The 54,869-nt window shown below is 57.3% G+C and carries 55 protein-coding genes, 2 tRNA genes and 1 pseudogene (1 of these 58 cut by a window edge); 27 read left to right on the forward strand and 31 right to left on the reverse strand.

Going from position 1 to position 54,869, the window contains the following annotated elements; translation table 11 throughout:
* Positions 1-108: 108 nt before the first annotated feature.
* A complete protein-coding gene (locus AC1DIG_RS20475) occupies positions 109-1,194 on the forward strand; it encodes a type I restriction endonuclease (RefSeq protein ID WP_477768745.1) in 1,086 nt (361 codons plus the stop codon).
* Between the two features lie 47 nt (positions 1,195-1,241).
* Here AC1DIG_RS20475 and AC1DIG_RS20480 read toward each other — a convergent pair whose 3' ends face one another.
* The 5 genes from AC1DIG_RS20480 to AC1DIG_RS20500 form a co-directional block, all read right to left on the reverse strand.
* A complete protein-coding gene (locus AC1DIG_RS20480; RefSeq protein ID WP_477768746.1) occupies positions 1,242-1,781 on the reverse strand; it encodes an AidA/PixA family protein in 540 nt (179 codons plus the stop codon).
* Positions 1,782-1,903: 122 nt separating this feature from the next.
* Positions 1,904-2,407 carry an inclusion body family protein gene (locus tag AC1DIG_RS20485; RefSeq protein ID WP_477768747.1) on the reverse strand — a complete coding sequence of 168 codons (504 nt, stop codon included), beginning with the start codon at positions 2,405-2,407 and terminating at the stop codon, positions 1,904-1,906.
* A gap of 314 nt (positions 2,408-2,721) precedes the next feature.
* Positions 2,722-3,708, reverse strand: coding sequence for a hypothetical protein (locus AC1DIG_RS20490; protein WP_477768748.1), 987 nt, complete (start codon positions 3,706-3,708; stop codon positions 2,722-2,724).
* 147 nt (positions 3,709-3,855) lie between these two features.
* Positions 3,856-5,052: a DUF1501 domain-containing protein gene (locus AC1DIG_RS20495; protein WP_477768749.1), complete on the reverse strand. Its 1,197-nt coding sequence runs from the start codon at positions 5,050-5,052 to the stop codon at positions 3,856-3,858.
* 21 nt (positions 5,053-5,073) lie between these two features.
* The gene (locus AC1DIG_RS20500; RefSeq protein ID WP_477768750.1) at positions 5,074-6,609 is read right to left on the reverse strand and encodes a DUF1800 domain-containing protein; all 1,536 of its coding nucleotides are present in this window, start codon (positions 6,607-6,609) and stop codon (positions 5,074-5,076) included.
* A 306-nt stretch (positions 6,610-6,915) separates the two neighbouring features.
* Here AC1DIG_RS20500 and AC1DIG_RS20505 point away from each other — a divergent pair, with 306 nt between their 5' ends.
* Both AC1DIG_RS20505 and tam read left to right on the forward strand, forming a co-directional pair.
* Complete coding sequence (locus AC1DIG_RS20505; RefSeq protein WP_477768751.1) at positions 6,916-7,245, forward strand: YXWGXW repeat-containing protein; 330 nt, start codon at positions 6,916-6,918, stop codon at positions 7,243-7,245.
* A 315-nt stretch (positions 7,246-7,560) separates the two neighbouring features.
* Complete coding sequence (gene tam / locus AC1DIG_RS20510; RefSeq protein ID WP_477768752.1) at positions 7,561-8,331, forward strand: trans-aconitate 2-methyltransferase; 771 nt, start codon at positions 7,561-7,563, stop codon at positions 8,329-8,331.
* A 35-nt stretch (positions 8,332-8,366) separates the two neighbouring features.
* On the opposite strand, the gene AC1DIG_RS20515 is transcribed toward tam, so the two are convergent.
* From AC1DIG_RS20515 to AC1DIG_RS20525, 3 genes are all read right to left on the reverse strand, one after another.
* Positions 8,367-8,774 carry a type II toxin-antitoxin system HicB family antitoxin gene (locus tag AC1DIG_RS20515; protein WP_477768753.1) on the reverse strand — a complete coding sequence of 136 codons (408 nt, stop codon included), beginning with the start codon at positions 8,772-8,774 and terminating at the stop codon, positions 8,367-8,369.
* 31 nt (positions 8,775-8,805) lie between these two features.
* Complete coding sequence (locus AC1DIG_RS20520) at positions 8,806-8,988, reverse strand: type II toxin-antitoxin system HicA family toxin (protein WP_477768754.1); 183 nt, start codon at positions 8,986-8,988, stop codon at positions 8,806-8,808.
* 325 nt (positions 8,989-9,313) lie between these two features.
* Positions 9,314-9,652 (reverse strand): hypothetical protein, encoded by a 339-nt coding sequence (locus tag AC1DIG_RS20525; RefSeq protein ID WP_477768755.1) that lies wholly within the window; start codon positions 9,650-9,652, stop codon positions 9,314-9,316.
* Positions 9,653-10,117: 465 nt separating this feature from the next.
* Here AC1DIG_RS20525 and AC1DIG_RS20530 point away from each other — a divergent pair, with 465 nt between their 5' ends.
* The 5 genes from AC1DIG_RS20530 to AC1DIG_RS20550 are packed head-to-tail and all read left to right on the forward strand — an operon-like array spanning position 10,118 to position 15,159.
* Positions 10,118-11,575: a c-type cytochrome gene (locus tag AC1DIG_RS20530; protein ID WP_477768756.1), complete on the forward strand. Its 1,458-nt coding sequence runs from the start codon at positions 10,118-10,120 to the stop codon at positions 11,573-11,575.
* A gap of 48 nt (positions 11,576-11,623) precedes the next feature.
* Positions 11,624-13,399 carry a cytochrome c oxidase subunit I gene (ctaD, locus tag AC1DIG_RS20535; protein WP_477768829.1) on the forward strand — a complete coding sequence of 592 codons (1,776 nt, stop codon included), beginning with the start codon at positions 11,624-11,626 and terminating at the stop codon, positions 13,397-13,399.
* Complete coding sequence (locus tag AC1DIG_RS20540; RefSeq protein ID WP_477768757.1) at positions 13,396-14,088, forward strand: cytochrome c oxidase subunit 3; 693 nt, start codon at positions 13,396-13,398, stop codon at positions 14,086-14,088. Before ctaD ends, AC1DIG_RS20540 begins: the two co-directional genes overlap by 4 nt.
* Positions 14,089-14,094: 6 nt before the next feature.
* Complete coding sequence (locus AC1DIG_RS20545) at positions 14,095-14,808, forward strand: heme-copper oxidase subunit III family protein (protein ID WP_477768758.1); 714 nt, start codon at positions 14,095-14,097, stop codon at positions 14,806-14,808.
* 33 nt (positions 14,809-14,841) lie between these two features.
* On the forward strand, positions 14,842-15,159 hold the full coding sequence (locus AC1DIG_RS20550) for a cytochrome C oxidase subunit IV family protein (RefSeq protein WP_123582582.1): 318 nt from the start codon (positions 14,842-14,844) through the stop codon (positions 15,157-15,159).
* 44 nt (positions 15,160-15,203) lie between these two features.
* Here the strand turns inward: AC1DIG_RS20550 and AC1DIG_RS20555 are convergent, their stop codons facing one another.
* The 7 genes and pseudogenes from AC1DIG_RS20555 to AC1DIG_RS20585 form a co-directional block, all read right to left on the reverse strand.
* Positions 15,204-15,764, reverse strand: coding sequence for a magnesium transporter (locus tag AC1DIG_RS20555; RefSeq protein WP_477768759.1), 561 nt, complete (start codon positions 15,762-15,764; stop codon positions 15,204-15,206).
* Positions 15,765-15,960: 196 nt separating this feature from the next.
* Positions 15,961-16,230 carry a hypothetical protein gene (locus tag AC1DIG_RS20560; protein WP_054596089.1) on the reverse strand — a complete coding sequence of 90 codons (270 nt, stop codon included), beginning with the start codon at positions 16,228-16,230 and terminating at the stop codon, positions 15,961-15,963.
* Between the two features lie 415 nt (positions 16,231-16,645).
* Positions 16,646-16,999, reverse strand: a pseudogene (locus tag AC1DIG_RS20565) (Fic family protein); the annotation flags it as partial.
* 277 nt (positions 17,000-17,276) lie between these two features.
* A tRNA-Gly gene (locus AC1DIG_RS20570) sits at positions 17,277-17,350 on the reverse strand.
* 248 nt (positions 17,351-17,598) lie between these two features.
* Entirely contained in the window at positions 17,599-18,483 is an 885-nt protein-coding gene (locus tag AC1DIG_RS20575) for an alpha/beta fold hydrolase (protein WP_477768760.1), read from the reverse strand.
* A gap of 312 nt (positions 18,484-18,795) precedes the next feature.
* A complete protein-coding gene (locus AC1DIG_RS20580; RefSeq protein ID WP_477768761.1) occupies positions 18,796-19,488 on the reverse strand; it encodes a pseudouridine synthase in 693 nt (230 codons plus the stop codon).
* Between the two features lie 37 nt (positions 19,489-19,525).
* On the reverse strand, positions 19,526-19,732 hold the full coding sequence (locus AC1DIG_RS20585; protein ID WP_477768762.1) for a cysteine-rich CWC family protein: 207 nt from the start codon (positions 19,730-19,732) through the stop codon (positions 19,526-19,528).
* Between the two features lie 280 nt (positions 19,733-20,012).
* On the opposite strand from AC1DIG_RS20585, the gene AC1DIG_RS20590 reads away from it, so the two are divergent.
* The gene (locus tag AC1DIG_RS20590) at positions 20,013-20,429 is read left to right on the forward strand and encodes a hypothetical protein (protein WP_477768763.1); all 417 of its coding nucleotides are present in this window, start codon (positions 20,013-20,015) and stop codon (positions 20,427-20,429) included.
* Positions 20,430-20,482: 53 nt separating this feature from the next.
* On the opposite strand, the gene AC1DIG_RS20595 is transcribed toward AC1DIG_RS20590, so the two are convergent.
* Positions 20,483-21,595, reverse strand: a complete 1,113-nt coding sequence (locus AC1DIG_RS20595; protein WP_477768764.1) for an enoyl-CoA hydratase/isomerase family protein — start codon at positions 21,593-21,595, stop codon at positions 20,483-20,485.
* A 131-nt stretch (positions 21,596-21,726) separates the two neighbouring features.
* Here AC1DIG_RS20595 and ung point away from each other — a divergent pair, with 131 nt between their 5' ends.
* Positions 21,727-22,419, forward strand: coding sequence for a uracil-DNA glycosylase (gene ung, locus AC1DIG_RS20600; RefSeq protein WP_477768765.1), 693 nt, complete (start codon positions 21,727-21,729; stop codon positions 22,417-22,419).
* A 96-nt stretch (positions 22,420-22,515) separates the two neighbouring features.
* Here the strand turns inward: ung and AC1DIG_RS20605 are convergent, their stop codons facing one another.
* From AC1DIG_RS20605 to AC1DIG_RS20625, 5 genes are read right to left on the reverse strand one after another with little or no spacing between them, the layout of a single operon-like run.
* Entirely contained in the window at positions 22,516-23,553 is a 1,038-nt protein-coding gene (locus AC1DIG_RS20605; RefSeq protein ID WP_477768766.1) for an AbrB family transcriptional regulator, read from the reverse strand.
* On the reverse strand, positions 23,546-25,060 hold the full coding sequence (locus tag AC1DIG_RS20610) for a tripartite tricarboxylate transporter permease (RefSeq protein WP_477768767.1): 1,515 nt from the start codon (positions 25,058-25,060) through the stop codon (positions 23,546-23,548). The genes AC1DIG_RS20605 and AC1DIG_RS20610 overlap by 8 nt, the downstream gene beginning before the upstream one ends.
* Before the next feature lies 1 nt (position 25,061).
* On the reverse strand, positions 25,062-25,520 hold the full coding sequence (locus AC1DIG_RS20615) for a tripartite tricarboxylate transporter TctB family protein (protein ID WP_477768768.1): 459 nt from the start codon (positions 25,518-25,520) through the stop codon (positions 25,062-25,064).
* A 58-nt stretch (positions 25,521-25,578) separates the two neighbouring features.
* Entirely contained in the window at positions 25,579-26,568 is a 990-nt protein-coding gene (locus AC1DIG_RS20620; RefSeq protein ID WP_427536727.1) for a Bug family tripartite tricarboxylate transporter substrate binding protein, read from the reverse strand.
* 54 nt (positions 26,569-26,622) lie between these two features.
* The gene (locus tag AC1DIG_RS20625) at positions 26,623-27,915 is read right to left on the reverse strand and encodes an OprD family porin (RefSeq protein ID WP_477768769.1); all 1,293 of its coding nucleotides are present in this window, start codon (positions 27,913-27,915) and stop codon (positions 26,623-26,625) included.
* A gap of 235 nt (positions 27,916-28,150) precedes the next feature.
* On the opposite strand from AC1DIG_RS20625, the gene AC1DIG_RS20630 reads away from it, so the two are divergent.
* Both AC1DIG_RS20630 and AC1DIG_RS20635 read left to right on the forward strand, forming a co-directional pair.
* Entirely contained in the window at positions 28,151-28,822 is a 672-nt protein-coding gene (locus AC1DIG_RS20630) for a response regulator (RefSeq protein ID WP_019692544.1), read from the forward strand.
* Positions 28,815-30,200: a sensor histidine kinase gene (locus AC1DIG_RS20635; protein ID WP_477768770.1), complete on the forward strand. Its 1,386-nt coding sequence runs from the start codon at positions 28,815-28,817 to the stop codon at positions 30,198-30,200. The genes AC1DIG_RS20630 and AC1DIG_RS20635 overlap by 8 nt, the downstream gene beginning before the upstream one ends.
* Positions 30,201-30,319: 119 nt before the next feature.
* Here AC1DIG_RS20635 and AC1DIG_RS20640 read toward each other — a convergent pair whose 3' ends face one another.
* Together AC1DIG_RS20640 and ygfZ are read right to left on the reverse strand one after the other, a co-directional pair.
* The gene (locus AC1DIG_RS20640) at positions 30,320-31,141 is read right to left on the reverse strand and encodes an HDOD domain-containing protein (RefSeq protein WP_477768771.1); all 822 of its coding nucleotides are present in this window, start codon (positions 31,139-31,141) and stop codon (positions 30,320-30,322) included.
* A gap of 36 nt (positions 31,142-31,177) precedes the next feature.
* Entirely contained in the window at positions 31,178-32,119 is a 942-nt protein-coding gene (ygfZ, locus tag AC1DIG_RS20645; RefSeq protein WP_477768772.1) for a CAF17-like 4Fe-4S cluster assembly/insertion protein YgfZ, read from the reverse strand.
* Between the two features lie 149 nt (positions 32,120-32,268).
* Here ygfZ and AC1DIG_RS20650 point away from each other — a divergent pair, with 149 nt between their 5' ends.
* Entirely contained in the window at positions 32,269-32,523 is a 255-nt protein-coding gene (locus AC1DIG_RS20650) for an FAD assembly factor SdhE (RefSeq protein WP_019692540.1), read from the forward strand.
* Positions 32,524-32,669: 146 nt separating this feature from the next.
* Complete coding sequence (locus AC1DIG_RS20655; RefSeq protein ID WP_477768773.1) at positions 32,670-33,119, forward strand: protein YgfX; 450 nt, start codon at positions 32,670-32,672, stop codon at positions 33,117-33,119.
* Here AC1DIG_RS20655 and nadB read toward each other — a convergent pair.
* Entirely contained in the window at positions 33,088-34,704 is a 1,617-nt protein-coding gene (gene nadB / locus AC1DIG_RS20660) for an L-aspartate oxidase (RefSeq protein ID WP_477768774.1), read from the reverse strand. The genes AC1DIG_RS20655 and nadB overlap by 32 nt on opposite strands.
* Positions 34,705-35,261: 557 nt before the next feature.
* On the opposite strand from nadB, the gene rpoE reads away from it, so the two are divergent.
* The 4 genes from rpoE (at position 35,262) to AC1DIG_RS20680 (ending at position 39,106) form a co-directional block, all read left to right on the forward strand.
* On the forward strand, positions 35,262-35,843 hold the full coding sequence (gene rpoE, locus AC1DIG_RS20665; protein WP_019692537.1) for an RNA polymerase sigma factor RpoE/AlgU: 582 nt from the start codon (positions 35,262-35,264) through the stop codon (positions 35,841-35,843).
* Between the two features lie 31 nt (positions 35,844-35,874).
* Entirely contained in the window at positions 35,875-36,462 is a 588-nt protein-coding gene (locus tag AC1DIG_RS20670) for a sigma-E factor negative regulatory protein (protein WP_477768775.1), read from the forward strand.
* A gap of 8 nt (positions 36,463-36,470) precedes the next feature.
* On the forward strand, positions 36,471-37,430 hold the full coding sequence (locus AC1DIG_RS20675; protein WP_477768776.1) for a MucB/RseB C-terminal domain-containing protein: 960 nt from the start codon (positions 36,471-36,473) through the stop codon (positions 37,428-37,430).
* Positions 37,431-37,678: 248 nt separating this feature from the next.
* A complete protein-coding gene (locus tag AC1DIG_RS20680; RefSeq protein WP_477768777.1) occupies positions 37,679-39,106 on the forward strand; it encodes a DegQ family serine endoprotease in 1,428 nt (475 codons plus the stop codon).
* A 64-nt stretch (positions 39,107-39,170) separates the two neighbouring features.
* Here the strand turns inward: AC1DIG_RS20680 and AC1DIG_RS20685 are convergent, their stop codons facing one another.
* Positions 39,171-40,604 (reverse strand): M48 family metalloprotease, encoded by a 1,434-nt coding sequence (locus AC1DIG_RS20685; RefSeq protein ID WP_477768778.1) that lies wholly within the window; start codon positions 40,602-40,604, stop codon positions 39,171-39,173.
* 97 nt (positions 40,605-40,701) lie between these two features.
* On the opposite strand from AC1DIG_RS20685, the gene AC1DIG_RS20690 reads away from it, so the two are divergent.
* Both AC1DIG_RS20690 and AC1DIG_RS20695 read left to right on the forward strand, forming a co-directional pair.
* The gene (locus AC1DIG_RS20690) at positions 40,702-40,941 is read left to right on the forward strand and encodes a sulfurtransferase TusA family protein (RefSeq protein WP_019692532.1); all 240 of its coding nucleotides are present in this window, start codon (positions 40,702-40,704) and stop codon (positions 40,939-40,941) included.
* Positions 40,942-40,971: 30 nt separating this feature from the next.
* Positions 40,972-42,042 carry an AI-2E family transporter gene (locus tag AC1DIG_RS20695; RefSeq protein ID WP_477768779.1) on the forward strand — a complete coding sequence of 357 codons (1,071 nt, stop codon included), beginning with the start codon at positions 40,972-40,974 and terminating at the stop codon, positions 42,040-42,042.
* Between the two features lie 124 nt (positions 42,043-42,166).
* Here the strand turns inward: AC1DIG_RS20695 and AC1DIG_RS20700 are convergent, their stop codons facing one another.
* Together AC1DIG_RS20700 and AC1DIG_RS20705 are read right to left on the reverse strand one after the other, a co-directional pair.
* Positions 42,167-42,640, reverse strand: coding sequence for a peroxiredoxin (locus AC1DIG_RS20700; RefSeq protein ID WP_123428078.1), 474 nt, complete (start codon positions 42,638-42,640; stop codon positions 42,167-42,169).
* A 10-nt stretch (positions 42,641-42,650) separates the two neighbouring features.
* The gene (locus tag AC1DIG_RS20705) at positions 42,651-43,211 is read right to left on the reverse strand and encodes a glycine cleavage system transcriptional repressor (protein WP_045058768.1); all 561 of its coding nucleotides are present in this window, start codon (positions 43,209-43,211) and stop codon (positions 42,651-42,653) included.
* A gap of 329 nt (positions 43,212-43,540) precedes the next feature.
* On the opposite strand from AC1DIG_RS20705, the gene dapA reads away from it, so the two are divergent.
* The 5 genes from dapA to AC1DIG_RS20730 all read left to right on the forward strand — a co-directional run bounded on the left by dapA (position 43,541) and on the right by AC1DIG_RS20730 (position 47,228).
* Positions 43,541-44,419: a 4-hydroxy-tetrahydrodipicolinate synthase gene (gene dapA, locus AC1DIG_RS20710; protein WP_123428074.1), complete on the forward strand. Its 879-nt coding sequence runs from the start codon at positions 43,541-43,543 to the stop codon at positions 44,417-44,419.
* Positions 44,420-44,436: 17 nt separating this feature from the next.
* A complete protein-coding gene (gene bamC / locus AC1DIG_RS20715) occupies positions 44,437-45,552 on the forward strand; it encodes an outer membrane protein assembly factor BamC (protein ID WP_477768780.1) in 1,116 nt (371 codons plus the stop codon).
* Between the two features lie 4 nt (positions 45,553-45,556).
* The gene (locus AC1DIG_RS20720) at positions 45,557-46,315 is read left to right on the forward strand and encodes an MBL fold metallo-hydrolase (protein WP_477768781.1); all 759 of its coding nucleotides are present in this window, start codon (positions 45,557-45,559) and stop codon (positions 46,313-46,315) included.
* Positions 46,316-46,343: 28 nt separating this feature from the next.
* The gene (gene purC, locus AC1DIG_RS20725) at positions 46,344-47,054 is read left to right on the forward strand and encodes a phosphoribosylaminoimidazolesuccinocarboxamide synthase (protein ID WP_071551434.1); all 711 of its coding nucleotides are present in this window, start codon (positions 46,344-46,346) and stop codon (positions 47,052-47,054) included.
* Between the two features lie 84 nt (positions 47,055-47,138).
* Positions 47,139-47,228: transfer RNA gene (locus AC1DIG_RS20730), tRNA-Ser, on the forward strand.
* 163 nt (positions 47,229-47,391) lie between these two features.
* On the opposite strand, the gene AC1DIG_RS20735 is transcribed toward AC1DIG_RS20730, so the two are convergent.
* The 3 genes from AC1DIG_RS20735 to AC1DIG_RS20745 all read right to left on the reverse strand — a co-directional run bounded on the left by AC1DIG_RS20735 (position 47,392) and on the right by AC1DIG_RS20745 (position 51,268).
* Positions 47,392-48,114: an HNH endonuclease gene (locus AC1DIG_RS20735; protein WP_477768782.1), complete on the reverse strand. Its 723-nt coding sequence runs from the start codon at positions 48,112-48,114 to the stop codon at positions 47,392-47,394.
* 141 nt (positions 48,115-48,255) lie between these two features.
* Positions 48,256-50,019 (reverse strand): hypothetical protein, encoded by a 1,764-nt coding sequence (locus AC1DIG_RS20740; RefSeq protein ID WP_477768783.1) that lies wholly within the window; start codon positions 50,017-50,019, stop codon positions 48,256-48,258.
* Positions 50,020-50,326: 307 nt separating this feature from the next.
* On the reverse strand, positions 50,327-51,268 hold the full coding sequence (locus AC1DIG_RS20745) for a hypothetical protein (protein WP_477768784.1): 942 nt from the start codon (positions 51,266-51,268) through the stop codon (positions 50,327-50,329).
* Between the two features lie 818 nt (positions 51,269-52,086).
* Between AC1DIG_RS20745 and AC1DIG_RS20750 the strand changes: the two genes are divergently transcribed.
* Positions 52,087-52,458: a DUF6124 family protein gene (locus AC1DIG_RS20750; protein ID WP_477768785.1), complete on the forward strand. Its 372-nt coding sequence runs from the start codon at positions 52,087-52,089 to the stop codon at positions 52,456-52,458.
* 210 nt (positions 52,459-52,668) lie between these two features.
* Here AC1DIG_RS20750 and AC1DIG_RS20755 read toward each other — a convergent pair whose 3' ends face one another.
* The gene (locus tag AC1DIG_RS20755; protein ID WP_477768786.1) at positions 52,669-53,886 is read right to left on the reverse strand and encodes a multidrug effflux MFS transporter; all 1,218 of its coding nucleotides are present in this window, start codon (positions 53,884-53,886) and stop codon (positions 52,669-52,671) included.
* A 160-nt stretch (positions 53,887-54,046) separates the two neighbouring features.
* Here AC1DIG_RS20755 and pdxR point away from each other — a divergent pair, with 160 nt between their 5' ends.
* Positions 54,047-54,869, forward strand: the 5' portion of a protein-coding gene (gene pdxR, locus AC1DIG_RS20760; protein WP_477768787.1) for a MocR-like pyridoxine biosynthesis transcription factor PdxR. It continues 731 nt past the right edge of the window; only the first 823 of its 1,554 coding nucleotides appear in the window; its start codon is at positions 54,047-54,049; its stop codon lies beyond the right edge, outside the window.

The following is a 54,869-nucleotide window of genomic DNA, read 5'->3' on the forward strand; positions in this document are numbered from 1 at the left end:
TTTATCCACGTTCGGTTTCTTTCTTTGTGCCGGTTTGTGTCTAGTATCAATGGCAGTCAATTTGCCAGCATGCACATACACGGATCGGAAACAGGTAAGAGGCCACTCATGGAATTTATCGAAAAGCTTGCAAGTCTCGCCGCAAAAGTTCGTCTGCAAGGGGCTGCAATTCAGACGGAAGAAGCGACCAAAAACGCTTTTGTCATGCCTTTTATCAGCACAGTACTGGGCTACGATGTTTTTGATCCGTCGGAAGTGACCCCTGAGTTCGTTTGCGATGTTGGGACCAAGAAAGGAGAAAAAATCGATTACGCGATCATGAAGGAAGGGGAGGTTCAGATCCTGATCGAGTGTAAAAAGATTGGTGAACCATTGCACATCAATCACGCATCGCAGTTGTTTCGTTACTTCCATGTCACCAGCGCTCGAATCTCGATCCTCACCAATGGTCAGGTCTACAAGTTTTTTACGGATCTGGACGCCCCCAACAAGATGGATGAAAAACCTTTCCTTGAACTCGATTTGCTCGATATCGACGAGTATTCAGTCCCAGAACTGACGAAGCTGACCAAGTCCGCATTCGATGTCGATTCGATTATCAGTGCAGCGGGTGAGTTGAAATACGTCAGCCAGATCAAAAAAGTGATCGCGGCCCAAGTCAGCAAACCTGATGACGATTTCGTAAAAGTCTTTGCGTCCCGGGTTTACGACGGTGTGATCACACAAAAAGTCCGGGAGCAGTTTCAGGAATTGACAAGAAAAGCCGTAGTGCAGTTTCTCAACGATCAGATCAACGATCGTCTCAAATCAGCTATGAGCGGAGCCATTCAGCCCAGCCTGTCCTCACTGCCGGAGACAGGTGCAGATACCTCGGGGCCGGATGAGCGTAATGAGTCGGATGACAAGGTATTGACCACGCTCGAAGAGCTGGAGGGCTATCACATTGTCCGTGCGGTGGTGCGTTCGGTAGTCGATGCAAAACGCATCGTGCAGCGCGATACACAGAGCTATTTCGGTATCTTGCTCGATGACAATAACCGTAAACCGATCTGTCGCCTGCATTTTAATCGGTCACAAAAGTACATCGGTATCTTCGACGAAGAGAAGAACGAAACCCGTCATCCGATCAATTCGGTCGATGATATTTACGACTATTCGGATCAGTTGAAAAAGACAGTTGGGTATTACGGCTGATCACCGCAGGAAAAACTGAAAACCGGCTATTGAAGCCGGTTTTTTGTTTAGCTCGACAGCTTCACCCCAACCGTCCAGCTGAAATACCCCAGCACTTCACAGCTGCTGTTCACCAGCATAAAGCTCAGCTCGCACTGCTCGACACCGGTGCTCAGCTGCTGGCAATGCCAGTAGTGATCATCGGCTTTCACCGGGAGTGGTTCGGTGGGGGATTCGGGATTGGGGGCGGGCAAGGTCTGGCCGTTGTGCACCACTAGATGCGGTGTTGAGAACACACCGGCGTCGCCCACAGTCAGGTTGTAAAACACCACGCTATGCTCGGCGTGCAGGCCGACGGTTCGGCCACGGATGTGGAAGGTTTTGGTTGAACTAGCGGGTAGTTCAAGGCAGGTGCTCTTGGACGTTGGCGTTGTTCCCAGGGACGCGCCAAAGGTGAAAATGAAGCCGTCGTCGATCACGGTCGGTTTCTGCGGGTCGAGGCTCGGTGTTGGGTGGCGGGTGAGCAGGGTTTCGGCGTCGACAATCAGCAACACATTGGTTGCCTGCTCAGTGGTGGATGACGGGTTTGCGCTGGTATCTGTGGACATCACGGCTTCCTTTCATGATGTGGGTGGGTCGCGGCCACCGCTGCGGCTTACGCAAGACATCCAGTTCCAGTCGGGGCGCGAGGCAGAGGGGAAAGCCCCTTGTCGCCAAGGGGCCGTCCAGATCAGTTACGGATGGTGATGAACGGATCCCACGAGCAGCAACCTACAATCTGGCAGTCCCGGTTCACGATCAGGAAGTTGAAGTGATAGGTCACGCTACCGGTGGCCAGGGTTTCCGAAGACCAGTAATGGTTATCGACTTTCTGGCAGCTAGGCACTGACGGGTTGCTGGTGTTTGGCACGGCAACACACGCGGTGGCTTTGCGTGGCGTCGGTGTCGAGATCAGCTCATTACCCGCGTTGCCGATGAACTTGTAGAAAACCACTGCCGTTTCGAAACTCTGCGACAGGCTGGTTTCGCGCCAGCGGATCAGGTCACCGACCGAGGCTTTCAGATTCAGCTCGCCACCGGCCTGGCCATTGATCACGTTGTCCCGGTTGGTGACCATGTACACATGACTGACATCGATAAGCGTTGGCGCGTTAGGGTTTTTGCTGATGTTCGGGTAGTTTTTCAGAATGGATTCGGTGTCGATCGAAACAAGCACATCCGTGACTCGAGACATAGTAAAGCTCCTTGATCATAGTGAGCGCCTGGCATCTACCAGACGCAACAACGCTTGATTGCCTTGCGGCTGTTGTAAGCGCGCTACTACGGGGAACCCACCGATCACAGGGTACGAGCTGGCCTGGCTCCTTGCCTATAAAGTGACCGGCCCGGGTTCCTTCCAACAGGCCGCGTCTGCACTATAGATGCCCATCTTAAGCTGTCAAAACAGAGGGGGCTTCGTTCGACGAGCGGTCGTTTTTCTTCTAACTTCCGATGATTTGGCGATAAGGAAACGGCGATCCAGAACCATCCCCAAACGTTGATTTCCCTCTAAACCGTGTGCCATTGAGCGACGATTACCGATCCCGGCAGCTTCACTTCCAGAGTGTCGGCGAACTGACCATCGATGGCTTTGAGCAGGCCTTGCGCCGATGTTCGACCCAAGCTGATGGCCTTGAGTCCGGAGCTTGCAACCATCAGCGCCTTGAGGTCTTTCAACGGGCCCTTGATGGCTTTGGCGCTGGACAGATCCTTGGTGTGCAGCAAGTCGGGCGAGGCGAAAAACTCTGCACTTCCCAGGCCCGCCGCCGTCATCTGTTCCAGGTTGTCCGGGTCAATTTCCGCGTAATGCGTTGCACCTGCGAGGAACTTCCGGTTCGCTACTTCGCCGTCGATCGCCAACAGAAAGAAAGTAAACGCCGTGTTGCCCAGGCGCACCCAATCATCCTGATTGGTGTTGCTGCCCTGGGTTCTTTGCAGGGTTTTGATCTTGCGGTGCACCAGTTCAAAGTTCGATGAAATGGTGTTGAACGGTGGAGGGCCGCCCTTTGACGTGGTGTAGTGGCGGAGAGTGAATTTCTTGTCCGCGACTTTTGCGAGCTCGGCTTCAGTCGCCTTCTTGTTGCTGAACTTCAGGTTGTCATCCGTGACCGATTGCATGATCTCGAACGGCTGAGTCCGGTCCTGTGGCTGATAGTTCGCCTGATGCTGTTCATACATTTCCAGCGCCGAAGCCGGTTTTTGTGAAGCGGGCGATGCCGCGCTGGACGGTTGAGCCAGGCAGGGTCCCTGGTGATTGGATTTGCACACGGCGCATAGCTTGGGGATTAAAAACACTGCAGGCTTTGGTGGAATGGYAGGCGCTGGTCGAGGGGGTGGTGCGGAGGCGCTTGATGACGCGGCCTGAGGATTTTCAATCGGGGGAAAGACGTTGCTGCTCCTGGGTTTTTGACCGGCAGGCGGCGTGTTTGGCGTTGCAGGAGACGGCACGATGGGCATGGGGCCTTTGCCCGCATTCGATCCGGAGTTTTTCAGCACAGTAGTCACTCTCCAGTTTTAGTAGACGGTGCTCCGTTGAATCTTGAAGCGATCGCCCACGTTTATAACCGAGGTCTGTGTGAGGGTTTCCGGAGGAATTGTTAGATGAAATTTCCTACGTGCAGGGATGCATATTTCTTACATTGATCAGAGCAACTGCAATGCGTCCGGACGCGCACCGGGAAATACGCTCTGCAGCTGCGAAGTGGACAAGCCCCACGTCCTGCCAAGTAAACCACCGAGCAGGTTCCGATAATTGTTGAGCACCGGGTAATCGCGGTTTTGCAACAGACTTTGTGGGTTGACCGCCACCTGTTCACCGACGATGCGTCCACCGCGAACGTTGCCGCCGAGTACCCAGTACACCGTGCCATGCCCGTGGTCGGTGCCCCTGGCGCCGTTTTCACGAAAGGTGCGGCCGAACTCCGAGAGCACCACCACGGTGGTGTTGTTCCATTCATCCCCCAGCGCCTGGGCATAGGCGACCAGACCTTCACCGAGGTTCGCCAGGTTGTTGGCCAGTTGGCCACTGGTGCTGCCCTGATTGACGTGGGTATCCCAGCCGCCGACATCGACGAAACCCAGTCGGTACTGGTCGCGCATCAGTGTTGCCATGCGCCGGGTCTGGGCTGCAAAGTTCTGCGCATTCGGCGCACCACGATTGGCCTTGACCATCTCTTCTTGCAGATCCTTTGACACCTGCTGGCGAAGTTCAAGGCCACCGGCTGCGGAGGCGGCATAAGGTGTGTTTTGGTACATCGACGAAAGAATCGCCGATTGCCGGGCATCGAAGGCCGGTTTCGAGGCACCGCGCAACGAGATGTTAGGGATGGCGTTACCGCCCTGAAAACTCAGGGGCAAGGCATCGGTGAAGGCAATGGGCGCACTGTTCGGCACCTGACGCGACAAGCGTGCAAGAAAGCCCGAGTCGTAACGGTTGCGCTGTCGGGTCGGTTCGCCAGACTCGATATTGTCCTGGGTTTCGAAGTGACTGCGGGACACGTCATCGGTCCCGGCGAACGGCACGAAGGCGATCTGCTTGCGTTGCCACAACGGGTAGATCGAATCACGTAAAACCGGATTCAGGCCCCAATGGCTGTCCAGTGCAATGGCGCTGTTGGGGTTATGCGAGTCTGGCCGGGCAATGGCGAGAGTCGGACGCGACTCGTAGTAAAAGTCGCTGGAGTAGGGCACCAGCAGGTTGTTGCAATCGTAGCCGCCGCGCAGAAAAACGATCAGAAAGCGTGGCGCCGAAACGGGGGCGGCGAACAGCTTTGCACTAAACGACAAGGACGGCAGCGTCGCGGCTGCCGCAGCAGCAATCAGCAGTTCTCGACGATTCATGGCGGTACCTCGTTACGCAACTTAGCGGTTATTGAAGTCAGGTGAGGCAAGCAAAAAGGTGTTCCATTCCTGAGGCGACACGGCCTTGTTCAGCGCGCCAAGGGTCGCTGCTGAAAGGTGTGGAGAGATGGCTTCGTAGAACAACGGTGTGGTGATCATCGGAAAACCGGGGCCGGGCAGGTTGCTACCTTGCGGGGTAAACAATCGGTTATCCCCACGCCCGATTGCCCGGGCGATTTCGAAGCGTTTGGACATCTGCCCTGAGCTCGACCAACCGCTGGATTCCAGAGGCCAGCCGTCCGGTGTCACGCGACCGAATACTGGCTGCCCCAACTGATTGAGCCAATTGATCATCGGCCTGGCGTTGGCCAGCGGCTTACCGTCATAGGCCAGCCGCACCGCCGACACCACAAACTGCATCGGGTCCTTGAATTTGGTGCCAGTGCTTTGCAGCAACTCCTTCGACTCGAACAACGTACGCATCACTTGGGCGATATCGCCGTCGCTGTCCTGGAAGGTCTTGGTCATCCGTTCCACCAGCGCGGGTGGCGGCTGATCGGCAACGAAGTATTCGGCCAGCTGTTGCGAGACAAACTGCGCACAGGCTTTCTGCCGGGTAATCAGCTCCACGGCCTGACGGATCTCGTCAAAGCCGCTGCCCCTGATCGGATGGCCGAGCAGTACCTTGTCGCTGAAATCGTGACGACGCGGATTGAATTCAAACAGACCCTCGCGAACGACCCAGGCTTGTTGCCGGGGCCCGAATTTCTGTACCCGGCCATCGAGCGGTATCAGCCCGGCGCCGGTCAGAATCAATGCCAGTTGCTGCACGTCTTGCTGGGTATAGCCGGAGCCGACACCCAGAGTGTGCAGCTCCATCAATTCGCGGGCGTAGTTCTCGTTGACCTTGCCCTTGGCATTTTGCGCGTTGTCCAGGTACTCAAGCATCGCCGGACTCTTGAGGGTGGCCATCACCAGATCCTTGAACTTACCCAGCGCGTGTGGGCGAATGGCGTGTTCTGCGTAGTCCGCCGTCAGCACCCGTATGCGAGCTTTGCCCTGAAACACGCTGAAGTGGTTGAGCCAGAAACCCACCAACTGCTCTTTGAGCTGATTGGGCCCATACACCGCACGCAACAGCACGGCTTCACGCGCTTGTTCTGCGAGTTCGTTGGCTTGTTGTTGTGCGTCTTTTTTCGCGGCGTTTTTGGCGTCGCCTTCGGGCATGGCCTTGAGCTGCTCCTGCTGGCTCTTGAATGCCAGCAACAAGGATTCGGGCGGCGTGCTCAATACCGGATAACTGTGCAACAGCGCGTTGATTGCCGGCGGTAGCGGGTCATTGATGCGGTCGGCCAATTGGGCTTGAAGCAGACCCTCGCGTCCCATGCTGCGCAAGCGCGCCAGGTTGGCGGCATCCAGATCGAAGCCATCGCGGCGCAGCCACGCAATGTCGCTCGGGTTGAGCGCAACGGGTGTGCCGGCCAAGGCGAGGGAGGGAAACAACAGCAAACAGGTCGACAGGCACAACGGGCGCAAAACGGCATGTGACATGTGCATGTAGGAGGTTCCCGAGTATCAAGAGAGACGTCGACTGCAGCCAGTGTAGTTTCCACCCGTGCAGCTGACGCTATGCTGAATAACGTGCATCTAGGACAGCTCAACCAAGATGGCGTTGCACGTGTTCTCGAAGGTTCTGCGAGCTGTGGAAGGTCAAGTTTTCTTTACACAGTTCCTGTGGGTGGGTTCAGGTATTAGACAGATATCTGCTGGTACAAATATTCATACGCCAAGCAGGAGCGCGGCGGTAAAGGGGGTATGGTTTTACGGGGTTACTCTATTGGCCGATGAGCCTCAGGAGGCAGCATGTTGTTACGTTACGCGGCATTGGTAGCAGTGGTCATCGCGGCCTCCGGTTGCGTACAGGAGCGGGTGGTTCATGACCGGCGTCCGCCGCCACGCGAGTACGTCGAAGTCATCGCGCCGCAGCCACCACCGGTCCAGGTGATCGAAATGGAGCCCGCGGGCCGGCCGGGTTATGTCTGGTCGCGCGGTTACTGGCGCTGGGAAGGCGGGCGTTATGTCGCCGTTCGCGGGCACTGGGAACCGGAACGCCGGGGCTATCGTTACGTGCACCCGCATTGGGAACAGCGCAACGATGGCTGGCATTGGCAGGGCGGGGGCTGGGCCCACTAGATCCAGCGTTTCGCCGAATCAAAAAGAGCGACCTCTGCAGGTTAATGCCTGTCAGTTAAGGCACAAACCTGTGGGAGCGAGCTTGCTCGCGATGACGGCATAACATTCAACATCAATGTTGACGGATCCACCGCTATCGCGAGCAAGCTCGCTCCCACATGGATTGCGCTTACCCGACATCGGCGCAACCACTTTCACCACATCATCCAACCGAGTCTTGACGAGCTTGGCAGGGCCGTCGCTTACTGGCGCCCCACGGGCGAAACGCAGAGTCTAGTGCGTCGCTCATGTCCTGATCCGTTACAGGAGTACGCGATGAGCTGGTCTGCCAAACAGTATGTGGCTTTCGAAGATGAGCGCACGCGCCCGGCGCGCGATTTGCTGGCCGCTATCCCGAACACCGATGTGCGTTCGGTGATCGACATCGGCTGTGGCCCCGGCAACTCTACCGAATTGCTCGTGCAGCGTTTTGCCAACGCCAAGGTGCGTGGCCTGGACAGCTCGGCTGACATGATCGACGCCGCCCGAAAACGCTTGCCGAACGTACGTTTCGACACCGCCGACATTGCTGCCTGGAGCGAGCCCGGCCCGTTCGATGTGATTTTCGCCAACGCAGTGTTCCAGTGGTTACCCGACCACGCCACGCTGTTGCCGTCGCTAGTGGCCAAGCTTGCACCCGGCGGCAGCCTGGCGATTCAAATGCCTGACAACCTCGATCAACCGTCGCATCGAATGATGCGTGAAGTCGCCAATAACGGGCCTTGGGCCAGCAAGCTTGCGGACGTCGCCGGGCTACGGACGACCCTGGACGATGCCAATACCTACTACCAGATGCTGTGTTCGTGCGCCTCGCGGGTCGATGTTTGGCGCACCACCTACCATCACCCGCTGGCGGGCGGTCCCGCGGCCGTGGTCGAGTGGTTCAAGGGCAGCGGTTTGCGGCCGTTTCTTGAACCGCTCGACGAAGTGGAAAAAGCTCAGTACCTCGAGCAATACCTGGCTGCGTTAGAGCCATTCTTTCCGGTGCTGGCCGATGGTTCGGTGTTGCTGCCGTTCCCGCGTTTATTCATTGTGGCGACCCGCTAAAGGCCATTGTTGCATCAGGGCTGAGGCTGTTGCCCCTAGCCCTGTTGCAACACTTTTAATGCTGCCGAGGCGAGGAAGCCGGAACGGCTTTTTTCTTCCGGGTGATGCAGCACGTATTCGTCGATACGGGTCAGCAGATAGCCGGGCAGGGTGATGTTGAGTTTCTGAGCCTTGCCCAGGTACTTGGTGACGTCGATGTCCACCAATGCCCAGGTAACGCCGGCGTACTGCGGATTGGCCGCGTGCATGGTGACTTTGTTGGCGGGCGGAATCGCCGAGCCGTCTTCGGCGAGTATCTCGAAGTGGCCTTCGATGGCTTCGCGCGCCATGGCGATCGCATCGTCCAGGTCATCACCGGCCGAGTAGCAGCCCGGAATGTCCGGCACTTCCACGCCCCAGGCGTGTTCGTTATCGCCCATTGAAATCGCAATTGGGTAAAGCATGTACGTTGTCCTCCGGGTGCTGTTCGCCGACTCAATACAGCAGGGCCTGTTGCAGGATGCTGACGGCCGTTTTGGTCAGTAAATCCCTTTTCGGGTGTGGGACAGTGACCAGGCCGGGCTTCGTGGGATGCTTGAAGTGGTGGTGACTGCCCCTGACCCGTACCAGATACCAGCCGTCTGCGACGATTTGGGTTATCAAATATCGGCTATTCACATCACTTCCCTGTGCTGTGTAGGTGGTTACTATACCTACTGAAATTTAGTTATCAACACTATAACCACCGCTGGTGGCGACAGAATGGATGAGTGGTAGGGAGCAGTGTAGGAACCACCGCAAGACGCGGTGTCCAGCAGCAGCGCTGGAGTGTTTCTGATTCCTTCAACGCCAGTTCAACGCGTGTTGCCGCTGGATGGCGGGCATAAAAAACCGGTCACTGAGGACCGGTTTCTCTTGTCTCTGCATCTTCTGTTTAAAAGGTGAGTTTTCGGCACCGCGCTTCTCTCACAGAGAAAAACCGATGCCGAGAATCACGTCGTCGCTACTCAAGCAGCTGATCAATCAAAACTGCGTTGGTATAGATCAAGCTTCCATCGCTCGCTCGATGCCCGACCAGATGGAACTGACCGCGCTCGTCGTGCAAATAGACGCGCATTTGGCAGTCGGACAAGGGGCCGTATCCCTCAGGCAGGATCAAATCCATTGAGTTCATGTCGACATCGACCATGGCTTCACGCTCATGGGTCTTTTGCAGACGTTCTTCAGCTTCCTCCAGGCGCAGATGGAGAGGGGCATCGACGTCAAAATGGATCTCTCCCACCGGGGTGGATTTTTGGGCGCCGCTGATTTTGCACCAGCCTTCGATCGTCAAGGCACTCATGACGGAACCTCCGTAGTGGACTGCTGGACTCTGCAGCTCGGGCCGCTTCTGGCCGATCTCTGCCGTCCGTAATCAGAAATTAAGTATAGCTGGCAACCGGGCCTCGTTTGCCGGCCTTCCTCCTGGCGGGCAGTTTTTCAGAATGTCCCTAATCATGTTGACTGAGCGGAACCAAGTCGCTACGCCTAATTGAGTCCCGGGAGACGTGATGCTGAATATCTACAGTTATAGGAGTGAATAGATTTAAATAATTAACTTGATGTTGGAGTTGAAATGTCCAGGCATCGGTTTTTCAGGAAAAGCGCTGGCTCCGTTCCTGCACTATACTTCTTGCTGACTTTACCGTCGGGAGCAGTGGTGCTTGTCTGCTCTGCTGGGACGTCAGATTAGTATTAATTTGACGATGCTGTTAAGTGGCGATGCTTTTGCATAATCCACGCGTGACAGGAATAGGATGAAGAGAAAATGGCAACAGCAATTATCTTGATTCTAATCGTTGTTGCATCAGTGTTGTTCAACATCCTGGCGCCTTGGCATGCGACACCGGCCGCTTCCAACTGGGGGTCAATAGACACCACCCAGTTCATCACCCTGGTCATCAGTGGAATATTTTTCATCGCCGTCACGGTATTTATGGCAGTAGCCGTGATGCGTTATCGTCACAAGGACGGTGCCAAGGCGGCTTACCAGCCAGGCAATAAAAAGTTGGAGTTATGGTTAATTATCGTTACGTCGGTCGGTATTGCCGCGATGTTGGCGCCAGGCCTGGTTGTTTACAGTGATTTCGTCCGGGTGCCGAAAAAAGCTTATGAACTTGAAGTGGTTGCCCAGCAGTGGCAGTGGGCTTTTCGTTTTCCCGGTCGGGACGGAAAGTTGGGCAAGTCGGATATCAAGTTTGTTGATTCCACCAACCCTTTCGGTCTTGATCCCAAGGATCCTGCAGGGCAGGACGATATACTGGTACTAAACAATGAAGTTCACCTTCCGCTCGATCAGCCGGTAAAAGTTTTACTGCGTTCCAAAGATGTGCTGCACGATTTCGATGTACCGCAAATGCGCGGCAAGATGGACATGGTGCCAGGGATGGTGTCGTACTTTTGGTTTACGCCAACTAAAGCCGGGAAATATGAAATCATTTGTGCTGAATATTGCGGCGTGGGGCATTACAACATGCGCGGCCATATGATCGTCGACGAACAGGGTGCCTTCGATCAATGGCTGAGCAGCCAACCGACTTTTGCGCAGACATTAGCGGCAGCTGCCAAACCCAGTCGGGACAGCCAGTTGGAAAAAGGCCGGCTGTTGGTCGAGAAGTACGGCTGCAACGCCTGCCATAGCCAGGATGGCAGTGCCAGTCTCGGCCCGGGTTGGAAAGGGTTGTATGGCCGCGCCGAACAGCTTGCCGATGGCACCAGTGTGCAGGTCGATGAGGCCTACCTGAAAGCGGCAATCCTCGATCCGAAGGCCCGAAGGGTGCAGGGCTACCCGCCGGTCATGGTGGCCTATACTCTCAATGATGATGAACTGGGTGCTCTCGTCGCCCTGATCAAATCACTGGGTACTGCGCGCCAAGGCGATGAGCTTTCTGCCCCGGGTGAAGACTTGGCGGCGCAGGGACAGCAACTGGCCAAGTCGTTCGGCTGCCTGGCCTGCCACAGTGTTGATGGCAGCAAGGGCATCGGCCCCAGCTGGCAGGGCCTGTATGGCAAGACAGAAACCCTTGAGGACGGTACGAGGATAAAGGTCGATGAGGACTATATAAAAGAATCGGTTCTCAAGCCTAACGCCAAAATCGTCAAGGGCTATGCGCCCATCATGCCGACCTTTACGCCGAGTGATAAGGAGTTGAGCGCACTGATCGCTTTTATCAAGTCCAAAGCGAATGCCGACGCTGATGCGAGCAAGGCGGAGCCAGGAAAGTAGCCGTAAGCAGCCAGCAATACACCGAAACTTCAGTTGGAGGATGACGTGATGGCCTATGCGGAGCAAGCCGAAACAGAAGCACTGCACGAGCCCAAAAGTTTCCTGACCAAATATATCTGGAGTCAGGACCACAAGGTCATCGCCATTCAATATTCCTTGACGGCTATATTCGTGGGCATCATCGCCGTGGTGTTGTCCGACTTGATGCGCTTGCAGATAGGCTTCCCCGGTAGTTTGGGGTTCATGGACGCCAGTACTTACTATCAAGCGATGACCATGCACGGCATGATCATGGTCATTTATTTGCTGACGGCCTTGTTTCTCGGTGGCTTCGGCAACTATCTGATCCCGCTGATGGTGGGGGCCCGTGACATGGTCTTCCCCTACGTCAACATGCTGAGTTACTGGACCTACCTGCTCGCGGTACTGGTGTTGCTCGCCAGTTTCTTTGTTTCTGGCGGCCCCACCGGTGCGGGCTGGACGCTCTATCCGCCACAGTCCATTACCAAGGGGACACCGGGGACCGAGTGGGGCATCGTACTGATGCTCATGTCACTGGCGATTTTTATCGTCGCAACCACCATGGGCGGATTGAACTACGTCACCACGGTGTTGCAGGCGCGCACGCACGGCATGACATTGTTTCGCATGCCGCTCTCCGTATGGGGAATCTTCATGGCCTCGATTATGGCCTTGCTGGCGTTCCCGGCGTTGTTTGTCAGCGCGATCATGACGCTGTTCGACAAGCTGTTGGGCACCAGCTTCTTTATGCCGGCGATCATCTCGCTGGGGCAGCAGCTCGATCACCAAGGTGGCAGCCCGATATTATTCCAGCACCTGTTCTGGTTTTTCGGCCACCCGGAAGTCTATATCGTTGCTCTCCCGGCGTTTGGTCTGGTCTCCGACTTGATCAGCACGCATGCGCGTAAAGGTATCTTCGGCTACCGAATGATGGTGTGGGCCATTATTGCGATTGGCGTACTCAGTTTTGTGGTCTGGGCACACCACATGTATGTCAGCGGAATGAACCCCTACTTTGGCTTTTTCTTCGCCACCACCACCTTGATCATCGCGGTGCCGACTGCACTGAAAGTCTACAACTGGATTCTGACCCTGTGGCGGGGCGACATACATCTGACCGTACCGATGCTGTTTGCCCTGGCCTTTATCGTCACCTTTCTGGTCGGCGGTCTGACGGGGTTGTTTCTCGGCAATGTGATCGTGGACATCCCGCTCTCCGACACCTATTTCGTCGTGGCCCATTTTCATATGGTCATGGGGGTCGCACCGGTACTGGTGGTGTTCGGCGGCATTTATCATTGGTTCCCGAAAGTCACCGGGCGCATGACGAACGACACCCTCGGCAAGCTGCATTTCTGGATTACCTTTCTTGGCACCTACGCGATCTTCTTTCCCATGCATTACCTGGGTTTCCAGGGCATGCCACGCCGCTACTACGCTTATGACAACTACGCGTTCATTCCGCAGTCGGCGCATGATTTGAATGCCTTCATTACGGTGGTCGCATTGATCGTCGGCGTTTCCCAACTGCTGTTCCTGTTCAACCTGGCCTGGAGCACTTTCAAAGGCAAGCCCGCAGGCAGTAACCCCTGGGGCGCGGCCAGTCTGGAATGGCAAACGCCGGACACCCCGCCGGTACACGGTAACTGGGGCGCGAAGCTGCCGGTCGTGCATCGCTGGGCCTATGACTACAGCATGCCGGGAATAGACCAGGATTTCGTTCCGCAAACGGTCTCCGACGAGGAGCTGGAGCAGATGCGGCAACTCAGTGCAGGAGCCAGGATTGCGGACGTTAAGACATGAACAGGCTGCTATTGAGAAACGCCGACGGTGCTGACCCCGGCGGTAGTTGGAGTGGTGGTCCTGAAGATATTCAGGCCGCCGAGGCTGCCGATAGAATCCAAAATGCGAGAGTCGGCCTGCGCTTGTTTCTGGCCGTAGTGAGCTCGTTATTCTTTCTCTTCCTGGTCGCCTTTATCGAGCGCTCGCAAATGGCCGACTGGCAACCCCTGACGGAGCCGTTGGCGCCCTTAGCCAATCTATGGCAGCTATGGCTGAATACGGCTTTTCTGGTATTCAGCTGCATCGCCCTGCAGTGGTCGCGTATGGCCGCCCGACAGGGGCGACTGGACGCAACGGTCATTGGTTTTGCAGTGGGGGGCATATTTGCAGTTGCCTTTCTGACGGGACAACTCTGGGTCTGGCAGCAGTTTGTCGCCTGGGGCTACTTTGTCGCCAGCAATCCGGCCAACAGTTTCTTCTACCTGTTGACTGGCCTGCACGGGTTCCACCTGCTGGGCGGGCTGATCGCCTGGAGCAGAACCGTCGCTAAATTCCTGCATCACGTGCCGTTGCCACAACTCAGCGCCAGCGTAGAGCTCTGTGCCACCTATTGGCATTACTTACTGGGTCTTTGGTTCGTGCTATTCGCGCTGCTGACCAGTACGCCGGCAACCTATGAAGCCATTGCCAGATTCTGCGGCCTGAGGTGAAAAGCCATGGCATCGCACCCGCTAGCCCCAGTCGAATCCAGTTCATCCAATCCACCCAGCTCGCCACCTGCAACGGGATGGCAGGGCATCGCCAACGACTGGGCCTCGGACAGAGAGGCTTTCAGGCAGGTGCCCTGGGGCAAGGCGATGATGTGGATATTCCTGCTCAGCGATACGTTTATTTTCGCCTGTTTTTTAACCGGCTACATGTCGGTGCGCATGAGCACCACTGCCGCCTGGCCGAACACCAGTGAAGTGTTCGCATTGACGATCGGCGGTAGAGAAGTCCCACTTCTTCTGATCGCCATCATGACCTTTGTGCTGATCAGTAGCAGCGGCACCATGGCCATGGCGGTTAATTTCGCCTATCGCGGTGATCGCGCGAAAACCACGGCCCTGATGCTGGCAACCGCAGCCTTCGGCGTGACCTTCGTCAGCATGCAGGCATTTGAATGGAGCGAGCTCATCGCAGAAGGGGTGCGTCCCTGGGGGAACCCCATGGGGGCGGCGCAATTTGGTGCCAGCTTTTTCATGATTACCGGTTTCCACGGACTGCATGTGTCAGTCGGCGTCATCTACCTCAGCATAGTGGCGCTGAAAGTATTGCGGGGAGATTATGAGCACTCCGGAAACTATCAGATCGTTGAGATAGCCGGGCTTTACTGGCACTTCGTGGACCTGGTGTGGGTGTTTATTTTTGCTTTCTTCTATTTATGGTAAGTCGTGAACAGGTTCTGAAGAGGAGCACTGATGATGGCGCATACCCAGGGTCAGCAACATCCAATCAGTTTGTACCTTAAAATCTGGGGGCTGTTATTCGTCCTCAGCACGCTGTCGTACCTTGTCGACTATTTTCACTTCCAGGGCTACCTCCGTTGGTCTCTGATCATCACACTCATGTTGTTGAAGGCAGGTCTGATTGTCTCCATCTTCATGCACATGGCCTGGGAACGGTTGGCCATGGTCTACGCCATATTGGTGCCACCGTTGTGTTTGCTGGTACTCGTCGGACTGATGGCCACCGAGGCTGATTATGTGTTCCTCAGCCGGGTGATTTTCTTTGGCCAATAAGCGACGTCCGGATGGCACTTCCGGACGCCCTCAAGCCTGCGGGGCTAACCTGATATCACTCGTTTGAACTGATGCCATTTGTGCTGCCAGGCGACTGTCCAGTGAGGGGCTGCCGTACCCATGCCGGCGATCTTCAGCCTTGGATGATGTTCGATTACCCGGTCCAGTACCGATTCCTGATCCGGCTCAACATCCACGAAGAAGATATGTTTGCCCTCGTCTACCACTTGTTTAAAACTGCGGAAGTGCGTGTTTGGTACCTGGATACCAAAAAAACCGCCTTCCCAGATGCTGAAACCCAATATAACAATCGCCAGGAAGATAAAAGGCATCCAGCCTGCGACGGATTGGGTCCAGCCCAGCCAATAGGCGCCACCCAGGACCAGCGCCGCGAGTGGCACACCGATCACCGCACCAATCTCGCCAGAGTGAACAGTATCTTGTTTCATTAACGAGTTAACTTCGTGGAGGTGATGTTCTTCAACATCAGCCACTTCTTCACTGAGCACATGAATTTGTTCGGTATTGATGCCGTTGGCTTCCAGTTCAGTTTCAACGGTTTCAAGATCGTCGAGATTGTCACTGATGTAATAGTGCCGATTCATACCACACCTCCCATCTCGTGCTTGCTGTGGACCTCCTCTGTCCTGCAGCCGTTAACTGAGATTTGCAGTCGGTATCTGTAGCCGTGGGGGACGTTGCAGACTTCATGCAATTTGAAAGAAGTATAGCATTCGCTAGCACGCGTGATTTTTGGTGTCAAGACCTGGAGGGGCGCCGAAACAGCGCCCCCTTGTGACGTCAGGACGGTTCTGCATCCATACGTCGCGCAATCACATCCAGCACATCGCAACCGTCGCGCAAAGGTATGCAGCAGAGCAATGCGAAGTCGCTGAGAATGACCGAGTCAGTGGTGATGTCACCCCGCATCGCGAGGTTTTCAAGAATCTGCGTCACGGCTCGGATTCTGTAACTGGCCGTGCTGAGCAGTGAATGCAGCGGTTGAGTGGTGTTGACGAACAGGGAGGGTAGGTCGTCGGCGTTGCTGGTTAAAGCCATGTATTCATTCATGAGTGATCACCATGTAGTTGGAAGACCCCACCACTCAATTGTCGCCAAACAAATGGGTGGCAGCTGTACGCGGGTTGGCGAACCGGACATGGCATAACCGGCAGATCCTAGGATCTCCCACGCACAGCTACCAAAAAACAGGCAGCTAAGTGCGTTCAAAAGCGCTCCGAAACTGCTCGGAAGCTTCTGCACCATGTCGTCGAGTCGCCAAACCCGACACGCCATTTGGGCGTCGGCCGACTATAAGCCTCGTGACAAAAGCACAGCAATGAGCAAGTGTACGGACAATTCCCAGTGTCGTGTGGGACATTGCCTTTTCGGAAATTGGCTTCTTTGTGCCACCAGTAAATGGGTGGTCGACACTGAATTTGGCTGGTGTTAATCCGCCGCGCCGTAGAATCACTCTTCTCCGCCCCCCCATCTCACGATCCTCAAACGCAGAACGCACGGCCTCTACAATGCGTTCTGCCATGCGCTCATCTTCAAGCTGCGGGTACCCTTTCTTTAGCTTGCCGGACACCACCCAACCGTTCTCCTTGATGGAGCGGATGATGCGGTTCGCATCCTGGTCTGGCATTTCCAGTACTTCTTTCAGCCGGTCCTGAGCTCGCTGAAAGATCACCAGTACTCTGGCTTCATCTGCCATTTCCTTTCGAATCGTGTGCTCGACGACGCGTGCGGTGTACAGGACGTGTTCGGTCAGATCGGGATAGCGCCAGGCAAAGCACGCGTCCTCGTATTCATCGAAGATGAAGTTGCTGCGAGTCCCGTGCGAAAACGCTAATTTTCGTAGACGTGAAAATGCTAACGCTTGATGAAATTTGATAATAAATCCGTGTTTTTAGAAAAAAACGCTAACAGGCTTCAGGGTAGTCGCTAACGCCCCGAGAGCACTTGCTCATCGATCAGCGGACAACGGACAAAAGTGGGGAGATGCCTCAGAGCCCGATTCCACCAAACTCCAGACATAAAAAAACCGGCCATCAAGGCCGGTTTTTTTATGTCTGCATCCCCCGTCAAAAAACGACGTGAGACTGAAATCTGATTGGAGCGGGTGAAGGGAATCGAACCCTCGTTATCAGCTTGGGAAGCTGGAGTAATGCCATTATACGACACCCGCTCAGAGCGGCTGACTTTGTACCAGATGTGGCCGGGGATTTGAAGTTTTTCTTTGGCTGATCTGTGTTTACGTGAGTTTTTGCAGGTTTTGACGGGCAGGGGCAGGCCTCGTCGGCCGCTGGGCTCAGCGCTGGCGATGGCGGTGGTACGCAGGGTTTGAAACCGTGTTGCGGTCTGTCGCGGGCAAGCCTCGTTCCGGCAAGTAGTGCGTGTACCTAGGAAGACGAGGTTGCTCGCGAGGACGCTGTTTCAAATGGCCAGTGCATGGTGGTCCTGGGTGAAGTGGGAACGCGTTCGGCCTTCATGATGAGCCGGTTTCAGGAACCCCAGCAGTGCATGGCGGCTGTCTCGGCAGGCGGCTTTGTGCTCCATGTCGAGAAAGTGCCCGGTGGCCCGGATGGTGCTGAACGTACTGTGTTGCACATGGCTGGCGAACAGGTGGGCATCGCTGGCAGCGGTGTACTCGTCCCATTCACCGTTCATGAACAGCACCGGCACGTCGATGTGCTTGGCTGCCTTGAGGTAGCACATGCGGTCGCTGTTGAGCACGTGGCTGATGTGGAAGTGCATTTGCCCGTATTCGTGTTCGGCCAGGCTGCTGACGTGGCGATAGTTGAAGCGTTTGAACAGTGATGGCAGGTGCTTGCCGATGGTGTTGTTGACCAGATGGCCGACACGGTCGCGGTCAAGCTTGCCGAGGTAGTCGACACCGCGCTCCAGGTAATCGCGCATGTGTTCGTTGACCACCGGCGAGAACGAGCTGATCACGGCCTTTTCGATCCGGCGCGGACGCTGTGCCAGAGCGATCATGGTAGCTGCGCCACCCCATGAGAATGACATCACGTGTTCTGCGGCAAAATGATCGATCAGCTCAAGGAGGATCTGTCCTTCGACTTCCTTGGTGAGCATTTTCTCGTGCCGATTGTGGGCTTTTGACTTGCCCGCGTAAGGCTGGTCGTACAACACCACGTTGAATTGCGGGTGCAGGTTTTTCACGGTTTGTGCAAACGATGCAGTAGTGGCCATCGAGCCGTTGACCAGAATAATGGTCTTCTCTGCGGCGTCTGCGCGATAGAACTCCGTGTAAACCCGGTACTGACCTTGTATATCCAGCACAGCGATTTCTGGCCTCATGTCATAAGACTCCTGGCAAGCGGGTATGCGCGCAATGAGATTGCACGAGCTTTGTGACAGGTAGGCATACGCCTGGAATTTTTGAGCCCATGTCGATCCGGTGAAGGCTGGTCGACGGGTATTGTTATTGGCGGGCAGTCTGTCGGGATAGGTGAAATCTGCGAGGCGCTCTGCCGACAAAAAGTTTCTTAGAAGTATGTTATGACTTGCCGGTCACATTTCGGCCGACGTCCTGATTCAAGCAGGGGAGCGGCCATCGCGCAAGTGCAGTTCGTAAATTGTTCGACGACTTCTGCTCAGCGGTCGCTTGCTTCAGATCAGCTGGATCTCTGTGGCGCTCAGCGGGCGGTACTCGCCTGGTCTCAATGTATCGTCGAGTACCAGCGGCCCCATGCGTTCGCGGTGCAGGCGCAAGACCTTGTTATCGAAGTGACCGAACATCCGTTTCACCTGGTGATAACGGCCTTCGACGATACTCAGCCGCGCCGATTTTTCGCCCAGCACGACCAGGTCGGCAGGTTGGGTGGTGAGATCCTCAAAGGCGAAGTACAGGCCTTGGGCGAAGGTCTGTGCGTACTCCGGCGTTATCGGCTGTTCGGTTTCGACGTAGTAGACCTTCGGCAGTTTGGTCTGCGGTTGGGTCAGGCGCCGCGACCAGGAACCGTCGTTGGTGATCAGCATCAGCCCGGTGGTGTTGAAGTCCAGTCGCCCGGCGATGTGCAGGTCGTCCTTGTCAGGCTCAAGGATCAGGTCGAGGACGGTCGGGTGTTCCGGGTCGCGAGTGGCGCTGACACAGCCCGGCGGTTTGTGCAGCATGAAGTAGCGCGGTGGCTTGCCGGCTTGCAGCACTTCGTCGTCGCACTCGACACGGCTGAACTCGCGCACTTCACAATGTGGATCGCTGACGATCTGCCCGTCGACCTTGATCCGCCGTTCGACCAACAGCAGACGCACCTGTTTGCGGTTGAAGCGGGGCAGGTTGCTGAGGAAGCGGTCAACGCGCATGACGGTCGGCAGATCGGAAAAGGGCGCGCATCTTACCCTATAGGGCTGCTTGCAGCTGCGACTCGACCTGAGCACAGCGCGGGCACAGGCACGACTGGTCGCGCAGTTCGGCGGGCAACGCCAGAAGCACCGCCGGGTCGATGCTCACGCCATAGCACCAGCAGGCCTGGTCGGCGGTTCGCGGGTCGGCCAGGCTGCAATCGTTGCGGGTGCCACAGGCCGGGCACAGGTCAGGTTTATTCATCGATGGAATGGGGCACTTCTGCGCAGGTTCGGTTAGGGGCGGTAGGCTTGGCACGGTACATCGCCTGGTCGGCGTGTGACAACAGGCGGTGCAAGTTAGGCGGGCCGCTGATTTCATGCCGGCTTCCAGCGGTCGAGAAGCGTTATCGGCTACTTGCTTAAATTTGTTTCTAAATCGCACCAGATTCCGATTTTGCTGTCAGATGTTTCGTCAGCCAGATGAATTGGCTGCCGCTGACCAGCGTCGCTGGTATGGCTCATTCGCGGTCCAGGAGGCCGCCATGTATCGTCGACTTCTTCTCATTGCTTCATTGGGTTTGACGCTTTCTGCTTGTGTACCCTATTACGACGAAGGTCCCGGTAATTACGGCCCTCAGATCTACACTTCGCCGGCGCCGGCTTATTACTACGGAGGCGGCCCCTATTATTCCTCACCGCCCGTGCGTTACTACGAGCCAGCGCCGCGCTACTACCAGCCAGCGCCGCGTTATTACCAGGCACCACCGCGAGTCGAGTACCGCGTTTACCAGAGCCGAGGCTGGGATGACCGCGACCGCCATGGCTGGGGTCATCGCGAAGAGGGTGGCCACGGCCGCCGGGATTGGGATGATCGGGGGCATCGTGACGGGCGTGATCACGACAGACATGGTGACCGTGATGGTCGCGATGGCCGCCGCAATTGGGACGGCCACCGTTAGGCCTTGCAACGAACAAGCGGCGCATTCAGCGCCGCTTTTTTATGCCTGAAATTTCAGTAATCCGACAAATCCGCCAGCGGATGTCGACCTTCCCAGACCTTATGAAAGTGCGCCTGGACCACCGCCTCAGGAATCGCGTTGATGTCCGGCCAATGCCAGTGCGGCTTCTGGTCCTTGTCGATCAAGCGGGCACGAACGCCTTCGCTGAATTCCGGGTGCCGACAGCAGTTCAGGCTCATGGTGTATTCCATCTGAAATACCTCGGCCAATGACAGGTGCCGAGCACGCTGAATCTGCTCCCAGACCAGATGAGCAGTCAGCGGGCAGCCCTCGTGCAGGTTTTTTGCTGCGCGGGCCAGTAGCAAGTCGCGGTGATCGCGCAACAGACTGATGGCGCGCCAGGCACAGCGTACATCGCTGACATCCAGCAACTCATCAATCTGCTGGCGTCGTGGCAACCATTGGGCCTCGGGCATTTGCCCGACGGCTTCTTGTTGCAAGGCCTTGAGCAGGCTGTTGAGCTGCATTGGCGTTTGTTCCTGCCAATTCAATTGCAGCAGACCTTCGATGAGCTCTTCCTGCTGTTCATCCAGCAAGAAGCGGTCAGCCAGGTCGAGATCAATGGCGTCACGTGCGTTCATCTGCGCGCCGGTCAAACCAAGAAACAGGCCGAGCTTGCCGGGCAATCGTGACAAAAACCAACTGGCGCCAACATCCGGGTAAAGGCCGATACTGATTTCGGGCATGGCCAGGCGGCTGCTCGGGGTGACGATGCGAATGCTCGCGCCTTGCAGCAACCCCAGGCCGCCACCGAGGACGTAGCCGTGGCCCCAGCAGATCAGCGGTTTAGGGTAGGTGTGCAAGCGAAAATCAAGGCGATATTCCGCCGAGAAAAACTGTGCGGCCAAGGGCGGCACTTCACCGGGATGGGCTCGACAGGCTTCTACCAGGCTGCGCACTTCACCGCCGGCGCAAAACGCCTTGGCGCCGTTGCCGCGTAACAGCACGCAGACAATCTGCGGCTCTTTGGCCCAGGCCTCCAGTTGATCGCTCAAGGCCCTGATCATCGGCAGCGAGAGGGCGTTCAGGGATTTTTCGGCATCCAGGCTGGCGATGCCGATGCGTGCGCCGTCCGTGCCGGTGAGTTCTTCGAAGTGCAGATTCATTTTGACCTCGATGACTGATTTGAACGTTCAGTATGATCGCTGTACGAGAAAGTGCTGGATCTGCGTCAGATCAATTGACAAGCGCGGTGGGCTTTCCTAGGGTTCGCCCCATTGAATACTCGGGTGTAACCATGACTGCTGAAGACCGTATCAAACTCGAACCGAGCTGGAAGGAAGCACTGCGTGCCGAATTCGACCAGCCTTACATGGCTGAGTTGCGCGAGTTTCTGCGGCAGGAAAACGCCGCAGGAAAGGAAATCTATCCGCCGGGGCCGATGATCTTCAACGCCCTCAATTCGACGCCGCTGGACAAGGTCAAAGTGGTGATCCTCGGCCAGGACCCGTACCACGGCCCGGGTCAGGCCCATGGCTTGTGTTTCTCGGTGCAACCGGGTGTGCCGGCGCCACCGTCGCTGGTGAACATCTATAAAGAGTTGAAGCGTGATCTGAACATCGACATCCCGAACCACGGTTACCTGCAAAGCTGGGCCGACCAGGGCGTGTTGATGCTCAACACCACCATGACCGTGGAGCGGGCCAATGCCAACGCCCATGCGGGCAAGGGCTGGCAGCACTTTACCGATCGGGTTATCGAGGTGGTCAGTGAGCATCAGCCCCATCTGGTGTTTTTGCTATGGGGCGCTCACGCGCAGAGCAAACAGAAACTGATCGATGCCACTAAGCATCTGGTGCTGACATCGGTGCACCCGTCGCCGCTGTCTGCCTATCGTGGATTCCTCGGCTGCGGGCACTTCAGCCGCACCAACAAGTATCTTGAACAGAATGGCGAGACGCCGATCGAGTGGCGGTTGCCTCCGGTCTGAAAAGCATCGCGAGCAAGCTCGCTCCCACATTAGGTCCCCTGTGTGTCGGAAATCCTGTGGGAGCGAGCTTGCTCGCGATGGGGGCACCTCGGTCTATCAGACGGAATCCGGCAACCGGTTCCAATACCTGAACAGCGGCTCCGCCAGAAACAGCACAAACAACAATCGCATCACCTGCATCGCCGTCACCAAAGGTACCGACAGTTGCAAGGTTTCAGCGGTCAGGCTCATTTCCGCAATGCCGCCGGGCATCATGCCCAGGGTCAGTGAGCGCAGGTCCAGTTGGGTCAGCGCACTCAGCCCTAGCGCCGCCAATGTGGCGATCAACATGGTCAGCGCCGTACCGATCAGGGTCCGGCCCATGAACGACGGTGCGCGACGAAAGAACTGCCGATTGAAGTGACAGCCCAGGCCGCTGCCGATCAGCCATTGGCCGATCTGACTGCCGCCATGGGGCAGGCCGATGTGCAAGTCCCAGCCGATGCTCACCGCCGCACTCACCAGCAACGGGCCGAACAGCCAGGGATTGGGTTGGCGCAACCGTTGCCAGATCCAGGCGAGCAGGGCACCGGCCGGAAACAACACCGCCAGCCAGCGCCAATCGACGCTGGCCGAATGCAGTTGTGGAACGCCGTCCCCGAGCAGGTATTTGAAGGCCGCCGGTACACACAGCACCACCACCAACACCCGAAGACTTTGCCCTGCCGCGACGCGACTGAGCACGGCGCCATTGCGTGCGCCAAGGTTGACCATTTCACCGGAGCCGCCCGGCATGCTGGAGAAAAACGCGGTGGCGCGATCCTCGCCGGTGCGCCGCAGCAACCAGACCCCGACCACTGCCGACAGGCTGGTGACCAGCGCCCCGAAGAAGATCAGGCCAAAGTGGCGCATGACCTGCTCGATCACCACCGGGGTGAAGTGCAGACCAATGCCGATTCCGACAATCCACTGGCCGCATTTACGCCCGCCAGGGATTTCCGCCAATTGCCAGGGTGTCAGGCAGCGCACCAGGATGATCGCCAGCAACGAGCCGACCATCCACGGTAGCGGCCAGCCGATCTGGCTGGCGAGGTACCCGCCCAGCAGACCGACCAGTGGGGTTCCCCACCAGCTTTTGAAAGGCCGATCAGACATCGGCGATTGCACGCCGTGCAACGGAGCGTTTGCGCCAGATGCGCAGGATCGGCATCAGCAACATGATCGCGGTCAGTACCCAGCAACCGAAAGTGATGGGGCTCGACCAGAGGATCTCCAGCGCGCCGTTGGAAATCGACAGTGCACGACGCAGGTTCTGCTCCATCAACCCGCCAAGGATGAAACCCAGCAGTACCGGCGACAACGGGAAATCCAGCTTGCGCAGGATGTAGCCGAAGATGCCGATGCCGATCATCAGGAACAGGTCGAAGGTTGTCGCGTGCACGGCGTAGACGCCGATCCCGGTAATGATCGCGATCACCGGCACCAGTGCCCAGTTCGGCACGGCAAGGATGCGGGTGAAGATGCGGATCATCGGGATGTTGAGGATCACCAGCATGACGTTGGCGACAAACAACGAAGCGATCAGGCCCCAGACGATATCCGGTTGTTGTTGGAACAACAGTGGCCCCGGGGTGATGTTGTACAGCGACAGTGCGCCGATCATCACCGCCGTGGTGCCCGAACCCGGTACGCCGAGGGTCAGCATCGGCACCAGTGCGCCGCAGGCTGCACCGCCGATGGCGGTTTCCGGTGCCGCGAGTCCACGTTTGTCGCCCTGGCCGAAGGTGCCACTGGCGCCGGCGATACGTTTCTCGGTCATGTAGGCAACAGCACTGGCCAGCGTCGCGCCCGCACCCGGCAACACACCCATGATGAACCCCAGTACGCCGCAACGGATGTTCACCACGAACACTGACGCGGCTTCCTTGAAGTTGAACATCATCCGCCCGGTGGCTTTCACGGCTTCCTGGCCATGATGGGTTTTTTCCAGCAGCAAGAGGATTTCGCTGATGGAGAACAGGCCCAGCACCAACACCACGAACTGAATACCGTCGGTGAGGTGGATGTTGTCTCCGGTGAAACGGTACACGCCGCTGTTGGCGTCGATCCCGACGCACGACAGAAACAACCCGATCAGCGCGGCGATGAAGGTTTTCAGCGGTCGATCACCGGCCATGCCACCGAGGCAGACAATGGCGAAGACCATCAGCACGAAGTATTCCGCCGGGCCGAAGGCAATGGCCCATTTCGCCAGCAGCGGGGCGAACAGCACCATGCCGCAGGTGGCGATGAAGGCGCCGATGAACGAGCTCCAGGCCGACAACGACAGTGCCACCCCGGCCATGCCCTGGCGAGCCATGGGGTAGCCGTCGAGGGTGGTCATGACGGTGGACGCTTCGCCCGGAATGTTCAACAGAATCGAGCTGATCCGTCCGCCGTATTCGCAACCCAGGTAAACCGCCGCCAACAGGATCAGCGCGGACTCCGGTGGCAGGCCGAGGGCGAACGCGATCGGGATCAACAACGCCACGCCGTTGATCGGCCCAAGACCCGGCAACAGGCCGACCACGGTGCCGATCAGGGTGCCGCACAACGCGGTGGCCAGGTTGTATGGGGTCAGTGCGACACCGAAGCCCTGGCCAAGGTAGTTAAGGGTATCCATATCAGTTCTCCAGAACGTCGAGCAGACCCAACGGCAGTGGCACGTCCATCAATCGGTCGAACAGCATGTACAGACCGACGCTCATCAAGCTGATGATCACCACGCTGGGCAACCAGCGACCGCCATACAAACGGGCCATCGGTACGCCGATGAGGATGCTCGAAACAATGAACCCGAGCGGTTCGAAGGTTCCGGCGAACACCAGCAGCAGAACGACACAGATACCGATCTTGGTCAGGGTTTCGCGGTCCAGTGGCGGCTCGTCTTCGCTGTGTTTGATCGGCGCAGGGCGAAACACCATGTACAGCAGTGCCACGCTCATCAAGCCGAGCATCAACAGCGGAAAGGCTCTGGGGCCGACGGGTTCATAGGAAAAAGCCGCTTGATACGGCCAAGCCATCAGTGCCAGGCCCAGACAGGCCAGTAACAGCACCGAGGCAAAAATACGTTGTAAGAGCATGACAAACTCCTGGGCCAGCCCCTTGATGCGCAAGGGGCTGGCCTCGAGACAGAGGCGATTACTGAATCAGGCCGAACTCTTTGGCCAGCAGTTTGTAGTCCGCTACCTGCTTCTTCACGTAGGTGTCCAGCTCTGGCCCGGTCATGGCGAACGGGAACAGTTCACGCTGATCGCGCAGCTTGGCGAAGTCTTCCGAAGCCAGCAGTTTGTCGAAGGCGTTTTTCCACCAGGCGTATTCCGCATCGCTGACTTTTGGCCCGAGGTAGAAACCCCGAACCACTGGCCAGACGATGTCGTAGCCTTGCTCTTTGGCGGTCGGAATGTCCTTCATTTCCGGCTCGTCCAGACGCTCGTTGGCGAACACGGCCAGCAGGCGCATGTCACCGCTCTGGATGTGCGGCATGGAGTCGGAGATGTCGGTGCTGCCGACCTGGATGTGACCACCGAGCAACGCCGTGGCGATTTCGCCGCCACCTTCGAGGGCGACGTAACGCAGGTCGCGCGGGTTGATCCCGGCGGCCTTGGCGATCAGCGCGGTTTGCATCCAGTCCTGGCTACCCACCGTGCCGCCGGAACCGATCACCACTTTGCTCGGGTCTTTCTTCAACGCCTGAACCAGATCGTCGAGGTTCTTGTAGGGCGAATCGCTTTTCACCGCGATGGCGCCGTAGCTGGTGCCCACCGCTGCCAGCCAGCGCACGGCACTTTCGTCGAAGCGTCCGAACTTGCCTTGGGCCAGGTTCAGCAGCGAGCCGCTGGACCACGCCACCAGCGTGCCGGCATCGGCGGGGCGCTGGGCGACGACGGCGTTATAAGCTACTGCGCCAACACCGCCGGGCATGTAGGTCACGCGCATCGGTTTGGTCAGGATTTTCTCGTTCACCAGCGCGCTTTGCGCCAGCTTGCAGGTGAGGTCGAAGCCACCGCCGGGGGATGCCGGGGCGATACATTCCGGGCGCTTGGGCTCGCCGGCGACGTCGGCGAACAGTGGGCCGGCGAACAGCAGGCAGCTGGCGGCTAATGCAACTTTACGCAGTGATAAGTCCATTTTTCGTCTCCACAGGAGTTGTTGTTGTGTAGGAGCTGTCGTTCGTTGAATCAATTACCAAAGGGCAACGCTGTAGCTCACCAGCAAACGCACTTCATCTGCGTCACGGGCGGAGTAGTTGGAGCGGTAGGTGGCATTGCGCAGACGCACGGCGACGTCCTTGAGGGCACCACTTTGCACCACGTATTTGATCTCGGTATTGCGTTCCCACTCTTCGCCGGTGGCGCCGTTTTTCAGCTTGATATTGTCACCGCTGATGTAACGGGTCATGAAGCTCAGGCCCGGAACCCCGAGCTTGGCGAAGTCGTAGTCGTAACGCGCCTGCCAGGAGTGTTCTTCGGCGCCGGCAAAGTCGTTGATCTGTACGAAGTTGACCAAATACGGGTCAGCACCGTCGACATACGGGAAGGCGCTGTCACCGGACATGTGCTGATAACCGGCGGTGAGTTTATGCCCGCTCAAGGCATAACTCACCAGACCGTTGAGGGATTTGTTGTCGATCTTGCCGCCGCGGGCCTGGCCCTGGTCATTGCTGACGGCAAAACGCAGGTCGGTGGCGAAAGTACCTGGGCCGAACGGTTGCGAAGCGACCAGGCCAAGGAAGTGCTGGTTGTAGACCTCGCCCAGTTGAGCGAAGTGGTAACTGCCGGTGATCTTGTCGGTGAACTTGTAGTCGACACCGCCGAAATCGAAATGTGTGCCGGGTACTGTGCCAGCGAAACGGCTGTTCTTGTTGTTGAGGGCGATGTCCTCGAAATCGGTACTGTCACGGTCCTTGGCTTTATCCAGGCGTCCACCGGTGAAGGTCAGGTTCTTGATTTCCTTTGAGGTCACCAGGCCGCCTTCAAAGGTCTGCGGCAGAATGCGTCCGTCGTTGGGCTTGAGGGTTGGCAGTTCGGGGATCAGGCTGCCGACTTTCAATTCGGTGGCAGAGATCTTCATTTTGCCGGTCAGGCCGAGTTTGGAGTACTCATTGGCGGCACGCCCGTCATCGTGGGTCGGCAGCAGGCCGGTGCCGGTACGGTCGGGGCTGGAGTCGAGCTTGACCCCGAGCATGCCCAGCGCGTCGACACCAAAACCCACGGTGCCGTCGGTGTAGCCTGACTGTACGTTGAGCATGAAGCCCTGGGCCCATTCGTCACGCTTGGATTGCTGGGCACTGGTGCCACTGCGAAAGTCGCGGTTGAAGTACATGTTGCGGGTTTCGAGGGTCGCGCTACTGTCTTCGAAGAAGGCAGCCTGGCTGACGGGCGAAAAGCCGGCGAGGGCGGCGGCACTGGCGAGGGCGGTGGAACCAAGGCGGGAAAAACGCGCAGGCGGACAAGCCTGAGGCTGTGTGGACAGCATGCTGAAATACTCCGTTTATTGTTCTTATTTGGCGAAAACGCTTCGAGGCGTTTTTCGGTTACAGCTCTTCATGGTCACGGCAGTCGAAACGGTCCGTGGCTGGACTCTAACGGGCTAACCTTTCTCTAACCTTTCAGCTGACTTTCACGGTTTTCGGGCTTCACAGTGGCGGATGCGGCTGTAAACTCCGCGCCAAAGAATGGCGTCGACCATCCCCAAACGAGGTAATAAATCCATGCGTGTTCTTCTCGTTGAAGACCATCTGCAGCTGGCCGAAAGTGTCGCCCAAGCGCTCAAGAGCACTGGTTTGACCGTCGATGTGCTGCACGATGGGGTGGCTGCCGACCTGGCCTTGAACAGCGAGGAATACGCGGTGGCAATCCTCGATGTCGGCTTGCCGCGCATGGACGGTTTCGAGGTGCTGGCGCGGTTGCGCAGTCGCGGCAAGAATTTGCCGGTGCTGATGCTGACCGCCCGCAGCGACGTCAAGGATCGGGTTCACGGGCTCAACCTTGGCGCCGATGACTACCTGGCCAAACCCTTTGAGCTGACCGAGCTGGAAGCGCGGGTCAAGGCGCTGTTGCGCCGCAGCGTACTCGGCGGCGAGCGTCAGCAACGCTGCGGCGTGTTGGTGTATGACCTGGACACACGGCGCTTCACCCTCGGCGATGAGCTGCTGACCCTGACTTCCCGTGAGCAAGCGGTGCTCGAGGCGTTGATTGCGCGCCCTGGGCGAGTGATGAGCAAGGAGCAGCTTGCCTCCCAGGTGTTTGGTCTGGACGAAGAGGCCAGCCCGGACGCCATCGAAATCTACGTCCACCGTTTGCGCAAGAAACTCGACGGCCATGCAGTAGCAATCGTGACCTTCAGGGGGCTCGGTTACCTGCTGGAAGCCCGTGATGCATAAGCCCGGCAGTCTGCGCTGGCGGCTACTGTGGAACCTCGCACTGCTGCTGGTGGTGCTGATGATCGCCAGCGGTTTGAGTGCCTACTGGAATGGTCGCGAAGCCGCCGACACGGCGTATGACCGGACCTTGCTGGCCTCGGCGCGAACTATCGCCGCCGGTCTTTCCCAGCGCGATGGCAGCCTTAGCGCCGATGTGCCTTACGTGGCGCTGGACACGTTCGCCTACGACAGCGCCGGGCGCATTTACTACCAGGTCAACGACATCCATCAGCAGCTGATTTCCGGTTACGAAAACCTGCCCGGCCCGCCGCCAGGCACGCCGCGAACCGACGATTATCCAGCGCTGGCGCGGTTCTATGACGCCATTTACCAAGGGCAGAACGTGAGGGTGGTGAGCCTGCTCAAGCCGGTGACCGAACCGAACATGAATGGCATGGCGGAAATCCGCGTGGCGGAAACCGACGAGGCTCGTGTCCGCATGGCTCGCAGCCTGATGACCGATACCTTGCTGCGTCTGGGTATGCTGGCAGTGGGGGCGTTGCTGTTGGTGTGGTTTGCGGTGAGCGCGGCACTGCGCCCGCTCGAGCGTTTGCGCACGGTGGTGGAGGAGCGGCAATCGGATGATCTGCGGCCTTTGCCACTGGTGGAGGTGCAACGCGAATTGTGGCCGCTGGTGCGCGCCCTTAACCACTTTACCGAGCGCTTGCGCGGGCAGTTCGAGCGCCAGGCGCAGTTCATCGCCGATGCCGCCCATGAGTTGCGAACGCCGTTGGCAGCCCTCAAGGCAAGGCTCGAATTAGGGCTGCGGGCGAGCGAGCCCGACACTTGGCGAAATACATTGGAGAGCGCCGCTCAGGGCACCGATCGGCTGACTCATTTGGCGAATCAATTGTTGTCGCTTGCACGCGTTGAGAACGGCGCGCGGGCGATTGCCGAGGGTGGGGCGCAGTTGCTCGATCTGAGTCAGTTGGCTCGCGAACTGGGCATGGCCATGGCGCCGTTGGCCCACGCACGGGGCGTCGCGTTGGCGTTGGAAGCTGAGGAGCCGGTATGGCTGCGCGGCGAGCCAACGCTGTTGAATGAACTGTTGAGCAATCTGGTGGATAACGCCTTGGCGCACACGCCCCCCGGCGGCAATGTGATCTTGCGCGTCAGTGCGCCCGCAGTGCTGGAAGTCGAGGATGATGGGCCGGGGATACCGCTTGAGGAGCGCGACCGGGTGTTCGAGCGCTTCTACCGGCGGAATCAGCAGGTGGCGGGCTCAGGCCTGGGCCTGGCGATTGTCGGTGAAATCTGCCGCGCCCATCTGGCCCAGATCAGTCTGCACGATGGTGCGCAGGCCGGGTTGAAGGTTCGGGTCAGTTTTATCGCCGGGTAATTTTTTCGTGCCTGTTCTGGCGCTATCGCGAGCAAGCTCGCTCCCACATTGGATCCCCTGTGTGTCGGAAATCCTGTGGGAGCGAGCTTGCTCGCGATAGGGGCGCTGCGGTTTCCTGATCAGTAGAACATCGATCGTGACTCACCCAGATCGCTGCACATCGCCGTGTTCTCTGGATCAATCCCCAGCTTTTTGAACGCCGGCACGCCGAGTACATCAATTCGGGACAGCGGATGATCGGTGTCCTTGTGGCAATACAGGCTGGCGATCTGCACCAGGTCGACATAATCGACCTGCTTGGACTGACGCTTGAAGTCCAGATACAGCCCCGGCAGCTTCACCAGCATTTCCGGAAACTCCCAGACCTGTAGCAACTTGTCACCGAGCAGCGGATGAATGTGTTCGATCACGTGGTTGAGGCTGACCGGATCTGACAGCAGCTCGTAGTGGTCTTCGGCGTAGGTCAGAATCGGCAGCACGCCGATCTGATGCACCAGCCCGCCAAGGGCCGCCTGATCCGGTTTCAATTGGGTATGAGTGCGGCACAGCGCATAGCTGACACCGGCGATTTCCAGACTCTTGCGCCAGACTTCGCGCATCTTCTGTTCCACCACCTCGGAGCGGGCATGGAAAATCTGTTCCATTACCAGACCGATAGCCAGGTTGCTGCTGTAGTTGATACCCAGTCGGGTGATTGCCGTGTGCAGGTCGGTCACCTCTTGAGCGGCACGCAGCAACGGGCTGTTGACCACCTTGATCAATCGCGCGGACAACGCGGTGTCGCGGCCGATGACTTTACTCAGGTCGGCGACGCTGATTTCCGGGTCTTCGGCGGCCTTGCGAATCTGCAAGGCCACTTCCGGCAATGTTGGCAGAACCAGGTCATCGTTATCGATGGCCTCAACCAAATCCTGTTGGACCTTTTCCGCCAGCTCGCTCATTTAGTTTCTCTAGGGCATTGCAAAAAAATGCTGCAGTTAACGCTGGATCTCGAGGTCACGATCCAGTTGGTAAGGCAGGTCGAGCAGGTGAAGGGCCGGGCCCTCCAGAGCGCCAAGGTGCACGTCGCCACTGTCGGCGGCTTCGGCTTGCAGCACCGCCAACAGCTCGATGTTCTGTTCGGCGTGCGCTGCGATCACCACTTCACCAATGGAACTGCCGTGGGTTGGCGAAAACAGTGCGGTGCCTGGCTCGGGCAGTTCGGTGCTGTCGAGTTGCAGGCGATACAAACGACGCTTGAGTTTGCCCAGGTACTGCATGCGCGCGACGATTTCCTGGCCGGTGTAGCAACCTTTCTTGAAGCTCACGCCGCCCACTGCTTGCAGATTGAGCATCTGCGGGATGAACAGCTCGCGGGTCTGCGGCATCACCTGGCCGATGCCGGCGCGGATCTGCCCGAGCAGCCACTGGTTCAGATTGCCTTCAGGCAGCAGCGCGGCCAGCGTGTTGTGCAAGGTGTCGGCCTGACTGGCTGCCGCCCAGAGTTCGACGCGATCGGATGACACACGAATGGCAATCAGGCCGCCCGCGCGGGCAACTGCGCCGTCTTCCCGGGGAAGCGCCAGGCCCAGACCGGACAGGACGGCTTCTGAGTGCTGCAGGCCAAAGCGAATCCAGGCAGCGCTTTCGTCGGTCAACTTGGATTTGGAGAACACCGCGTATTTTTTCAGGTCCGCCAGTTGTGGCTCCAGTAACTCGCTGGCCATCGCCAACAGAACCCCGTCACCTTCCAGCAGGATGCGAAAACTCGACTGCATGCGGCCTTTCTGGGTGCAGCGTGCACCAAGGCTGGCCTGGGTTTCGCTCAGGTAATTGAGGTTGCAGGTCAATTGTCCCTGAAGGAACTTGCTGGCGTCGGAGCCGCGAACGGCGAGCACGCCTTCATGGGACAAGGTGCAGAAAAAAGCAGAATCGGCCATGGGTCATCGCAGGGTAAAGAGTCTGGAGGACATCATAAGGGGGCGCCCTTGAAATGGGTAGTTCACAAAGGTTCGAGGGTGCCCGACCAAAGCCGACTGTTCGACAGGGATTGGGGCTGTATACTTGCGCTCTATTTGAGGAGCGCTCCATGGTCGAAGATGTTGAACTGAACCGCCTCTACTGGCACAGCCGCCGCGGCATGCTCGAGCTTGACGTGTTGCTCGTGCCGTTTGTCAAAGAGGTTTATCCGCACCTCAACGATGTCGATCGCGAGTGCTACCGCAAACTGCTTGAATGCGAAGATCAGGACATGTTCGGCTGGTTCATGGAGCGCGCCGAATCGGAAGACCCTGAGCTGCAGCGCATGGTCCGCATGATTCTGGACCGTGTCCAACCCAAGTGAGAGTGTCCTGTCTCACAGTTACTGTTTCTTTTTGACGGCGTCTGTTGTCGCCATGCCGCGTTGCCGCTCCTCGCCATAGCGGGCTATGACTCGTCGCGGCGCCTTGCCTGGCAACAACAGCCACTCGCCAAAAGAGAAACGTAACTGTGAGAAAGGACACCCAGTTTGAGTGCCGCTGGCATGCCTCGCGGCAATTGCTGGCGGCTTATCTTCTCGCCCAGCTGCTCGCGCTGGGTTCGCTGTTGCTGCTCTCTATACCGGTATGGGCCAGTTTGCTCGGCATTGCGCTGTGCGTGGCTCACGGTTTTTGGGTGTTGCCGCGACAGATTCTGCTGACGCACCCGCAGGCATTCCGTGGCTTGCGCCGGGACGCTGATGGTTGGCAGTTGTGGAGTCAGGAGTCGGGCTGGCAATCCGTGCAGTTACGCCCTGACAGCCTGGCGCTACCGTTGGTCGTCGTGTTGCGTTTTCGTCTGCATGGCGAGCGGCGGGTCCGGGCGATCTGTGTGCCGCGCGATGCGCAGGCGACGGATATTCACCGACGCCTGCGGGTGCGGCTCAAGTTCAGTCGGCGTAGGTGGGCGGCACCAGAATAGTGTCCAGTGCTTCTGGCAGCATGTTCGGGTAATCGAGGGTGTAATGCAGGCCGCGACTTTCCTTGCGCTCCATGGCTGAGCGAATCATCAGTTCGGCCACCTGAGCCAGGTTGCGCAGCTCGATCAAATCCCGGCTGACCTTGTAGTTGCTATAGAACTCGTCGATCTCGTCCAGCAGCAGGCGCACGCGATGCTGGGCGCGTTGCAGGCGCTTGTTGGTGCGCACGATGCCCACGTAGTCCCACATGAACCGCCGAAGCTCATCCCAGTTGTGCGCAATGATCACGTCTTCGTCGGAGTCGGTGACCTGGCTGGCGTCCCAGGCGGGCAGGGCGCTCGGAATCGCGACTTCCGGCAGTTGTTCAAGAATGTCTGCCGCCGCTGAACGGGCATAGACGAAGCATTCCAGCAGCGAGTTGCTGGCCATGCGGTTGGCACCGTGCAGGCCGGTGAAGCTGGTTTCGCCAATCGCATACAGGCCAGGCACGTCGGTGCGGCCGTGTTGGTCGACCATGACACCACCGCAGGTGTAGTGCGCAGCCGGAACCACCGGGATCGGCTGCTTGGTGATGTCGATGGAGAATTCCAGGCAGCGTTCGTACACCGTCGGAAAGTGCGACTTGATGAAAGATGCAGGTTTGTGGCTGATGTCCAGATAGACGCAGTCGATACCCAGGCGCTTCATTTCATGGTCGATTGCCCGGGCGACGATGTCCCGTGGCGCCAGTTCGGCGCGTGGGTCAAAGCGCTGCATGAAGCGTTCGCCGTTTGGCAGCTTCAAATGTGCGCCTTCACCGCGCAGGGCTTCGGTAATCAGGAAGCTTTTGGCTTGTGGGTGGTAGAGGCAGGTGGGGTGGAACTGGTTGAACTCCAGATTCGCCACCCGGCAGCCCGAACGCCAGGCCATGGCTATGCCGTCGCCGCAGGCGCCATCCGGGTTGCTGGTGTAGAGGTAGACTTTCGCGGCACCGCCGGAGGCGAGGATCACGAACCGCGCGCCATAGGTATCGACTTCGCCGGTGCCGCGATTGAGCACGTAGGCGCCAAGGCAGCGATCACCTTCCAGGCCCAGGCGCTTTTCGGTGATCAGATCAACGGCGACCCGTTGCTCCAGCAACTCGATGTTCGGCCGTTGCCGTGCTTGATCGAGCAACGTATTGAAAATCGCGGCGCCTGTGGCGTCGGCGGCATGAATAATGCGCCGATGACTGTGGCCGCCCTCGCGGGTCAGGTGAAACTCGAAACCTCCGTCTTCAGTGCCGGACTGTTCATCGCGGGTGAACGGCACGCCCTGATCGATCAACCATTGAATGGCTTCGCGGCTATGCTCGACGGTAAAGCGCACGGCGTCTTCGTGGCACAGACCTCCGCCAGCGTTGAGGGTGTCATCGACGTGGGATTCAACGGTATCGGTGTCATCCAGCACGGCAGCGACTCCGCCCTGGGCCCAGTAGGTCGAACCGTTGGCGAGGTTGCCTTTGCTCAGTACGGCAATGCGCAAATGATCGGGCAAGGTCAATGCCAGACTCAAACCGGCAGCGCCGCTGCCAATCACCAGAACATCGTGTTGAAACTGTTGGCTCATTTCAGGATTCCGCTCAAAGCGACCCGGGTCGGGGTTGGCGCAAGACACCTGAATCGGCGAGTCGAGACAGCCACACAGCGCACTAGTATATAGAGGGGTGGATCGGCACAATAGTCGGGCCTACGTGGCAATGTGAAACTACTGTGACGGAAAAGACAGATGGTTGTGTAGGACGATTTACACGCAGGGTCGACGATAAGGCAGCCTGATCGCCGATGAAGTGCTGTTTTTCGCTGCGTGGTCATACATTATCGGTTTCGCACGACAATAGAGGTTGGGAACTTTGCCAAGCGCCCAAGCTCAATAGAAGGTTGCCTGAAACAAGGAACAGCGTCGGATTCACGCAGGATTTGTGTTTTGGTCACTGCGGGTGGATTCGACGAAAAGATTATTCGCGTAGCCGGCCCAGCCCGTGCTGCGTCTTTCGTGTGTGCCAAATCAGAGCGCGCAGGAAACTTGCTTGGAGGGGGAGAACTTTTGCGAAAAGCCCGAGTCTATGTTTGCAAGCCTGATCGATTAGTTATGCAAGCCTCCTCCGAGCTTATCGAGGAGTGTTCATGCTAACCCAGGAAGAGGATCAGCAGCTGGTCGAGCGCGTTCAACGCGGCGACAAGCGCGCTTTCGATCTGCTAGTGCTGAAATACCAGCACAAAATTCTCGGGTTGATCGTGCGTTTCGTGCACGACACCCATGAAGCCCAGGATGTCGCACAGGAAGCCTTTATCAAGGCGTACCGTGCACTTGGAAATTTTCGCGGCGACAGCGCGTTTTATACGTGGCTTTACCGCATCGCCATCAACACGGCGAAAAACTATCTGGTTTCACGTGGCCGTCGGCCGCCGGATAGCGATGTCAGTTCAGAGGATGCAGAGTTCTACGATGGCGATCATGGCCTCAAGGATCTCGAGTCGCCGGAACGTGCATTGCTGCGTGATGAGATCGAAGGCACCGTCCATCGAACCATCCAGCAACTGCCAGAAGATTTACGTACGGCGTTAACTTTACGTGAGTTTGATGGTCTGAGTTACGAGGACATTGCGAGCGTCATGCAGTGTCCGGTGGGTACCGTGCGCTCCCGGATTTTCCGCGCTCGGGAAGCCATCGATAAAGCCCTGCAGCCGTTGTTGCAGGAAAGCTGAGACAGCGGCGACAGCCAAGAGAGGAACCGCCATGAGTCGTGAAGCCCTGCAGGAATCGCTGTCCGCAGTGATGGATAACGAAGCGGACGAACTGGAATTGCGTCGGGTATTAAATGCCTTTGACGATGTTGAAACCCGCGAGACCTGGGCCCGTTACCAAGTCGCTCGTGCAGTCATGCACAAGGACCTGCTGATCCCTCGTCTGGATATTGCTTCGGCCGTTTCTGCTGCCCTGGCTGACGAAGCCGTACCGGTCAAGGCCACTCGTGGTCCGTGGCGTACCGTGGGGCGTCTGGCGGTGGCCGCATCGGTGACCCTTGCTGTTCTGGCTGGCGTGCGCCTGTACAACCAGGATGAGATCGCCGGTGTCGAATTGGCCCAGCACTCCACTCAACCGGCCCTGGCCGTTCCTCAAGTAAAAGGTCCAGCCGTTTTGGCAGGCTACAATGAGAGTTCGGAAGCCACTGGTCCTATGGCCAACGGCGTATTGCAAGGTCAGCCGGGCTGGCATGATCAGCGTCTGCCAGGCTACTTGCGCCAACATGCTCAACAAGCTGCACTGAAAGGCACTGAAAGCGCTCTGCCTTATGCTCGTGCGGCAAGCCTGGAAAACCGTTAAGGAGGATCATGCGCGCCATCCCTCTACTTACGCTGCTGGTTACTGGCTGGTTTGTTGTTCCAGCCTACGCCGATGAGGCTCAGGACTGGTTGACCCGCCTGAGTCAGGCCGAACAACAGCAAAGCTTCCAAGGCACTTTCGTCTACGAGCGTAACGGTAGTTTTTCTACCCACAACATCTGGCATCGCGTCCAGGATGGCAAAGTCCGCGAGCGTTTGCTTCAGCTTGACGGTTCTGCTCAGGAAGTCGTACGTATTGATGGGCATACTCAATGCGTCAGCGGCAGCCTGGTAGCGGGGCTGGGGGATGCTCCCGACTCTTCTGCTCGTGCGCTTGATCCACAAAAGCTCAAGAATTGGTATGACCTTGCCGTCATCGGCAAGTCGCGCGTGGCTGGACGCCCGGCGGTCATTGTCTCACTGACGCCGCGTGATCAGCATCGTTATGGTTTTGAATTGCACCTGGACCGCGAAACCGGCCTGCCGTTGAAGTCATTGCTGCTCAATGACAAGGGGCAGTTGCTGGAGCGTTTCCAGTTTACCCGCCTGGATACGGCTGAAGTACCGGCCGAGCGTGATCTGCAAGCCAGCGCCGAGTGCAAGCCTGTGACGCTCGACAGCGACAAGGCATTATCGGTGAAAACCGCTCAGGTATGGCATTCCGACTGGCTGCCACCTGGCTTCGAACTCAGCAGCAGTAGCGCACGCAAGGATCCGCAGACCAAGGTCCAGGTCAGCAGTTTGATGTATGACGATGGCCTGGCGCGTTTTTCGGTGTTCCTGGAGCCGCTCAATGGCGCAGTGGTTACTGATACGCGTACTCAGCTAGGCCCGACCGTTGCAGTTTCGCGACGTCTGACCACGCCCGATGGCGAAATGATGGTCACGGTAGTCGGTGAAATTCCGATCGGAACTGCCGAGCGCATTGCCCTCTCCATGCGCGCCGATACCACTGCGGCCAAGCAGTGAGTTGATCCAGTGATGCTCATCGGGCAGCCGGTTAGTTGTGAAAGAGGCCAGCAATTGTCCACTCCACAATTGAGATGCCGAAATGTTTGGTGAGCATTTCCATTTGCAAAATCCCCAAAAATTTTCTATAGGTCAGAGCCCCACGGCTCTGGCCTTGTTTGTTGTTCCCGGAACAAAAGTACCGGTGTATGTTTCCCGGTATTCCTTGCTCCATATCGCTTAACCATGCTCGTCGTAACGGGAGCCGTATGTCGATACCACGTTTGAAATCCTACCTCTCCATTTTTGCTGCTGTATTAGTACTCGGTCAGGCTGTCAGTGCCCAGGCGGCCGAGTTGCCTGACTTCACGCAGTTGGTCGAGCAAGCCTCGCCTGCGGTAGTGAACATCAGTACCACGCAGAAATTGCCGGACCGCAAGGTCTCCAATCAGGATATTCCGGATCTGGAAGGCTTGCCGCCGGCGCTGCGCGAGTTTCTCGAGCGTGGAATGCCGCCACAGCAGCGTGCGCCTCGTGGTCGCCAGCGTGAAGCGCAATCCCTGGGTTCAGGGTTCATCATCTCGCCTGATGGCTACATTCTCACCAACAACCATGTGATCGCCGATGCTGATGAAATCATCGTGCGCCTTGCCGATCGCAGTGAGCTGAAAGCCAAGTTGGTCGGCACTGACCCGCGTTCTGATGTGGCGTTGCTGAAAGTCGAGGGCAAAGGCCTGCCAGTGCTCAAATTGGGTAAATCCCAGGATCTGAAAGCCGGGCAGTGGGTAGTTGCCATCGGTTCGCCGTTCGGTTTTGACCACACGGTAACTCAGGGCATCGTCAGTGCCATTGGTCGCAGCCTGCCGAACGAAAACTATGTGCCATTCATCCAGACCGACGTGCCGATCAACCCGGGTAACTCGGGCGGTCCGCTGTTCAACCTGGCGGGCGAAGTGGTAGGGATCAACTCGCAGATCTACACCCGTTCCGGTGGTTTCATGGGTGTGTCGTTCGCGATCCCGATCGATGTCGCCATGGATGTTTCCAATCAGCTGAAAAGCGGTGGCAAAGTCAGCCGAGGCTGGTTGGGTGTGGTGATACAGGAAGTGAGCAAGGATCTCGCCGAGTCCTTTGGCCTGGAAAAGCCGGCCGGTGCGTTGGTGGCTCAGATCCAGGATGGCGGTCCGGCTGCCAAGGGTGGTTTGCAGGTCGGTGACGTGATCCTGAGCATGAACGGTCAGCCGATCATCATGTCAGCAGACCTGCCGCATCTGGTGGGTGCGCTCAAGGCGGGTGAGAAAGCCAAGCTTGAAGTTATTCGTGACGGCAAGCGTAAAAATGTCGATCTGACGGTTGGCGCGATTCCAGAGGAAGGCAAAGAGCTTGATGCCCTTGCCAAGCCTGGTGTCGAGCGCAGCAGCAATCGCCTGGGCGTATCCGTGGCCGATTTGAGCGATGAGCAGAAAAAAGCCTTCGACCTCAAGGGTGGCGTGGTGATCAAGGACGTTCAGGACGGTCCTGCTGCCTTGATCGGCCTGCAGCCAGGCGACGTGATTACTCACTTGAACAATCAGGCGATTGGTTCTGCCAAAGAGTTCACGGAAATCGCCCAGGCGCTGCCAAAGAACCGCTCGGTTTCGATGCGGGTCTTGCGTCAAGGGCGTGCCAGCTTCATTACCTTCAAACTGGCCGAGTAAACCGGCCGGTCACTGAATAAATAAACGCCTCGAAAGAGGCGTTTTTTTATGGGGCAAAGAAACCTCAGCCCATCATGTCCTTGACCAGACGCTCTTGCTCCATCAGCTCCCGTTGACGCGCATCGATGCGTGACGACAGTGGGAAGTTGGTGCCTGCGCGACGTTTGGCGAAGTCCAGTTGCTGGATCGCCTGGCGGTAGTCGCCGATCAGTGCGAAGTATTCGGCGCGGGCTTGATGCAGGCCAATGATGTTGCCGGACAGGCCGCGAGTCTCGGCCACCATGTACCAGACGTCCGGATCGTTCGGGCGGTTCTTGAGCAGGGCCTCAAGGGCTTTCTCGGCGTCAGCCGGGCGGTTCTGCTTGAGCAGCAAGTCGACCCGCACCTGATTCAGCGGATAGTTGCGCGGGTACTGCACGAGCATCCGGTCGACCCGCGTCTGTGCATCCGGCAGGCGATTGTTGGCGATGTCCAGATCGACTTGCGCCAGGTTGTAGATGATTTCGTCAGGCGACTTGGCCAGTAACTGCTTGAGGTTCTCGCGGGCGTCGTTGAACAGGCTGCCCTTGATCTGGGCAATGGCCAGGCCATAACGAGCCACATCGCTTTTCGGGTTTTCATCGAGCTGGGCGCGAAAGCGTTTAGCGGCAAGACCTGGACTGTCTTCATAGAATAACTGGACGCGTGCGCGAATCAGTTGATACGTCTGGCTGTCTTCCTTGCCGCCCGGTTTGAACTGTTCGGCGCGGTTGCGGGTGTCGGCGATCCGCGATTCGGTGACCGGGTGAGTCAGCAGAAATTCGGGCGGTTTGGCATTGAAACGGTACTGGCGCATCAGACGTTCGAACATGGTCGGCATCGAGCGCGGGTCGTAACCGGCTTTCTCGAGGTTGAGCATACCGATACGGTCGGCCTCCTGCTCCTTCTCCCGGGAGAAGCGTAGTTGCTCTTGAATGGCCGCTGCCTGGGTGCTGGCGATGGCGGCGATACCAGCGTCTCCGGCGCCAGCCGCGGCCACGATGATCCCGCCGAGCAGGGCGGCCATCATCGGGATTTGCATCCGTTGCGACGCTTCGACGCCGCGCGCAAAGTGGCGTTGCGACACGTGAGCCAATTCGTGGGCGAGTACCGAAGCGTATTCGCTTTCGGTCTGGGCATTCAGAAACAGGCCGCCGTTGACCCCGACAATCCCGCCGGGTGCGGCGAAGGCGTTGAGTTGCGGGCTGTTGATCAGAATGAACTCCAGGCGCCGGTCATTGACCTGGCTGGTTTCCACCAGTTTATAGACACTGGTTTCGACGTAATCCTTGAGCAGTGGGTCGTTGAGTTGTGACACCTGGCTGCGCAGCATCGCCAGCCATGCGCGGCCCAACTGGTATTCCTGCTGTGGCGATACGATGGCAGAACTGGCATCGCCAAGTGACGGCAGGTCGTCGGCAAAGCCTGGTGAGGCTAGCAGGCAAGCGAGCGTCAGCAGGGTGGGGCGCAGAAAAGTCATGCACGAAGCCTTAGTCGACAAAGACCTTACTGTAGCCGGACACATGCGTTGCGACCAGATATTCTAGACCACTCAAGCACCTATCCGGAGTGAAGCAATGACCGACGCTGTAGAGCATGACGCCGAACTGGACGCCAGCGGGTTGAACTGTCCATTGCCGTTGCTCAAGGCCAAGCTGGAGCTCAATCGCCTGCCCAGCGGCGCCGTACTCAAGGTGATCGCCACCGATGCCGGCTCGCAACGCGACTTCCGCACCTTTGCCCGTTTGGCCGGTCATACGCTGCTTCATGAAGAAGATGAGGCTGGTGTTTTTCGCTACTGGCTGAAAAAAGCCTGAGTTTGCGGCGTTCATTGTTAAGGAATATTGATGTTCAAAGTGTTACGCGACTGGATTCAGCGCTACTTCTCCGATGAGGAGGCCGTGGTGCTGGCCGTGCTGCTCTTTCTGGGCTTCACTGCGGTCCTGACTCTGGGTGGAATGCTCGCGCCGGTATTGGCGGGGATGGTGCTGGCGTATCTGATGCAGGGTCTGGTCAGCACCCTTGAGCGCCTGCATTTGCCCGGCGCCGCTGCGGTGGGGCTGGTGTTCGCGCTGTTCATGGGCATGTTGCTGCTATTTCTGGTCGTGGTGCTGCCTTTGCTTTGGCATCAACTGATTACCTTGTTCAACGAACTGCCAGGCATGCTCGCCAAATGGCAGTCACTGCTGCTGTTGCTGCCCAAGCGTTATCCGCATCTGGTGTCCGATCAACAGGTGCTGCAGGCCATCGAAGTGGCGCGTGGCGAGATTGGCAAGTTCGGTCAATGGGCGTTGACGTTCTCGCTGTCCAGCTTGCCATTGCTGGTGAACATCATGATCTATCTGGTGCTGGTGCCGATCCTGGTGTTTTTCTTCCTCAAGGACCGGGTGATGATCGGTCAGTGGGTCCGCGGGTATCTGCCGCGTGAGCGTGCACTGATCACCCGCGTTGCCGAAGAAATGAACCGGCAGATCGCCAATTACATTCGCGGCAAGGTCATGGAAATGGTCATTTGCGGCGGGGCGACCTACATCGGCTTCGTTACCCTGGGGCTCAACTATGCCGCGCTGCTGGCGCTGTTGGTCGGCGTTTCGGTGGTGGTGCCATATGTCGGGGCAGTGGTGGTGACCGTGCCGGTGCTGTTGATTGCCTTGTTCCAGTGGGGCTGGAGCGATCAGTTCATCTACTTGATGGCGGTCTACGGGATCATTCAGGTGCTGGACGGCAATGTGCTGGTGCCACTGCTGTTTTCGGGCGCGGTCAATCTGCACCCGGTGGCGATCATTTGCGCAGTGCTGTTGTTTGGCGGGCTGTGGGGGTTCTGGGGCGTGTTTTTCGCGATTCCGCTGGCCACCCTGTTCAAGGCCGTGCTGGATGCCTGGCCGCGCAAGGAGCCGATTGTCGCGCCGCTGCTTTAACTGTCAGCTGATTCTTCAGCGGGGCAGAGGACCTCATCGCGAGCAAGCTCGCTCCCACAAGGATTGCGTAAACACTGTGGGAGCGAGCTTGCTCGCGAAAGCGTCCGAACGGACGCCGAAATAATCAGGCCTTGTTCAGCGCCTGGACCGCAGCCAATACCGCGTCAACATGCCCTGGCACTTTCACACCACGCCATTCCTGACGCAGTACACCATTCTTGTCGATCAGAAAGGTGCTGCGATCAACCCCCATGTATTCCTTGCCATAGAGCTTTTTCAGTTTGATCACGTCGAACAGCTGACAGATGGCTTCGTCCTTGTCGCTGATCAGTTCGAACGGGAACTCCTGTTTGCACTTGAAGTTCTCGTGGGATTTCAGGCTGTCACGCGACACGCCGAACACTTCGGTGTTGGCCGCGGTGAACTGCGCATACTGGTCGCGAAAGCCCTGACCTTCGGTGGTGCAACCCGGCGTGCTGTCCTTGGGGTAGAAGTAGATCACCACTTGCTTGCCCTTGAGGGCCGCGAGGCTGACGGTCTGCCCGCTGGTGGCAGGCGCTTCGAAGTCGGCGACAGGTTGGTCGATAGCAACGGCCATGGGAGCTTCCTTACATTGGGTTCTGTGGGCGCCACGGTTCGATCAGCGCGTCCAGGTTCAGCGCGTCGGCGAAGTCCAGGAACTGATCGCGCAGCCAGCTGATCTGCACGCCGGCCGGTAGCGTCACGGTAAACGTGGCGTTGAGCATGGTGCCGCCGGTTTGCGGTGCCTGATAGGTGTCGCAGGTCAGGTTTTCCAGCTCGACGTTGTGGTCCATGAAGAATTGGCACAGCTCGTTGATGATGTCCGAGCGGTAAGCCGAGCTGACATAGGCGACATACGGCAGGGCCTGTGGACGGTTCTCCAGCGCCGCGCTGCGGACCACGTTGACCGTGAAGGCGTGCTTTTTGGCGAGGCCCGACAGGCTGCCTTCAAGGCGTGCCAGTGCGTCCCAGCTACCGGAAATCTCGAGGACCAACGCACTGCACTCGCCATGACGGGTCAGGCGAGAGGTAACCACGGCGCAGCGGTTTTCATGGCTGGCGCGGCACAGGACGTTAGTCAGCTCCATGGGGTTGGCGCCGAGGGCACTGATGACAAGGAATTGTTCGCGAACTGTGGGGGTGGACATGCAGCATTCCTAAAGCGATGAGCGGTCGGTACTTATCAAGGGCCGATTCGTCGGGGTGGGCGTCCGGATGCGAAATCAAAAAGCCCGAGCCAGATGGTTGCGACGAGCTCCAGTGAGGCGAGATCGGGTAGGCGGCAACGCAGGATCAGGGCTTGTGAGGCCGAAAGTGGAGGCTGGAACCCGGCGTACGAGCCTGTCGGTACTGATCAAAGTCTGAAGGGTAGCGAAAACCGGCGCTCAGGGGAATGGCGCGAGCGCAGTACTTCGCTTGTACAAGCATCTTGGCGCCAGTACCATTACCGTTCTCTTTTTCCGGCAGGAGCGGTTGCATGATTGCGGGCAGTATGGTGGCACTGGTCACACCCATGGATGCACAGGGTCGTCTTGACTGGGACAGCCTGAGCAAACTGGTGGACTTTCACCTGCAAAACGGCACCCACGCCATTGTGGCGGTCGGCACCACAGGTGAGTCTGCGACCCTTGACGTGAACGAACACATCGAAGTGATTCGTCGCGTGGTCAAGCAGGTCAACGGTCGTATTCCGGTGATCGCCGGTACCGGCGCCAATTCGACGCGCGAAGCGATCGAACTGACCACCAATGCGAAGACCGCCGGCGCCGATGCGTGCCTGCTGGTAACGCCGTACTACAACAAGCCGACGCAAGAAGGCCTGTACCTGCACTTCAAGACCATCGCCGAAGCTGTCGACATCCCGCAGATCCTCTACAACGTGCCGGGTCGTACCGCGTGCGACATGCAGGCCGAGACGGTCATCCGCCTGTCGACCGTGAAGAACATCATCGGCATCAAGGAAGCCACGGGCGATCTTTCGCGCGCCAAGGCCATCCTCGACGGCGTGAGCAAGGACTTCCTGGTGATTTCCGGTGACGACGCCACCGCAGTCGAGCTGATCCTGCTGGGCGGCAAAGGCAACATCTCGGTCACCGCCAACGTTGCGCCGCGTGACATGGCCGACCTGTGCATCGCCGCCCTGAATGGCGACGCCGTGAAAGCCCGGGCGATCCACGAAAAGCTGATGCCGCTCAATAAAACCCTGTTTATCGAATCCAACCCTATCCCCGTGAAATGGGCGCTGCATGAAATGGGCTTGATGCCGGACGGTATCCGTCTGCCGCTCACCTGGCTCAGCGAAGCCTGTCACGAACCGCTGCGACAGGCCATGCGCCAGTCCGGCGTATTGGTTTAATTGAGGAAGTACAACGCATGAAGCGAATGGCCGGACTTTCCGCACTTGCCTTGATTATCTCCAGCACCAGTGGCTGCGGATGGATCTGGGGCCCGGAAGGTTATTTCCGTGACCGTGGTAGCGATTACCTGGAAGCGCAACAGACTGCACCGATGCAACTGCCGCCGGATGTCCATACCTCCAAGCGCCTGGACCCGTTGCTGCCGATTCCGAGCAACGTCGCCAATGACACGTTCAAGGGCGAATACATCATTCCTCGTCCGCAGCCGTTGTCGGCGATTGCCGATGCCAGCGATTACAGCCTGCAAAAAAGCGGCGATACGCGTTGGGTCATGGCCCAGCATCCACCGGCTGAAGTCTGGCCAGTGGCTGTGCAGTTCTTCCAGGACAACGGCTTCCGTCTGGATCAACAGCGTCCGCAAACCGGTGAGTTCACCACGGCCTGGCAGCGTTCTGACGAGCTTTCCGCGGCGATGGCCAAGCGCCTGAGCAGTACCGGCGTTGGTTCTGACAGCCAGACTCGCGTGCGGGTGCGCATCGAGCCAGGCGTGCAGCGCAACACCAGTGAAGTCTACGTGGTCAGTGCCGAGCGTCCTGCCGGTAGCACCGCCGATGTCGCGTTCACCAACCGTTCGGTCAACACTGGCCTGGACGCTGCGCTGATCGATGACATGCTCGCCAGCATGAGCCGCACATCGGAGAAGGGCGGTTCGGTCTCGATGCTCGCTTCGCGTGATTTCGATACGCCAAACCGTGTCAGCCTGACTGAAGATGGCAGTGGTAACCCGGTGCTCAACGTCGGTACCGACCTTGACCGCGCCTGGTCGAGCGTAGGTCGCGCGCTGGAGAAGGGTGAATGGCGCGTTGAAGACATCAACCGCAGCCTGGGCCTGTACTACATCAACCTCTCCGAAAAAGCCGAGAAGAAAGACCAGAAGCCAGGCTTCTTCAGCAACCTGTTCGGCAGCGCGCCGAGCAAGGAAGAAGTTGAAGCCCGCGCCGAGCGTTATCAGGTTCGCCTGAGCAAGGTTGGCGAGAACGTACAAGTGACCGTCGAGAAGAACATCAACACCGTTGCGCCGGCTGAAGTGGCGCGCAAAGTGTTGGGCGTGATTCAGGACAACCTGGGCTGATCAGATGCGTTTCGCCGTTCTCGGCAGTGGTAGCCAAGGGAATGGCACGCTGATAGCCAGTGATGACACGTACGTCCTGGTTGATTGTGGTTTCTCCTTGCGTGAAACCGAAAAACGCCTGCTGCGCCTGGGTGTAAGCCCTGCGCAGCTGAGCGCGATACTGGTGACCCACGAACATGCCGACCACGTGCATGGCGTGGGTTTGCTGTCTCGGCGCTACAATCTTCCTGTCTACCTGAGTCGCGGCACCCTGCGCGGGATGCGCAAGCCGGTTGAACCGGCAGGCTTTGTCGCCGGTGGTGAGCAGTTGCAGATCGGCGGGCTGAGTATCGGCGTCATTGCCGTGGCCCACGATGCACAGGAACCGACGCAGTACGTCTTCAGTGACGGTTCGCGGCGTTTCGGCCTGCTGACCGACCTCGGTTCGTACTGCGCCACGGTGCTGGACGGTTATCGGGATCTCGATGCATTGATGATCGAATCCAATCACTGCCGCGATTTGCTGGCCCGCGGTCACTACCCGTACTTTCTCAAGCAGCGGGTAGGCGGTGAGCTGGGACATTTGAACAACCATCAGGCCGCAAGCCTGGTGGCCGAGTTGGGCTGGCAGGACCTGCAACACCTGGTACTGGCCCATCTGAGCAGCAAGAACAACCTGCCGCAGCTGGCCCGGCAATGTTTTGTCGACACCCTTGGGTGCGACCCGGACTGGCTGCAATTGGCCGATCAAGATTCAGGGCTCGACTGGCGACATATCGCCTAGCCCATCTACTTAGCAAGCGGAGCCCATCATGGAAAAACGTGAAGAACTCTACCGCGGCAAAGCCAAATCGGTTTACAAGACCGACGACGCTGACCGCTTGATCCTGCTGTTTCGCAACGACACTTCGGCGTTCGACGGCAAGCGCATCGAGCAGCTCGACCGCAAAGGCATGGTGAACAACAAGTTCAACGCCTTCATCATGCAGAAACTCGAAGAAGCCGGCGTGCCGACCCAATTCGACAAACTGCTGGGCGACAACGAGTGCCTGGTGAAGAAGCTCGACATGATCCCGGTCGAATGCGTCGTGCGTAACTACGCCGCGGGCAGCCTGGTCAAGCGTCTGGGTGTCGAAGAAGGCATGAAGCTCAACCCTTACACCTTCGAACTGTTCCTGAAGGACGACGCCAAGGGCGACCCGTTCATCAACGAATCCCACGTCGTGGCGTTCGGTTGGGGCAAGGCCGAGCAACTGGTTCGCATGAAAGAACTGTCGCTCAAGGTCAACGAAGTCCTGAGCAAACTGTTCGACGACGCCGGCCTGCTGCTGGTCGACTTCAAGCTTGAATTCGGCGTGTTCCACGGTGAAATCGTCCTCGGTGACGAGTTCAGCCCGGACGGCTGCCGCCTGTGGGACAAGGCCACCGGCAAGAAAATGGACAAGGACCGCTTCCGCCAGGGCCTCGGTGACGTCATCGAAGCCTACGAAGAAGTCGCCAACCGCCTCGGCGTACCGCTGTAATCGACGCAAGCATCTGATAGCACGGAAAAAATTTCACTTGGGGGGTTCGCTTCCGGTGAATGTGCTGTTATGATGCGCGCCGTTGGAGAGATGCCAGAGTGGCCGAATGGGACGGATTCGAAATCCGTTGTACCTTCACCGGTACCTAGGGTTCGAATCCCTATCTCTCCGCCATTATTGAATAAGACTAAGCCCCTGAAATTGTTAAAGATTTCAGGGGCTTTTTCGTTTCTGGTGTTTTGTTTAGGGCATTTTTAGGGCAAAACGAGAGGCTGGCAAACTGCCGTTCCAGTGTCTGGACGAGTGACGCCAAATCAAAACCTGCTCGCGGTGTGGATTAGCCGAAATGCCGCTTCCTATGACAGTTAGGGCACAGCGCGATTGCGTTCTCTACAGAGTCATCACCGTGATCGGCCAGACGAACTACATGATGGACCTCAAGGTAGGCTGTCCCATTTGAACGTCGATTAAATGGTGCAGGACTGCCACACCCTTCACACCATCCTTTCGCGCGTATCAGGACCTCAGCAATGACGTCGGGGTTGCGATCAAAGTCGCGCACCATGCGTACGGTCCACTTAGGCTTTTTTGGGGCCCTGGCGAGCCTCTGGAGCCTCTGTGCAGAGTCATCCGAAATAGATGCCTGCACTCGAACAGCAAGATCGTGGGAGGGCGGCATAATTTCGACCATGCCAGCTAAACGTATTTGAAATTCTTGCAAAAGAACACGAAGACCGTGCAGCTTCGTACCGCGTGCTGCGAAATAGTCTATGTGACCCTGCACCGATTGAAGTGCATTTAACAAATCATTTGCTCCCATGGCGGCAATGATTTCTAACATCGCCCGTACAGCGTGCTCACCTACAGTAGCCTTCCACGGTGTACCCCTTCGCAAATGCGGATAACAGTTGAGGTATGCATTGGCAGTGTGTGGTGCGAATCCATGAGCAATTGTCAATTGATCGAACGCAGCGCTGCGCTTGAAGCTTCCGCGCTCAACGCGTTGAGCTAGATCCAACGCCATTGCTGCATCAGCTTCTGAAACCAAATTGCGAGCCATTTTCCATACTCATGTACAAGGTGAAAGAAGTTATGCCCGTTGGTGACGAGCGATTCAGGTCGAATGCATCTACCTGATGCGAGGTGCTTGGACTGTGATGTAGCCGTTGTTCACCTGGATCTGGAAGTGGTTTTATCAGCATCATTTTGGCTTAAGTGCTTCTGTTGCCTCTATTGCGTTGGACGGTGCGTCAGAGCTTGACTTGGCGGAGACGATTAGTGGGTCAATGTCGATTCCAAATCGACGCACTCTGATGGCGTTAAGAGGCGTTTCATTACCTATGCGCGTTAGGGCCGCTCGTGCCATTTTTCCAATCGATTTAAGCTTGTCTTCAAAGTTTTCAAATTGAAGGCAACTACTAATAATTCGAGATAGTTGTTCGCCGTGGTCTTGTTTGAATAGATTGAAATAATCGTCTTCGGTGGCCGCAAGTAGAGGTTCAATGTGTGAATTTGACCAGCCGGAGTGATCTGCGATGTACATAACTGCGTCAGTCATTGGCATCAATATTTTTGTCTCGGATTGCCGTTTCTTGAAGCGCTCCAAAATTACGGTATCTTTGATATCGTTGGCGAACGGGTTAATTCCTAAATCGAAGATGCTGGGATTTGTTGCGTGGGCGGCAAGGTAAAACTCAATCAGTTCATCAGCAAGATCCCCCCTTCCAAGATCGCGCAGAAGAGTAGTTGTGCTGCTCAAACTCATTGGATCAATATGTCGCGCCGACTTCTTGACGCTGGCTACCAAGTCATTAATGAGAATTTCTGAGTTATCGCTTAGGGATTCACGAAAGAGTCGCCAGGCCGTTCTAAATGAATTTTCCAGTTCTTGCGCCTTGGACTCCTCATCAAGAGCCTGAGCCGCTTCAATGAAGCCAGACTCTTCGAGATAACCTCGTTCGATTATTTTGATAATTGTGAGGTCAAATTCTGTAATGGAAATTAGGCCATATTTTTGTAGCAAATTTCTCCAGATTTCGTGCTGCGGGTCTTCGGCCTTTTTATCTTCGCTAACACGCCATGCAATTCGATTCCAACGCGTCAAAAAATCCAAAGTTGGTTTCTTGTCATCTGAGTCGAAATAGGACCACGCAAGAAGAACAAGCGTATGGACTGCCTTTTCCATTACGCTTGGATGTAGTGAGTCGGCTACCTCATTCACCATCTCGACGAGTCCTACAATTTTTAGTAAGACACGGATGTTTTTTACCCCGAGTGAAATGCAATTCTTTTTCACTAAGGTACGACAGGGAAGATTCCCAGGTAGGGCGATCTCGGTTGCTTCTTCTGGTGTTGGATCGTAGAGAACCTCGATATCGACCACCTTCTCTCGGTATCTCGAATAGATATCCTTATCATTGAGCTTTTCCTCGTTAAATATCAGAACGACTTTGCAACCCTTTTCTTCCTTGAGATCCGAGATCAGGCCCAGGATTTCCTCGGTTTTTATTGATCCAGTACCAGTAGCTAGACGCTCAAAGTCATCCAAACAAATGATCGTGTTTCTAATGAAGTAAGGAGCGAGGGTCTCGAAGCCAACGGTAATGTTTTTTCCGTATGGGAGCTCTTTGATAATTCCCGAACCGAGCCGGAATAGCTTTTTCGTTTGCTCGCCTACGATACCCAACCACTCCTTGTTAATCATTTCGGCATCAAGCTTTATCCCGAGCCGATTCACTGATTGAGTTTTAGTGAAGATCGCAGTTCTGAGCTCAGAAATGGATGACATTCCAAAAAGCGACACATAACAATAATTCGGTAGCTTGATGTCGTCCTTGCATTCTAGGACTGTCTTATTCCAAGCGTAGGTCTTACCAACCCCCCAAGTACCCTTCAGGGCTAGCACCTCGGGTTTATCGCTTGTTAGGAAGCGGGCTGCAACAGCTTTAGCGGTGGCTACAGTCATTCTTCGGTTCCGTTATGGTGGGGGTAGTGAGGGTGATCAAACTGGCTGCTTAAGTACTCTTTTGCAAAAAAAAATTTACCGTGTTTCTGCAGAGAGGATAAGAGTCGATGATGGTGCAACCTGCTGAAGCATACGTTCAGAAAGATTCAACGACTTCTTTGGGGTGCTTCCTTAAAGGATCGGAGCTAGTCGATTCCTGCCTGTCACGACTGACCGAAATCGACCTGCAGCTGACAATAAAATTGACTGGAAACGGCTAACATCTAATGCCTGAGCGAGTCTACGAAATCAAGAGCTGTTTATTTCATCAAGTATAGGCAAGAGCATGTCTTTGATCTTTGGCCGAACACAGCTCCTTGGGTACGACAAAAACCTCGATAGACAGTCTGTCGGCTAGTTCCGCAAGATCTGAGGGTAGCTCGCGCTGAATGACCAATACCGAACGCGCATCCGGGATGTCTAGCAGCGAGCGTTGCCAGGCCAAGGCTACGGCTCGGTACTTCACGCATTGGAAAATTCCTCGTGATAGATCTGCATCCACTGAAATGTGAGACTTCACTTCAACTGCAAGTATCGAGCTTCCTTTGCGGAAGACGACGTCCACACAATCTCCTGAGGGAAATTTTTCCTCAGCTTCACCAACCCAACCTCCGGTTGCTCCCTCTATCACTAGTGACGGATTGCTAAGAACGTATTTCTTGAGAGCTTTGTGGTCTTCCGATTCTCCCTCGTTCGAGAAACCATGGACGGGTGGATCAATCACCTCGTTATTCAAACCAGATGCTTCCGGTAGAACGGGATCAGTGAGAGGGGACATCCCATAATGGCGCATTAGCGAGTCCCAATTGCGACAGTTGAAAATATCCTCTGTGGCGTAAGCCACCACCGCCCCTTGCTTCTCCCAAGTGAACGAGCGGAAAGGTTTTCCTTTAGTGTAACGATTGAAGTAAGCATCACAGCCATCGCCAGGTCGGCGCGTATTTTTGTTCACTACCAAGATGTTTAGAGGCGGTAATTCAAGATCGAGTTCACCTTCCGTTTCCTCAAGTGCATCTCCTAACGTGCCGGCAGCGCGTCCATACAGCGCGGCATGGACACTGTGGCCTAAACCTCTTCGGACTATCTCTTGATCAAGATGCTTATAAGTAATTGTCCGCCTGTGCTGCGCGCACCAAACCAATATCGGTACGATTATACGAGCGGTTTGGATCGTCCATGTGTTGCCGATCAGGCTTGATGGTAAAGGCATGCATCCACACTCCTTATGTCGAAGGGATAAACGTAATAGCGTTTGGCCTTCGCTGTCTACTGCGAGCGTCATCGTCCCCTATGCAGGCAGCGCAGAGCATCGACCCAGACACTGTAAATACAGCTGAATGTCTGCTCATGTCCGATTCTGTTGAAAAAGTCGGCTTCGGTTTCCATGGCAGAAAAGTGCGTGTCTGAGATTGAAATACGTGTTTAGCGCAAAGGGTTCTGCGCTCAGGTTTGACGTAGTAGCGTGCAAAAAACAGAAAAGGGGACAGATTTATTTTTTTACTAGTCTGATCTTGCGATTAAATAAATCTGTGGCGCGCTCAAGCGGTCGGTGCAACAAGGCGTTGCAACCTATCATAGAAAAGGGGGGGTATTTATGGACCTTCCAACTCGCTCGGCACCGTGCGCAGGTGTCGGGGAATAGGGATGCGCAGTTGACGTTTGAAGAGGATTTGCTGGCGGCGTTTAATTTGTAGGCCTGCGGATAAACCACAGGCTACAACGTCTTGCGTCACGGCCTACACCTGCGCCAGAATCCGCCGGCTTGTGCGCTTTGGTCGTCGTCTCTATTGTTTCCGTGTCACTGCTCATCAGTGATCGGGTCTGCAAGCCCGCCGGAAATAACCAGTCGCACAGCAACACCATAAGCAAAGGACGACTTTTTTGTGTTCGCTTTATGGCGGCTTTGCGCGGGAGACCTTAGGGTCTGCCGGGTTCCTGGTTTCCCGGTCTTGCAGACCCGCGCATAGCTGCCACCCATCATCTGCAAGTGATATTGGCAGCTCCTTTGGAACAATCAGGAGCATCACCATGTTCAAAGCTACTCCAAACCCTCCCGAAACCGATCCGGTTTCCCCTTACGCTTCCCTCGATTCAAAAGAACTCCATGCCGCCGCGCACCGTGCGCTCGACCACTACTTGGTGCTGCCCGAGACCAAGGCATTGTTAGCTGACCGACGTCCCGGCTGCATTTTCGTCATCGCCCCCGACGTCGACAGCGAAACCCTGCTGGCCCATGCCTGCGAGACGCTCGCCTCGGTCAATGTCATGGCCAGCGATCTGGCGTTCGAACTCGAAGGCCCCAAGCGCAATACTGCGTTGGCGATTCAGCAAATGATTTCGCTGGCCGAACTGGCGGTGAATCGCGCACTGGATCACCTCGATCCACCTGAATCGGCGTAGTCGCCGGAAGTTGGGCAAAGATCGTAGCCTCCGGCAGCTCCTACGCGGGACACGCCATTCGGCGTAGGAGCTGGTGTGCCTGCGATCTTTTGAACTTGCCCCGTCCTGAATAAGGTTTACATCTTCCGGCTTCTTATCAGGAAGGTGTAAACCTATTTCAGGGTTAGACACTGCCGACGGGACGCAAAAAGCCGTTCATGGTTCGCCGCTTCAGCGTTCGCCCAGCGCCTCTTCCTGCGGGGCAGTCTCTGTTTTGAACAGCAGCCAGACCAGGCAGAAGCTGATGCTGTAGATCGAGGTCATGATCATCATCGGGTAGGCGCTGCCATCCGAAAGTTTGCCGGTGACGAAGCCGCACACCGCGGTCATGGCCATCTGGATAAAGAAAAACAGTCCGGACGCGGTGCCGGCAATGGCCGAGAAGGGTTGCAGTACCGCCAGTTGGCAGGCCGGGATGGCGATACCTACCGAGAGCATGATCAGCAACATCGGGCAGACGATCGACAGCAGCGCCTCGGGCCAGAGTCGGGTGGCCGTGATCAGTAGCGATGAGCCCACCAGGTTCAGGGCGATGGCGTAGCCGATCAGGGTATCGGCATCGTGTCTGGCGGACAGGCGGCGGAACAGATTGGAACCCAGCACGTAACCGGCCACGGTGACGGCGAAGACTTGGGCATATTCCATCGAGGACAGGTGCAGGGTACGTTGCAGCAGGGTCGAGGACTCGGCGATAAACGGAAAATAGGTGCAGTACACGCAGCCTATGGCCAGGGAGTAGCGCAGGAAATAGCGGTCGCGCAGCAACCGCGCGTAAATGCGCAGGGTGCCTTGCTGGCGCGTATCGGGCTGGGCGGACGGACGAGTTTCCGGCAGCAGCAGGCTGATCAGGATCAGCGCCAGCGTGGCAATCGCAGTCAAGACAACAAACACCCCACGCCAACCGAAGGCGGTTTCGATAAGGCTGCCGATAATCGGGGCCACCATCGGCGAAATGGCCATGCCCATGGAGATCCGGCTGAGCAGTCGGGTCTGTTCCTGGCGGTCGAAACGGTCGCGGACCATGACCCTGCCAATCACCGTGCCGCAGCAGCCACCGAGGGCCTGGAGCATCCGGGCGACGATCAGCACCTCGACATCGCGGGCGAGCGCGCACATCAGGGTTGCCATCAGGTACAGCGCCGTGCCGCCGATCAGCACCGGTCGCCGGCCAAATCGATCGCAGAGCGGGCCGCCAATCAGCATCGAAAAGGCATACCCGACCATGTACAGGGTGAGGGTCAGTTGCAGTTGGGCATCGCTGGCATGCAGGGCATCGGCCATCGCCGGCAATGAGGGCAGGTAGATGTCGATGGTGACGCGTGGCAGGCAGACGACCACCAGCAACAGCGCCGACCAGATCCAGGGTGCCAGGTTAGATTTTACAGGCATGGGTTATTCCGTAGGGGCAAGCATGACATCCAGTGGCAAGTCAGGCTCGGGCCGCCAATGGTTGCGAGGTTGAATTCGGGTATCCGTTACAGGGCCGTGACGTTAAGCGCTTTGTGGTTTAATTCCGAGAGCCGTTAATTAGTATTTCGACTGGACCACTATGAGCCGAGGAAAGGTTTCCGTTCCCCTTGATCTGCCCCAGCCCGGCAGCCTGAGCGATGGCAGTCGGGTGTTGACCAAACAGGAGAGCGCCTATGAGGCATTGCGCGGCGCGATTCTGGAAAAACTCCTGCCCGCCGGTAGCCAGTTGCCCTCTACGCGGACCTTGGCGCAGCGCTGGTCGCTGTCCCGGGGGACGGTGGAAATGGTCTTCGACCGCTTGCGCAGCGAAGGTTATGTGACCCGGGTGTCGGGTTCGGGGACCCGGGTCAGTGCGGTGGTGCCCGATCTCTTTATCCGTGCGCCGGAGGTCCGGACGGCCATCCAGGCACGGGTGCAGCAGACGCCAGCAGCATCGCCGCCGACGCTGGAGACTGCGGTCAGGGTGGGGGTGCCCTTCGTGGCGCGCCTGGCGGACCCGGCGCTGTTTCCCATTCGCGTGTGGTCGCGGGCGGTGGCCAAAGCCATGGCTGAAGCCACGGCGCAGTTGCTCTGTTCGCCGGACCCGGGTGGCATGCTGACCCTGCGCGAACAGATTGCCGATTACCTGGCCAAGTACCGTGGCATTCGTTGCAAGCCGGACGACCTGATCGTGACCACGGGCATTCGCCACTCCCTGGATCTGGTGGCCCGCAGCGTGGTGACGCAGGGTGATAAGGTGTGTGTCGAAGATCCGGGTTACCTGTCGGCGAAAAGAATCTTTTCCATGGCCGGAGCGCGGCTGGTGTATATCCCGGTCCTCGAAGACGGTATCGACGATGGGGCACTGCGCCAGCACGGCGATGCCCGGCTGATCTATGTCACGCCCGCGCACCAGTCACCGC

The sequence above is a fragment of the Pseudomonas sp. 05N431 genome, from assembly GCF_056397005.1.

What these genes read in the sequence shown, in the direction of transcription:
- AC1DIG_RS20695 (WP_477768779.1), top strand. Translation starts at nt 40,972, where the DNA reads ATGTTCAAAGTGTTACGCGACTGGATTCAGCGCTACTTCTCCGATGAG.
- AC1DIG_RS20605 (WP_477768766.1), bottom strand. Translation starts at nt 23,553, where the DNA reads ATGTCTGATCGGCCTTTCAAAAGCTGGTGGGGAACCCCACTGGTCGGT.
- AC1DIG_RS20560 (WP_054596089.1), bottom strand. Translation starts at nt 16,230, where the DNA reads ATGAATGAATACATGGCTTTAACCAGCAACGCCGACGACCTACCCTCC.
- AC1DIG_RS20705 (WP_045058768.1), bottom strand. Translation starts at nt 43,211, where the DNA reads ATGTCCACCCCCACAGTTCGCGAACAATTCCTTGTCATCAGTGCCCTC.
- AC1DIG_RS20530 (WP_477768756.1), top strand. Translation starts at nt 10,118, where the DNA reads ATGGCAACAGCAATTATCTTGATTCTAATCGTTGTTGCATCAGTGTTG.
- AC1DIG_RS20540 (WP_477768757.1), top strand. Translation starts at nt 13,396, where the DNA reads ATGAACAGGCTGCTATTGAGAAACGCCGACGGTGCTGACCCCGGCGGT.
- rpoE (WP_019692537.1), top strand. Translation starts at nt 35,262, where the DNA reads ATGCTAACCCAGGAAGAGGATCAGCAGCTGGTCGAGCGCGTTCAACGC.
- AC1DIG_RS20630 (WP_019692544.1), top strand. Translation starts at nt 28,151, where the DNA reads ATGCGTGTTCTTCTCGTTGAAGACCATCTGCAGCTGGCCGAAAGTGTC.
- AC1DIG_RS20740 (WP_477768783.1), bottom strand. Translation starts at nt 50,019, where the DNA reads ATGACTGTAGCCACCGCTAAAGCTGTTGCAGCCCGCTTCCTAACAAGC.
- AC1DIG_RS20590 (WP_477768763.1), top strand. Translation starts at nt 20,013, where the DNA reads ATGTATCGTCGACTTCTTCTCATTGCTTCATTGGGTTTGACGCTTTCT.
- AC1DIG_RS20620 (WP_427536727.1), bottom strand. Translation starts at nt 26,568, where the DNA reads ATGGACTTATCACTGCGTAAAGTTGCATTAGCCGCCAGCTGCCTGCTG.
- AC1DIG_RS20750 (WP_477768785.1), top strand. Translation starts at nt 52,087, where the DNA reads ATGTTCAAAGCTACTCCAAACCCTCCCGAAACCGATCCGGTTTCCCCT.
- AC1DIG_RS20610 (WP_477768767.1), bottom strand. Translation starts at nt 25,060, where the DNA reads ATGGATACCCTTAACTACCTTGGCCAGGGCTTCGGTGTCGCACTGACC.
- AC1DIG_RS20625 (WP_477768769.1), bottom strand. Translation starts at nt 27,915, where the DNA reads ATGCTGTCCACACAGCCTCAGGCTTGTCCGCCTGCGCGTTTTTCCCGC.
- AC1DIG_RS20650 (WP_019692540.1), top strand. Translation starts at nt 32,269, where the DNA reads ATGGTCGAAGATGTTGAACTGAACCGCCTCTACTGGCACAGCCGCCGC.
- bamC (WP_477768780.1), top strand. Translation starts at nt 44,437, where the DNA reads ATGAAGCGAATGGCCGGACTTTCCGCACTTGCCTTGATTATCTCCAGC.
- AC1DIG_RS20550 (WP_123582582.1), top strand. Translation starts at nt 14,842, where the DNA reads ATGGCGCATACCCAGGGTCAGCAACATCCAATCAGTTTGTACCTTAAA.
- AC1DIG_RS20675 (WP_477768776.1), top strand. Translation starts at nt 36,471, where the DNA reads ATGCGCGCCATCCCTCTACTTACGCTGCTGGTTACTGGCTGGTTTGTT.
- AC1DIG_RS20690 (WP_019692532.1), top strand. Translation starts at nt 40,702, where the DNA reads ATGACCGACGCTGTAGAGCATGACGCCGAACTGGACGCCAGCGGGTTG.
- ygfZ (WP_477768772.1), bottom strand. Translation starts at nt 32,119, where the DNA reads ATGGCCGATTCTGCTTTTTTCTGCACCTTGTCCCATGAAGGCGTGCTC.
- AC1DIG_RS20720 (WP_477768781.1), top strand. Translation starts at nt 45,557, where the DNA reads ATGCGTTTCGCCGTTCTCGGCAGTGGTAGCCAAGGGAATGGCACGCTG.
- AC1DIG_RS20575 (WP_477768760.1), bottom strand. Translation starts at nt 18,483, where the DNA reads ATGAGGCCAGAAATCGCTGTGCTGGATATACAAGGTCAGTACCGGGTT.
- AC1DIG_RS20685 (WP_477768778.1), bottom strand. Translation starts at nt 40,604, where the DNA reads ATGACTTTTCTGCGCCCCACCCTGCTGACGCTCGCTTGCCTGCTAGCC.
- ctaD (WP_477768829.1), top strand. Translation starts at nt 11,624, where the DNA reads ATGGCCTATGCGGAGCAAGCCGAAACAGAAGCACTGCACGAGCCCAAA.
- AC1DIG_RS20700 (WP_123428078.1), bottom strand. Translation starts at nt 42,640, where the DNA reads ATGGCCGTTGCTATCGACCAACCTGTCGCCGACTTCGAAGCGCCTGCC.
- AC1DIG_RS20615 (WP_477768768.1), bottom strand. Translation starts at nt 25,520, where the DNA reads ATGCTCTTACAACGTATTTTTGCCTCGGTGCTGTTACTGGCCTGTCTG.
- AC1DIG_RS20670 (WP_477768775.1), top strand. Translation starts at nt 35,875, where the DNA reads ATGAGTCGTGAAGCCCTGCAGGAATCGCTGTCCGCAGTGATGGATAAC.
- AC1DIG_RS20495 (WP_477768749.1), bottom strand. Translation starts at nt 5,052, where the DNA reads ATGAATCGTCGAGAACTGCTGATTGCTGCTGCGGCAGCCGCGACGCTG.
- AC1DIG_RS20745 (WP_477768784.1), bottom strand. Translation starts at nt 51,268, where the DNA reads ATGCCTTTACCATCAAGCCTGATCGGCAACACATGGACGATCCAAACC.
- AC1DIG_RS20755 (WP_477768786.1), bottom strand. Translation starts at nt 53,886, where the DNA reads ATGCCTGTAAAATCTAACCTGGCACCCTGGATCTGGTCGGCGCTGTTG.
- AC1DIG_RS20680 (WP_477768777.1), top strand. Translation starts at nt 37,679, where the DNA reads ATGTCGATACCACGTTTGAAATCCTACCTCTCCATTTTTGCTGCTGTA.
- AC1DIG_RS20505 (WP_477768751.1), top strand. Translation starts at nt 6,916, where the DNA reads ATGTTGTTACGTTACGCGGCATTGGTAGCAGTGGTCATCGCGGCCTCC.
- tam (WP_477768752.1), top strand. Translation starts at nt 7,561, where the DNA reads ATGAGCTGGTCTGCCAAACAGTATGTGGCTTTCGAAGATGAGCGCACG.
- AC1DIG_RS20555 (WP_477768759.1), bottom strand. Translation starts at nt 15,764, where the DNA reads ATGAATCGGCACTATTACATCAGTGACAATCTCGACGATCTTGAAACC.
- AC1DIG_RS20485 (WP_477768747.1), bottom strand. Translation starts at nt 2,407, where the DNA reads ATGTCTCGAGTCACGGATGTGCTTGTTTCGATCGACACCGAATCCATT.
- ung (WP_477768765.1), top strand. Translation starts at nt 21,727, where the DNA reads ATGACTGCTGAAGACCGTATCAAACTCGAACCGAGCTGGAAGGAAGCA.
- AC1DIG_RS20525 (WP_477768755.1), bottom strand. Translation starts at nt 9,652, where the DNA reads ATGAGTGCCTTGACGATCGAAGGCTGGTGCAAAATCAGCGGCGCCCAA.
- AC1DIG_RS20580 (WP_477768761.1), bottom strand. Translation starts at nt 19,488, where the DNA reads ATGCGCGTTGACCGCTTCCTCAGCAACCTGCCCCGCTTCAACCGCAAA.
- AC1DIG_RS20735 (WP_477768782.1), bottom strand. Translation starts at nt 48,114, where the DNA reads ATGGCTCGCAATTTGGTTTCAGAAGCTGATGCAGCAATGGCGTTGGAT.
- AC1DIG_RS20500 (WP_477768750.1), bottom strand. Translation starts at nt 6,609, where the DNA reads ATGCACATGTCACATGCCGTTTTGCGCCCGTTGTGCCTGTCGACCTGT.
- AC1DIG_RS20640 (WP_477768771.1), bottom strand. Translation starts at nt 31,141, where the DNA reads ATGAGCGAGCTGGCGGAAAAGGTCCAACAGGATTTGGTTGAGGCCATC.
- nadB (WP_477768774.1), bottom strand. Translation starts at nt 34,704, where the DNA reads ATGAGCCAACAGTTTCAACACGATGTTCTGGTGATTGGCAGCGGCGCT.
- AC1DIG_RS20585 (WP_477768762.1), bottom strand. Translation starts at nt 19,732, where the DNA reads ATGAATAAACCTGACCTGTGCCCGGCCTGTGGCACCCGCAACGATTGC.
- AC1DIG_RS20545 (WP_477768758.1), top strand. Translation starts at nt 14,095, where the DNA reads ATGGCATCGCACCCGCTAGCCCCAGTCGAATCCAGTTCATCCAATCCA.
- AC1DIG_RS20515 (WP_477768753.1), bottom strand. Translation starts at nt 8,774, where the DNA reads ATGCTTTACCCAATTGCGATTTCAATGGGCGATAACGAACACGCCTGG.
- AC1DIG_RS20595 (WP_477768764.1), bottom strand. Translation starts at nt 21,595, where the DNA reads ATGAATCTGCACTTCGAAGAACTCACCGGCACGGACGGCGCACGCATC.
- AC1DIG_RS20475 (WP_477768745.1), top strand. Translation starts at nt 109, where the DNA reads ATGGAATTTATCGAAAAGCTTGCAAGTCTCGCCGCAAAAGTTCGTCTG.
- purC (WP_071551434.1), top strand. Translation starts at nt 46,344, where the DNA reads ATGGAAAAACGTGAAGAACTCTACCGCGGCAAAGCCAAATCGGTTTAC.
- AC1DIG_RS20635 (WP_477768770.1), top strand. Translation starts at nt 28,815, where the DNA reads ATGCATAAGCCCGGCAGTCTGCGCTGGCGGCTACTGTGGAACCTCGCA.
- AC1DIG_RS20480 (WP_477768746.1), bottom strand. Translation starts at nt 1,781, where the DNA reads ATGTCCACAGATACCAGCGCAAACCCGTCATCCACCACTGAGCAGGCA.
- dapA (WP_123428074.1), top strand. Translation starts at nt 43,541, where the DNA reads ATGATTGCGGGCAGTATGGTGGCACTGGTCACACCCATGGATGCACAG.